Source organism: Mycobacterium sp. DHQP2018-32-09 (genome assembly GCF_058148405.1).
In genome coordinates this window covers 1-56,862 of record NZ_JBYVYK010000027.1, presented here as the reverse complement: position 1 = coordinate 56,862, position 56,862 = coordinate 1, and the positions used below count along the sequence as shown (strand labels likewise).

Annotated in this window: 55 protein-coding genes and 2 riboswitches; of the genes, 22 read left to right on the top strand and 33 right to left on the bottom strand. The window is 71.2% G+C overall.

Translation table 11 applies throughout. The annotated features are described in order from the left end of the window. Positions 1-23 precede the first annotated feature (23 nt). The 3 genes from AC30CM_RS14810 to glnX are packed head-to-tail and all read right to left on the bottom strand — an operon-like array spanning position 24 to position 4,569. Positions 24-2,285: a serine/threonine-protein kinase PknG gene (locus tag AC30CM_RS14810; RefSeq protein WP_490117647.1), complete on the bottom strand. Its 2,262-nt coding sequence runs from the start codon at positions 2,283-2,285 to the stop codon at positions 24-26. Beyond that, positions 2,285-3,247: a glutamate ABC transporter substrate-binding protein gene (locus tag AC30CM_RS14805; RefSeq protein ID WP_490117646.1), complete on the bottom strand. Its 963-nt coding sequence runs from the start codon at positions 3,245-3,247 to the stop codon at positions 2,285-2,287. The genes AC30CM_RS14810 and AC30CM_RS14805 overlap by 1 nt, the downstream gene beginning before the upstream one ends. A gap of 2 nt (positions 3,248-3,249) precedes the next feature. Further along, positions 3,250-4,569, bottom strand: coding sequence for a protein kinase G-activating protein GlnX (gene glnX, locus AC30CM_RS14800; protein WP_490117645.1), 1,320 nt, complete (start codon positions 4,567-4,569; stop codon positions 3,250-3,252). A gap of 105 nt (positions 4,570-4,674) precedes the next feature. Between glnX and AC30CM_RS14795 the strand changes: the two genes are divergently transcribed. Then, positions 4,675-5,184, top strand: a complete 510-nt coding sequence (locus AC30CM_RS14795; RefSeq protein WP_490117644.1) for an NUDIX hydrolase — start codon at positions 4,675-4,677, stop codon at positions 5,182-5,184. On the opposite strand, the gene thiE is transcribed toward AC30CM_RS14795, so the two are convergent. Beyond that, the gene (gene thiE, locus AC30CM_RS14790; protein WP_490117643.1) at positions 5,159-5,830 is read right to left on the bottom strand and encodes a thiamine phosphate synthase; all 672 of its coding nucleotides are present in this window, start codon (positions 5,828-5,830) and stop codon (positions 5,159-5,161) included. The genes AC30CM_RS14795 and thiE overlap by 26 nt on opposite strands. Positions 5,831-5,850: 20 nt before the next feature. Then, positions 5,851-5,960, top strand: a riboswitch (TPP riboswitch). On the opposite strand from thiE, the gene thiO reads away from it, so the two are divergent. From thiO to AC30CM_RS14755, 7 genes are all read left to right on the top strand, one after another. Next, positions 5,961-7,004: a glycine oxidase ThiO gene (thiO, locus tag AC30CM_RS14785; protein ID WP_490117642.1), complete on the top strand. Its 1,044-nt coding sequence runs from the start codon at positions 5,961-5,963 to the stop codon at positions 7,002-7,004. After that, positions 6,995-7,192, top strand: a complete 198-nt coding sequence (gene thiS, locus AC30CM_RS14780) for a sulfur carrier protein ThiS (RefSeq protein WP_490117641.1) — start codon at positions 6,995-6,997, stop codon at positions 7,190-7,192. The genes thiO and thiS overlap by 10 nt, the downstream gene beginning before the upstream one ends. Next, positions 7,185-7,943, top strand: a complete 759-nt coding sequence (locus AC30CM_RS14775; protein ID WP_490117640.1) for a thiazole synthase — start codon at positions 7,185-7,187, stop codon at positions 7,941-7,943. Before thiS ends, AC30CM_RS14775 begins: the two co-directional genes overlap by 8 nt. A 109-nt stretch (positions 7,944-8,052) precedes the next feature. Then, entirely contained in the window at positions 8,053-8,979 is a 927-nt protein-coding gene (locus AC30CM_RS14770; RefSeq protein ID WP_490117639.1) for an ABC transporter ATP-binding protein, read from the top strand. Positions 8,980-9,072: 93 nt separating this feature from the next. Beyond that, the gene (locus tag AC30CM_RS14765) at positions 9,073-9,831 is read left to right on the top strand and encodes an ABC transporter permease (RefSeq protein ID WP_490117638.1); all 759 of its coding nucleotides are present in this window, start codon (positions 9,073-9,075) and stop codon (positions 9,829-9,831) included. A 35-nt stretch (positions 9,832-9,866) separates the two neighbouring features. After that, positions 9,867-11,336: a M28 family metallopeptidase gene (locus tag AC30CM_RS14760; RefSeq protein ID WP_490117672.1), complete on the top strand. Its 1,470-nt coding sequence runs from the start codon at positions 9,867-9,869 to the stop codon at positions 11,334-11,336. After that, positions 11,336-12,781 carry a M28 family peptidase gene (locus tag AC30CM_RS14755; RefSeq protein WP_490117637.1) on the top strand — a complete coding sequence of 482 codons (1,446 nt, stop codon included), beginning with the start codon at positions 11,336-11,338 and terminating at the stop codon, positions 12,779-12,781. The genes AC30CM_RS14760 and AC30CM_RS14755 overlap by 1 nt, the downstream gene beginning before the upstream one ends. A gap of 2 nt (positions 12,782-12,783) precedes the next feature. Here AC30CM_RS14755 and ddaH read toward each other — a convergent pair whose 3' ends face one another. The 10 genes from ddaH to thiC form a co-directional block, all read right to left on the bottom strand. After that, the gene (ddaH, locus tag AC30CM_RS14750; protein ID WP_490117636.1) at positions 12,784-13,566 is read right to left on the bottom strand and encodes a dimethylargininase; all 783 of its coding nucleotides are present in this window, start codon (positions 13,564-13,566) and stop codon (positions 12,784-12,786) included. 130 nt (positions 13,567-13,696) lie between these two features. Beyond that, entirely contained in the window at positions 13,697-14,977 is a 1,281-nt protein-coding gene (locus AC30CM_RS14745) for a uracil-xanthine permease family protein (RefSeq protein ID WP_490117635.1), read from the bottom strand. Between the two features lie 48 nt (positions 14,978-15,025). Then, complete coding sequence (locus tag AC30CM_RS14740) at positions 15,026-16,243, bottom strand: APC family permease (RefSeq protein ID WP_490117634.1); 1,218 nt, start codon at positions 16,241-16,243, stop codon at positions 15,026-15,028. 9 nt (positions 16,244-16,252) lie between these two features. Continuing rightward, on the bottom strand, positions 16,253-17,098 hold the full coding sequence (thiD, locus tag AC30CM_RS14735; RefSeq protein WP_490117633.1) for a bifunctional hydroxymethylpyrimidine kinase/phosphomethylpyrimidine kinase: 846 nt from the start codon (positions 17,096-17,098) through the stop codon (positions 16,253-16,255). A 13-nt stretch (positions 17,099-17,111) separates the two neighbouring features. Further along, positions 17,112-17,378, bottom strand: coding sequence for a DoxX-related protein (locus tag AC30CM_RS14730; protein WP_490117632.1), 267 nt, complete (start codon positions 17,376-17,378; stop codon positions 17,112-17,114). Positions 17,379-17,391: 13 nt separating this feature from the next. Continuing rightward, on the bottom strand, positions 17,392-18,882 hold the full coding sequence (locus AC30CM_RS14725; protein WP_490117631.1) for a flavin-containing monooxygenase: 1,491 nt from the start codon (positions 18,880-18,882) through the stop codon (positions 17,392-17,394). A gap of 25 nt (positions 18,883-18,907) precedes the next feature. Beyond that, complete coding sequence (locus AC30CM_RS14720) at positions 18,908-19,798, bottom strand: DUF4190 domain-containing protein (RefSeq protein ID WP_490117630.1); 891 nt, start codon at positions 19,796-19,798, stop codon at positions 18,908-18,910. 19 nt (positions 19,799-19,817) lie between these two features. Beyond that, the gene (locus AC30CM_RS14715; RefSeq protein ID WP_490117629.1) at positions 19,818-20,444 is read right to left on the bottom strand and encodes an alpha/beta hydrolase family protein; all 627 of its coding nucleotides are present in this window, start codon (positions 20,442-20,444) and stop codon (positions 19,818-19,820) included. Then, positions 20,441-21,274, bottom strand: coding sequence for a bifunctional hydroxymethylpyrimidine kinase/phosphomethylpyrimidine kinase (gene thiD / locus AC30CM_RS14710; protein WP_490117628.1), 834 nt, complete (start codon positions 21,272-21,274; stop codon positions 20,441-20,443). Before thiD (AC30CM_RS14710) ends, AC30CM_RS14715 begins: the two co-directional genes overlap by 4 nt. Beyond that, complete coding sequence (thiC, locus tag AC30CM_RS14705; protein WP_490117627.1) at positions 21,271-22,863, bottom strand: phosphomethylpyrimidine synthase ThiC; 1,593 nt, start codon at positions 22,861-22,863, stop codon at positions 21,271-21,273. Before thiC ends, thiD (AC30CM_RS14710) begins: the two co-directional genes overlap by 4 nt. Next, positions 22,855-22,965: riboswitch (TPP riboswitch) on the bottom strand. Its footprint overlaps the gene before it by 9 nt. A 163-nt stretch (positions 22,966-23,128) precedes the next feature. Here thiC and AC30CM_RS14700 point away from each other — a divergent pair. Further along, positions 23,129-24,898, top strand: a complete 1,770-nt coding sequence (locus tag AC30CM_RS14700) for an MFS transporter (RefSeq protein WP_490117626.1) — start codon at positions 23,129-23,131, stop codon at positions 24,896-24,898. Positions 24,899-24,922: 24 nt separating this feature from the next. Here AC30CM_RS14700 and AC30CM_RS14695 read toward each other — a convergent pair whose 3' ends face one another. The 4 genes from AC30CM_RS14695 to AC30CM_RS14680 all read right to left on the bottom strand — a co-directional run bounded on the left by AC30CM_RS14695 (position 24,923) and on the right by AC30CM_RS14680 (position 27,723). After that, on the bottom strand, positions 24,923-25,288 hold the full coding sequence (locus AC30CM_RS14695; protein WP_490117625.1) for a DUF7715 family protein: 366 nt from the start codon (positions 25,286-25,288) through the stop codon (positions 24,923-24,925). A 150-nt stretch (positions 25,289-25,438) separates the two neighbouring features. Further along, on the bottom strand, positions 25,439-26,233 hold the full coding sequence (locus tag AC30CM_RS14690) for an exodeoxyribonuclease III (RefSeq protein WP_490117624.1): 795 nt from the start codon (positions 26,231-26,233) through the stop codon (positions 25,439-25,441). Positions 26,234-26,237: 4 nt separating this feature from the next. Next, positions 26,238-27,125 carry an N-acetylglutamate synthase, CG3035 family gene (locus AC30CM_RS14685; RefSeq protein ID WP_490117671.1) on the bottom strand — a complete coding sequence of 296 codons (888 nt, stop codon included), beginning with the start codon at positions 27,123-27,125 and terminating at the stop codon, positions 26,238-26,240. A gap of 4 nt (positions 27,126-27,129) precedes the next feature. Next, complete coding sequence (locus AC30CM_RS14680) at positions 27,130-27,723, bottom strand: peptide deformylase (RefSeq protein ID WP_490117623.1); 594 nt, start codon at positions 27,721-27,723, stop codon at positions 27,130-27,132. 143 nt (positions 27,724-27,866) lie between these two features. Between AC30CM_RS14680 and napA the strand changes: the two genes are divergently transcribed. The 5 genes from napA to AC30CM_RS14655 all read left to right on the top strand — a co-directional run bounded on the left by napA (position 27,867) and on the right by AC30CM_RS14655 (position 31,233). After that, positions 27,867-28,175: a nucleoid-associated protein NapA gene (gene napA, locus AC30CM_RS14675; protein WP_490117622.1), complete on the top strand. Its 309-nt coding sequence runs from the start codon at positions 27,867-27,869 to the stop codon at positions 28,173-28,175. Positions 28,176-28,261: 86 nt separating this feature from the next. Beyond that, complete coding sequence (locus AC30CM_RS14670) at positions 28,262-28,732, top strand: LytR C-terminal domain-containing protein (protein WP_490117621.1); 471 nt, start codon at positions 28,262-28,264, stop codon at positions 28,730-28,732. Between the two features lie 10 nt (positions 28,733-28,742). Next, the gene (gene sodC, locus AC30CM_RS14665) at positions 28,743-29,444 is read left to right on the top strand and encodes a superoxide dismutase[Cu-Zn] (RefSeq protein WP_490117620.1); all 702 of its coding nucleotides are present in this window, start codon (positions 28,743-28,745) and stop codon (positions 29,442-29,444) included. A 14-nt stretch (positions 29,445-29,458) separates the two neighbouring features. After that, positions 29,459-30,598, top strand: coding sequence for a glutamate--cysteine ligase (locus AC30CM_RS14660; protein WP_490117619.1), 1,140 nt, complete (start codon positions 29,459-29,461; stop codon positions 30,596-30,598). A gap of 14 nt (positions 30,599-30,612) precedes the next feature. Further along, positions 30,613-31,233, top strand: a complete 621-nt coding sequence (locus tag AC30CM_RS14655) for an LON peptidase substrate-binding domain-containing protein (protein ID WP_490117670.1) — start codon at positions 30,613-30,615, stop codon at positions 31,231-31,233. Between the two features lie 7 nt (positions 31,234-31,240). Here AC30CM_RS14655 and mnhG read toward each other — a convergent pair whose 3' ends face one another. The 7 genes from mnhG to AC30CM_RS14620 form a co-directional block, all read right to left on the bottom strand. Then, positions 31,241-31,576: a monovalent cation/H(+) antiporter subunit G gene (gene mnhG, locus AC30CM_RS14650; protein ID WP_490117618.1), complete on the bottom strand. Its 336-nt coding sequence runs from the start codon at positions 31,574-31,576 to the stop codon at positions 31,241-31,243. Then, positions 31,573-31,848, bottom strand: a complete 276-nt coding sequence (locus AC30CM_RS14645) for a monovalent cation/H+ antiporter complex subunit F (RefSeq protein ID WP_490117617.1) — start codon at positions 31,846-31,848, stop codon at positions 31,573-31,575. The genes mnhG and AC30CM_RS14645 overlap by 4 nt, the downstream gene beginning before the upstream one ends. A gap of 101 nt (positions 31,849-31,949) precedes the next feature. Continuing rightward, positions 31,950-32,486: a Na+/H+ antiporter subunit E gene (locus tag AC30CM_RS14640; RefSeq protein WP_490117616.1), complete on the bottom strand. Its 537-nt coding sequence runs from the start codon at positions 32,484-32,486 to the stop codon at positions 31,950-31,952. Next, complete coding sequence (locus AC30CM_RS14635; protein ID WP_490117615.1) at positions 32,483-34,087, bottom strand: Na+/H+ antiporter subunit D; 1,605 nt, start codon at positions 34,085-34,087, stop codon at positions 32,483-32,485. The genes AC30CM_RS14640 and AC30CM_RS14635 overlap by 4 nt, the downstream gene beginning before the upstream one ends. Next, complete coding sequence (locus AC30CM_RS14630) at positions 34,084-34,557, bottom strand: Na(+)/H(+) antiporter subunit C (RefSeq protein ID WP_490117614.1); 474 nt, start codon at positions 34,555-34,557, stop codon at positions 34,084-34,086. The genes AC30CM_RS14635 and AC30CM_RS14630 overlap by 4 nt, the downstream gene beginning before the upstream one ends. After that, positions 34,554-37,427, bottom strand: coding sequence for a Na+/H+ antiporter subunit A (locus tag AC30CM_RS14625; protein WP_490117613.1), 2,874 nt, complete (start codon positions 37,425-37,427; stop codon positions 34,554-34,556). The genes AC30CM_RS14630 and AC30CM_RS14625 overlap by 4 nt, the downstream gene beginning before the upstream one ends. Positions 37,428-37,575: 148 nt before the next feature. Next, complete coding sequence (locus tag AC30CM_RS14620) at positions 37,576-38,952, bottom strand: FAD-binding oxidoreductase (RefSeq protein ID WP_490117612.1); 1,377 nt, start codon at positions 38,950-38,952, stop codon at positions 37,576-37,578. Positions 38,953-38,988: 36 nt separating this feature from the next. Here AC30CM_RS14620 and AC30CM_RS14615 point away from each other — a divergent pair, with 36 nt between their 5' ends. Further along, positions 38,989-39,438, top strand: a complete 450-nt coding sequence (locus AC30CM_RS14615) for an SRPBCC family protein (RefSeq protein ID WP_490117611.1) — start codon at positions 38,989-38,991, stop codon at positions 39,436-39,438. Here the strand turns inward: AC30CM_RS14615 and AC30CM_RS14610 are convergent. The 5 genes from AC30CM_RS14610 to AC30CM_RS14590 form a co-directional block, all read right to left on the bottom strand. Beyond that, positions 39,412-41,628, bottom strand: a complete 2,217-nt coding sequence (locus AC30CM_RS14610) for an AAA family ATPase (RefSeq protein ID WP_490117610.1) — start codon at positions 41,626-41,628, stop codon at positions 39,412-39,414. The two genes, AC30CM_RS14615 and AC30CM_RS14610, sit on opposite strands and share 27 nt — an antisense overlap. After that, positions 41,625-42,530: a CDP-alcohol phosphatidyltransferase family protein gene (locus tag AC30CM_RS14605; protein ID WP_490117609.1), complete on the bottom strand. Its 906-nt coding sequence runs from the start codon at positions 42,528-42,530 to the stop codon at positions 41,625-41,627. The genes AC30CM_RS14610 and AC30CM_RS14605 overlap by 4 nt, the downstream gene beginning before the upstream one ends. Continuing rightward, on the bottom strand, positions 42,527-43,237 hold the full coding sequence (locus AC30CM_RS14600; protein WP_490117608.1) for a phosphatidylserine decarboxylase: 711 nt from the start codon (positions 43,235-43,237) through the stop codon (positions 42,527-42,529). The genes AC30CM_RS14605 and AC30CM_RS14600 overlap by 4 nt, the downstream gene beginning before the upstream one ends. Before the next feature lie 270 nt (positions 43,238-43,507). Beyond that, positions 43,508-44,692 (bottom strand): molybdopterin molybdotransferase MoeA, encoded by a 1,185-nt coding sequence (moeA, locus tag AC30CM_RS14595; protein WP_490117607.1) that lies wholly within the window; start codon positions 44,690-44,692, stop codon positions 43,508-43,510. Between the two features lie 2 nt (positions 44,693-44,694). Next, positions 44,695-45,618: an SDR family NAD(P)-dependent oxidoreductase gene (locus tag AC30CM_RS14590; RefSeq protein ID WP_490117606.1), complete on the bottom strand. Its 924-nt coding sequence runs from the start codon at positions 45,616-45,618 to the stop codon at positions 44,695-44,697. Between the two features lie 22 nt (positions 45,619-45,640). Between AC30CM_RS14590 and AC30CM_RS14585 the strand changes: the two genes are divergently transcribed. The 3 genes from AC30CM_RS14585 to AC30CM_RS14575 are packed head-to-tail and all read left to right on the top strand — an operon-like array spanning position 45,641 to position 48,417. Further along, complete coding sequence (locus AC30CM_RS14585; protein ID WP_490117605.1) at positions 45,641-46,132, top strand: PH domain-containing protein; 492 nt, start codon at positions 45,641-45,643, stop codon at positions 46,130-46,132. A 26-nt stretch (positions 46,133-46,158) separates the two neighbouring features. After that, positions 46,159-47,562 carry a PH domain-containing protein gene (locus AC30CM_RS14580; protein WP_490117669.1) on the top strand — a complete coding sequence of 468 codons (1,404 nt, stop codon included), beginning with the start codon at positions 46,159-46,161 and terminating at the stop codon, positions 47,560-47,562. A gap of 48 nt (positions 47,563-47,610) precedes the next feature. Further along, positions 47,611-48,417 carry an HAD-IIA family hydrolase gene (locus AC30CM_RS14575; protein ID WP_490117604.1) on the top strand — a complete coding sequence of 269 codons (807 nt, stop codon included), beginning with the start codon at positions 47,611-47,613 and terminating at the stop codon, positions 48,415-48,417. Positions 48,418-48,451: 34 nt separating this feature from the next. Here AC30CM_RS14575 and AC30CM_RS14570 read toward each other — a convergent pair whose 3' ends face one another. Together AC30CM_RS14570 and AC30CM_RS14565 are read right to left on the bottom strand one after the other, a co-directional pair. Next, on the bottom strand, positions 48,452-50,176 hold the full coding sequence (locus AC30CM_RS14570; protein WP_490117603.1) for a DEAD/DEAH box helicase: 1,725 nt from the start codon (positions 50,174-50,176) through the stop codon (positions 48,452-48,454). Positions 50,177-50,365: 189 nt separating this feature from the next. Then, positions 50,366-51,259, bottom strand: a complete 894-nt coding sequence (locus tag AC30CM_RS14565; protein ID WP_490117602.1) for an SDR family NAD(P)-dependent oxidoreductase — start codon at positions 51,257-51,259, stop codon at positions 50,366-50,368. 106 nt (positions 51,260-51,365) lie between these two features. Between AC30CM_RS14565 and AC30CM_RS14560 the strand changes: the two genes are divergently transcribed. The 3 genes from AC30CM_RS14560 to groL all read left to right on the top strand — a co-directional run bounded on the left by AC30CM_RS14560 (position 51,366) and on the right by groL (position 55,530). After that, positions 51,366-51,914: a TetR/AcrR family transcriptional regulator gene (locus AC30CM_RS14560; protein ID WP_490117601.1), complete on the top strand. Its 549-nt coding sequence runs from the start codon at positions 51,366-51,368 to the stop codon at positions 51,912-51,914. Between the two features lie 40 nt (positions 51,915-51,954). Next, positions 51,955-53,703, top strand: a complete 1,749-nt coding sequence (locus tag AC30CM_RS14555; RefSeq protein WP_490117600.1) for a PQQ-binding-like beta-propeller repeat protein — start codon at positions 51,955-51,957, stop codon at positions 53,701-53,703. Between the two features lie 201 nt (positions 53,704-53,904). Then, positions 53,905-55,530, top strand: a complete 1,626-nt coding sequence (gene groL / locus AC30CM_RS14550; RefSeq protein ID WP_490117599.1) for a chaperonin GroEL — start codon at positions 53,905-53,907, stop codon at positions 55,528-55,530. A gap of 201 nt (positions 55,531-55,731) precedes the next feature. Here groL and AC30CM_RS14545 read toward each other — a convergent pair whose 3' ends face one another. Further along, positions 55,732-56,022, bottom strand: a complete 291-nt coding sequence (locus tag AC30CM_RS14545) for a hypothetical protein (protein WP_490117598.1) — start codon at positions 56,020-56,022, stop codon at positions 55,732-55,734. A 126-nt stretch (positions 56,023-56,148) separates the two neighbouring features. Here AC30CM_RS14545 and AC30CM_RS14540 point away from each other — a divergent pair. Then, positions 56,149-56,862, top strand: a 714-nt coding sequence (locus AC30CM_RS14540) for a DUF222 domain-containing protein (protein ID WP_490117597.1), incomplete at its 3' end; no start/stop codon positions are given.

Below are 56,862 nucleotides of genomic sequence, written 5' to 3'. Positions count from 1 at the left end.
TGGTCTCGTCGTCGCCTGCGACGTCAGAACGTGCTCATGGGCCGCACGCTGTTGGCCAGGTCCACCAGTGCGTAGCGGTGCGCCTGCGACGGCGCGAGCCGGGCCAGGCCGCGCAGCGACGCCTCGACGCCGAGCTGCAGGCCGTGCTCGGTGAAGGGGAAGCCCAGGATGTGGTTGGTGCTGGCGGTGTTGTCCACCAGCCAGTCCATGGCGGTCCCCAGCACCAGCGCGCGGATCTGCAGCACCCGGGGTTCGGTCTCGGGCAGCACCTCGACGCGGCGGGCGGCGTCGCGGATCTGGGTCTCGGTGATCTCGTTGCCCGAGCGTCCCGACAGCAACGTCACCGCACTGGTGAGCCGTGCCGTCGTGAAATGCCGTGAGGTGGGCGGCACCTGGTCGAGCGTCTTGACCGCGGCCTCCCGTTCGCCCGCCGAGGACTGGGCGCGCGCCAGCCCGAAACCGGCGGAGATGACGCCGTTGTCGGTGCACCACACCGTCTTGTAGAAGGCCTGCTCGTCGGTGGCCCCCGACAGCTCGGCGGTGGCGGCCAGCGCCAGCTTGGGCGCCAGCTCGCCGGGCAGGGTGTCGAGCACCTCCAGGAAGTGCTTGGTCGCCGCGTCGTAGTCGGCCGACAGCAGTTGCGCCACACCGCGGAACCACGCGATCCGCCAGCGCCACCCCACGCGTTCGGTGAGGTCGTCCAGCTTGCGGTTGGCCTTGGCGACGTCACCCAGGTCCAGCAGCGCGCGCACCTCCATCAGCGGCAGTTCCACCGACTCGGTGAGGTCGATACCCTCGGAGTCCAACGCGCCGTGGCGGGCGGCGCGCAGCGAGTCCAGCGTCTGCACCGGCTGGCTCAGCACCGTCGCCGACAGCACCGGCGCGCCCACGTCGCCCGGGTCGACCATGGGAACCGGAAGCGCCCGCACGATCTCCTGCGCGGTGAGCTTCTCCGAGTGCACCTGGCCGTCGAGGTAGACGTCGGTGTGCGCCACCAGCAGCTCCACGCCGAAGGTGGAGCGCGACGGGCTGAACACCGTCGACAGGCCCGGCCGGGGCACCCCGGTGTCACGGGCCACGACCTCGCGCAGCACGCCCATCAGCTGGCTCGACATCTCCTCGGCGCTGCCGAACCGGCGCCGCGGATCGGGGTCGATGGCCCGGCGCAGCAACCTGCCGAACGAATCATATTGCGCCAGAACCGGATCGTCGTCGGGGAGGCCGTCGACGTAGCGGCCGTTGCGGGTCTTGAGCTTGAGCGTCAGCGCCGCGAGCGTGCGGCCCACGGTGTAGATGTCGGTGGCCACCGTCGGCCCCGTCTTGACGATCTCGGGCGCCTGGTAACCCGGTGTGCCGTAGAGGAATCCGTAGGAGTTGATCCGCGACACCGCGCCCAGGTCGATGAGCTTGAGCTGCTCCTCGGTGACCATGATGTTCTCGGGCTTGAGGTCGTTGTACACCAGACCGATGGAGTGCAGGTATCCCAGCGCGGGCAGGATCTCCAGCATGTAGCCGATGCCCTGGGCCACCGGTAGCTTCTGGCCCTTGGCCTGCTTCAGCGACGTGCCGCCGACGTACTCCATCACGATGTAGCCCACGGGATCGCCGTGCTTGTCGTCGTGCTCGACGAAGTTGAAGATCTTCACGATCGACGGGTGCGTGACCTCGGCGAGGAACTGCCGCTCGGCCACGGCGATGGCCTGCGCCTCGGCGTCGCCCGAGTGCACCAGGCCCTTGAGGACCACCGGCCGGTCGTTGACGTTGGTGTCGTAGGCCAGGTAGATCCAGCCGAGGCCACCGTGCGCGATGCAGCCCTTGATCTCGTACTGGTCGGCCAACATGTCGCCGGGAGCCAGCTGCGGCAGGAACGAATAGGGGCTGCCGCAGTGGGGGCACCAGCCCTCCGACAGTGCCTCACCGTCCGACGACGACCGCCCGACGGGCTTGCCGCAGTTCCAGCAGAACCGCTTGGCCTCGGCCACCACCGGATTCGTCATCAACGCGGTCAGCGGATCGCGTTCGTGCACGCGGGGCACCTCGACCAGGCCACCGCCGAGCTTGCGGATGGGCGACCACCGTCGCGTCATCGCCGTCGTCTGATCGCGCGGCTCGGTGTCGACGGTGCCCACCATGGTGCCCACGGAGTCGTCGAAGTTGGGGCGGAACACCGCCTGCGTGGCCATCGGGCGCACGGTGGCCTGCGAGTCGAACTCCGCGGGATCCGCGGGTTGCGTGCCGGGGTAGTCGTCCTCGGCGGCGGCGTGGGTCTCGGATTCGGCGGACATCAGGCCTCATACCTCGGCACGGGCGGCGACGGTGCGGGCCCGAGCACGCTCAACCACTTGCGGTACAACGTGTTCCACGTGCCGTCCCGGCGGATGCGCTCCAGCGTCCCGTTGACGAAGCGGACCAGGCCGTCGTTGTCCTTGCTGACCCCGATGCCGTACGCGCCCTCCTGCATGCTGGGGCCCACGATGTGCAGGTACGGATCCTGGGCGACCAGACCGGCCAGGATCGCGTCGTCGGTGCTCACGGCGTCGACCTGGCGCTGCTGCAGCGCCACCAGGCAGTCGGCCCACGTGACCACCTCCACCACCATCGGCGGCGGGTCGATCTCCCGGACGCGGTCCAGCGACGTGGTGCCCTTCACGGCGCACACCCGCTTGCCCGCCAGGTCCTGCGAGCGGGTGATCGGTGAGTCCCTGGGTGCCATGATGCGCTGGTCCACCGCGAGGTACTCCGAGGAGAAGTCCACCAGCTCCTTGCGCTGGCACGTGATGGTCATGGTCTTGACCACGATGTCGACCTGGTTGTTCTGCAACGCCGAGACGCGGTCGGCCGACGACAGGATGCGGTACTCCACCTGCGACGGCGTCCCGAAGATGTCCCGGGCGACCTCGCCGGCGATGTCGACGTCGAAACCGGTGATCTGTCCCGTGATCGGATCGCGGAAACTGAACAGGTTGCTGCCGATGTCGAGCCCGACGATGAGCCTGCCGCGGTTGCGGATGTTCTGCACGGCCTCGTCGGCCTGCGCGCGGGTGGGGAACGGGCGCAGGCTGGAGGTGCAGGAGTCCTCGTCGACCTCCGCGGGCTGCGCCGGCTGGGGCGGCAACTCGGCCATGCCCGCGGGCGTCGGCGGGGCCAGCGTGACCCCGGGCGTGTCGACGACGGGCGCCGCCTCGCTGCACCCGGCCAGCAGCACCGCCGCGGCGAGCGTCGGGAGCAATCTGCGCATCGTGGTCATGTCTACCGGTATTCGCTCAACCGTGGCCACAAGCCCAGCGCCACGGCCACGGCCGCCATCACCGACAGCGCCGCCGCGCCCACCGTGGCGCCGGACAGCACCCGGCGGGCATTGACGATGTCGTTGCGCAACTGCTGGCGGCTCTCGCCGATGCCCTTGGTCAGCGCGGCATCGAGCTTGTCGAAGGCCGGCGTCGAGTCGTCCTCGCCGGTGCCGAGGGCCACCTGCGTGGCGGCCTGGTAGTTGCCGACGGCGATGTAGGCGTTGATGCGATCGTCGGCCGCGCGCCACCGGCGCAGCAGCTGCTCGGCGTCGGCCAGGTCGGACTTGTCGATGGAGTCCTTGCGGCCGAGGTAGGTCGACAGCTGCTGCTGCATGGTGTCGATGCGCTGGTAGTAGGACTGCTTGCGTACGCCCTCGTCGCCGCGGCGGATCAGCGACAGCGTCTCGTCGGCCCGCGCCTGCTGCGCGGTGATGGCCATCGTGGTGACCGTCTTGAGCGATTCCGCCGCCGTGCTCTTCGCGCTGCGGCTGTCCAGGGTGGAGATGACCAGCGCGGTGCCCACCCACACGATCATCACCAGCACGGCCAGGCCACCCGCGACGAATCCGATGTTGACGCGGCGACGCGTGTGGCGCGCCAGCCAGCGGTTGGCGAACACGCCGAAGAGGATGGTGGCGAGCACCACCAGGATCACCGGCGCCGGGATCTTCGTCGACGCGGTGGTCTCGACGTCGACGCGGTTGGACGTCTCCTCGTACAGCCGCTGCGCGTCGGGCAGGATCTGCGTCTGCATCAGCGCCGACGCCTCCGACAGGTACGACGACCCCACCGGATAGCCGGCACGGTTGTTGGTCCGCGCGGTCTCGACCAAGCCGGTGTAGACCGCCAGCTGGGCGTTGATGCGGCCGAGCAGCTGCACCATGTCCTCGTCGGTGAGGCCGCTGGAGGCGCGCGTGACGGCCACGGACGCGTCGGTGATGGCCTGTTCGTAGCGCTGCCGCACCGGCCGGGGCTCGGCGCCTGCGATGAACGCCGTGGCCGCCGCCGCGTCGGCCACCGACAGCGTGGTGTACAGCTCGCCCGCGGCGAACGACAGCGGCTCGGTGTGGTCGAGCACCGTCGTCAACGCCTGCTGACGGTCGTCGATGGTGGTCGACGTCGCGAACGCGGACGCGATGACGAGCGTGGCCAGCACGACGCCGATGGTGAGGATCCGCCCGGGCGTGGTCCAGAGGAACCACCAGCGCGGATGGGCCGGGGTCGTCGGCGACCGTGACGCCAGCGGTTCGGTCGAAGGATGCGCCAACTCCACGGTCACCTGTGCGCGGACCTCAACTTCCCGGCTGGCGTGTATCGAGCGGACCCGATTCTATAAAAGAATCCTAAGAGTTGTCGGCGCGACGCGGACGCTTATCGTGAACCCGTGCGAGGCGATGGCGATGGCTGGGTGCGCGGCGACGGCGGAGCGCACTACTGGGGCAGGTTCGGAGCGGCCGGGCTGCTGCTGCGCGCACCCTGGCCCGACGGCGGCGCGGCGGTGTTGCTGCAGCACCGCGCGCCGTGGAGTCACCAGGGGGGCACGTGGGGTTTGCCCGGCGGTGCCCGCGACAGCCACGAGACCCCCGAGCAGGCCGCCGTGCGGGAGGCGCACGAGGAGGCCGGCCTCACCGTGGAGATGCTGACGGTGCGGACGTCCATCGTCACCTCGGAGATCGTCTCGGAGGTGACCCTGGGCGACGAGCGTTGCCCGATCTGGACCTACACCACCGTCATCGCCGACGCGCCGGAGCCGCTGGCGACCCGCCCCAACCGGGAGAGCGCCGAGCTGCGGTGGGTGCGCCTCACCGACGTCGTCGACCTGCCGCTGCACCCCGGGTTCGCCGCGAGCTGGGACGTGCTGCTCGGCGCTATCGCCGACCTGCCGCCAGCGTGACCTTGAGCGCGCGGGCCGCCGCCTCCGGATCGGCGGCCTCGGTGACGGCCCGCACCACGACGACGCGCGTCGCCCCGGCCGCGAGCACCTCGGGCAACCGGTCGCCGTCGATGCCGCCGATCGCGAACCACGGCTTTTCCGTGCCCGTGCGCGCGGTGAGTTCGGAGCTGAGTTCGGTGGCCGCGCGCACCAGATCCAGGCCCGGAGCCGCCCGGCCCGGTTTGGTGGGCGTGGGCCAGCACGGGCCCACGCAGAAGTAGTCCACCGGCTCGGCGATGGCCGCCGCCAGCTGCGTCGTGTCGTGCGTCGACCGACCCAGCAGCGGGCCGGGCCCCACGACGTCACGGGCCACCAGCAGCGGCAGGTCGTCCTGGCCGAGGTGCAGCACGTCGGCGCCCGCGGCCCGCGCCACGTCGGCGCGGTCGTTGACGGCGAGCAACGCGCCGTGCCTGCGCGCCGCGTCGGCGAGCACCTCGAGCGCGGCCAGTTCCTGGCGCGCCTCGATTCCCTTGTCCCGCAGCTGGATCACGTCGACTCCGCCCCGCAGTGCGGCATCGGCGAACTCGGCCAGGTCACCGCGCTCGGCGCGCGCGTCGGTGCACAGGTACAGCGTGGCGTCCCGGAGACGCCTGCGGGGTTCTCGCACGCCTGCGAGCGTAGGCTTACCCCCGACAGCACGGGAGTCCCGGGATCGGGGACTGAGAGTGGGCGCGGCCGCCCTTACCGTCGAACCTGATCCGGGTCATGCCGGCGAAGGGAGCAGGAGGTTGGGTGTCGTGAATCCGTCCCGGGGCTCGTCTGGGGCTTCGTCCAGGGGTTCGGTGGCGGTCGTCGGCGGCGGCGTCATCGGGCTGGCCGTGGCGCGGCGCGCCCTGCTCGACGGGTGGTCGGTGCGCGTGCACCGCGCCGCCGAGCGTGGCGCCTCCTGGGTGGCAGGCGGCATGATCGCCCCGTTCGGCGAGGGCTGGCCGGGCGAGGAGGCGCTGCTGGCCGCCGGGCTGGAGTCGCTGCGGCTGTGGCACGACGGGTTCCTCGACGGGCTGCCCGCCGACGTGGTGACCGCGCGCGGTTCGCTGGTGGTGGCCGTCGACCGCGCCGACGCCGCCGACCTCGCCCGGATCGGGGACTGGCTGGCCGCCCAGGGGCAGGCCGTCACCCCGCTGCGCACCGCCCGCGACGTCGAACCGCTTCTGGCGCAGGGCATTCGGCACGGCTTCCTGGCCGAGACCGAACTCGCCGTCGACAACCGGGCCCTGGTGGCCGCGCTGGCGGACGCGTGCGAGCGCCTCGGCGTGACCTGGGCTGCCGCCATCGACGACCTACGGGACACGCGCGACGCCGACGTCACGGTGCTCGCCAACGGCATCGACGCCCCCGCGCTGTGGCCGGGGCTGGCGGTGCGGCCGGTCAAGGGGGAGGTGCTGCGCCTGCGATGGCGCCCCGGCTGCCTGCCCGTCCCGACGCGCGTCGTCCGCGCCCGGGTGCACGGCAGGCAGGTCTACCTGGTGCCCCGCGCGGACGGCGTGGTCGTGGGCGCCACGCAGTACGAACGCGGCCGCGACACCGCGCCGACGGTCTCGGGGGTGCGCGACCTGCTGGCCGACGCGTGCGAGGTGATGCCGGCCCTCGGCGAGTACGAGCTGGCCGAGACCGCCGCCGGACTGCGGCCCATGACCCCGGACAACATGCCGATCGTCGGTCGGCTGGACCACCGCACGCTGGTGGCCACCGGCCACGGCCGGTCGGGTTTCCTGCTGGCGCCGTGGACGGCCCAGCGCATCGTCGAGGAGCTGAGAGTGGGGGTGCCCGCATGCGGGTGACGGTGAACGGCGACGACGTGGTGCTCGACGAGAGTGCCACCGTCGCAACGCTGGTGGCGAGCATGGGGCTGCCCGACCGCGGCATCGCGGTGGCGCTGGACTGGTCGGTGCTACCACGCTCGGAATGGGACCGCGTGCTGGCCGACGGCGCCCGCGTGGAGATCGTGACGGCGGTGCAGGGTGGCTGACGACCTGCTCATCGCCGGCCGCAGCTTCGGGTCGCGGCTCATCATGGGCACCGGCGGCGCCGCCAACCTCGCCGTGCTCGAGGCGGCCTTGGTGGCGTCGGGCACCGAGCTGACGACGGTGGCGATGCGCCGCGTCGACGTCGAGGCAGGCACCGGCGTGCTGGACCTGTTGCGCCGCCTCGACATCGCGGTGCTGCCCAACACCGCCGGGTGCCGCGGAGCCGCCGAGGCCGTGCTGACGGCGCGGCTCGCGCGGGAGGCGCTGGGCACCGACTGGGTGAAGCTCGAGGTCATCGCCGACGAGCGCACGCTGCTCCCCGATGCCATCGAGCTGGTGGCCGCCGCCGAGCAGCTGGTCGACGACGGCTTCGTGGTGCTGCCCTACACCACCGACGATCCCGTGCTGGCGCGCCGCCTCGAGGACGTGGGCTGCGCGGCGGTGATGCCGCTGGGATCGCCGATCGGCACCGGCCTGGGCATCGCCAACCCGCATCACCTGGATATGATCGTCGCGGCCGCCGGTGTGCCGGTGATCCTCGACGCCGGCATCGGCACCGCCAGTGACGCGGCGCTGGCGATGGAGCTGGGATGCGATGCCGTGCTGTTGGCCACGGCCGTCACCCGGGCCGACGATCCGCCGGTGATGGCCGCCGCCATGGCCGCCGGGGTGCGTGCCGGCAGGCTCGCCCGCCGGGCCGGCCGGATCCCCAAGCGATTCTGGGCGCAGGCGTCCAGCCCCGCCGTTCCCTGACGGCCGCCGCGCGACGCCGCCCGCGGGACACCCGGCTTCCGTGACATCCGGCTTCCGTGACACCCGGCTTCCGTGACACCAACGCCGCCCGCTGCGATCATGGGAGGCGATGATCGAACTGGTGGGCCTGACCAAGACCTTCGGCCGCAAGCGCGCCGTCGACGACCTGACCTGTTCGATCGAACCCGGTGTCGTCACCGGGTTCCTCGGGCCCAACGGTGCGGGCAAGACCACCACCATGCGGATGATCCTCGGGCTGGACCATCCCACGTCGGGTACCGCGACCATCGACGGCAAGACCTACCGCGAGCTGCGCCATCCGCTGCGCACCGTCGGCGCGCTGCTCGACGCCAAGCAGGCGCACCCGAGCCGGTCGGCGCGCGATCACCTGCGCTGGATCGCGGCCAGCAACGGCATCCCGGTGACGCGCGTCGACGAGGTGCTCGACCTCGTGGGCCTTGACGGCGGGCCGACGTCGGCGGCGGACAAGCATGCCGGCGCCCTGTCCCTGGGCATGAGCCAGCGTCTGGGCATCGCGGCCGCCCTGCTGGGTGACCCGCCGGTGCTGCTGTTCGACGAGCCGGTCAACGGGCTGGATCCCGAGGGCATCAAGTGGGTGCGCACGCTGATGCGGGCGTTGGCCGCCGAGGGGCGGACGGTGTTCGTGTCGAGCCACCTGCTGGCCGAGATGGCCAACACCGCAGACCGGCTGGTGGTCATCGGCCGCGGTCGTCTCATCGCGTCGACCACCGTCACCGAGTTCGTGGCCGGATCGGGCGCGTCGGCGGTGCGGGTGCGCAGCCCAGCGCTGGACTCGCTGTCCGGGCTGCTCGGCGACGCGGGCATCGACGTCCGGCTGGAACCCGACGGTTCGGCGCTGGCGGTGCACGGCGCGGCCATCGAGGTGGTGGGGGAGTTGGCGGCCCGCAACGGCATCACGCTGCACGAGCTGAGCACGCAGCGCGCGTCGCTCGAGGAGGCGTACTTGAAGTTGACGGACGAGGACGTGGAGTACCGCACAGTGCAGGCCCGATGAGCGCTTGCGCGAAGAGGAGACGGTACCGATGAGCGCTTGCGCGAAGAGGCAGAGTGCACCGATGAGCGCTCGCGCGAAGAGGAGACGGTACCGATGAGCGCGGCGACGCTGCTCAACAGCGAGCGCATCAAGCTGGTCACCATCCGCTCGCCGCTGTGGTCGGCCCTGGCCGCCGCGGTGCTGAGCCTCTGCGTCGCGGCGCTGCAGGGGGCCACCGCCTACGGGGCGTCGGGGTTGTCGCCGCAACAGGCGGCGATGGGTGTCGCGGTGTTCGCGGTGCCGCTGCAGATGGTGGTGGCGGCGATGAGCGTCACGGGGGAGTACCGCAGCGGGATGATCCGCACCACGTTCGCGGCGACACCCAACCGATCGCACGTGCTGATCGCCAAAGCCGTTGTGGCCGCCGCGTTCTCCGCCGTGTTCACCGCCACGCTGACGGTCGCGGCGGTGGCGGTGGCCCGGATCGCCGCCGACGCCGCGCTGGGCGCCAACCTGTCACTGGCCCGCGGGCAGGTGTGGCAGCTGGTGCTGGCCTTGGCGGTGTTCGGGGCGATCGCGGCGGTCCTGGGCGTGGCGGTGGGGGCGCTGCTGCGGCACGCCGCGGGCGCGGTGGCGGTGCTGCTGCTGTGGCCGCTGGTCGTGGAACCCATCCTGGGCAACCTGCCGAGCATCGGCGCGCGCGTCGGGCCGTTCCTGCCCTTCGGCAACGCGTTCACGTTCACCGACGTGCAATGGCTGTACGCCACCTACGACATGCCGTGGGGACCGTTGGGTTCGCTGGTGTACTTCGCGGTGATCGTCACCGCGCTCTTCGCGGCCGCCACCGTCGTGGTGACCAAGCGCGACGCCTGACTAACGTGGGCACGGTGGGTAGGCGAGCAGTGATCGTGGGTAGGCGTCGACGCAGGCGGGCGGCCGCCGTCTTGGCGGTGGCGGTGACGGCGCTGGCGGGGTGCGGCAGCGAGCGGGCGCCCGAGCCCGCACAACCGCAGCCCGTCCGCATCGACGTGACGGTCGACGCGATGATGGGACACCTGCGCAAGCTGCAGGACATCGCCGACGCCAACGGGGGCAATCGAGCGCTGGGTACCCCCGGGTACGCCGCGAGCGTCGACTACGTGGCCGGGCTGTTGCGGGACAAGGGTTTCGACGTGTCCACCGACGAGTTCGACGTCCGCCAGCCCTGGGCCGACGAGCCCACGCTGACGGTGGGCGGCGCCCCGGTGAAGGCGGTGCCGCTGAACTACACCATCGGCACGCCACCCGACGGAGTCGACGGTCCCCTGGTGGCCGCCCGCGTCGACGACACGCCGGGCTGCTCGCCCACCGACTACGACGGGCTGCCGGTGCGGGGTGCCGTGGTGCTCGTGGATCGGGGGGCGTGTGCCTTCGGCATCAAGCAGCAGATCGCCGCGGATCGGGGTGCGGTGGCGATGGTGGTCGTGAACAACGTCGACGACGACGGTCCCATCGGCGCGACGCTCGGGGAGTCCACGAAGGTGACCATCCCCGTCGTCGGCATCACCAAGGCCGAGGGTGCGCGGTTGCGCGCCAACCCGGGTGCCACCACGCTGAAGCTCAACGCCGGTGTGCGGGAGGACAAGACGCGCAACGTCATCGCCCAGACCAAGACGGGTGACACCGCCAACGTCGTGATGGCGGGCGCCCACCTGGACTCGGTGCCGGAGGGGCCGGGGATCAACGACAACGGGTCCGGGGTGGCGGCCGTCCTGGAGACCGCGCTTCGGCTGGGCAGTTCGCCGGACGTGCGCAATGCCGTGCGCTTCGGGTTCTGGGGTGCCGAGGAGGTCGGTCTGGTCGGGTCGGACGAGTACGTGCGCACGCTGGACGTCGACGCCCTCAAGGACATCGCGCTGTACTTGAACTTCGACATGCTCGCCTCGCCGAACCCCGGCTACTTCACCTACGACGGTGACCAGTCGACGCTGCCGCGGGGTGGTGTGCCGCGGGTTCCGGAGGGTTCGGCAGGCATCGAGCGCACGCTGGTCAAGTACCTCGACGACGCGGGAAAACCCGCGCGGGACACCGACTTCGACGGCAGATCGGACTACGACGCGTTCACCAAGGCAGGCATCCCCGTCGGGGGGCTGTTCTCCGGCGCCGAGGGGAAGATGACCGACGAGCAGGCCAAGCTGTGGGGTGGCACCGCGGGCGCGGAGTACGACCCCAACTACCACAAGGCCACCGACGACATCGACAACGTCGACCGCACCGCGCTGGACCTCCAGGGCCGGGGCGTGGCCCACGCGGTGGGTCTGTACGCCCAGAACCTGGGTGGACGCAACGGCGTACCGGTGCGCGACGACCGCGTCCGGCACGTGGTCGAGGCGCAGTGATGCGCCTGCGTCGCGCGGCGGGCGCCGCCGTGGCCCTGGCCTCGGTGGTGACCATGGCGACCGTGACGGCATGCGGTCAGTCGGGGCCGCCCGCGGCGCCTGCCGACCCGGGGCGGGCGCTGGCCGACCAGGTGACCGTCGACGGCATGAACACCCACCTCCAGAAGCTGTCCGACATCGCCGCGGCGCACGACGGGTCCCGCGCCGACGGCACGCCGGGGTACGACGCCAGCGTCGACTACGTGTCGACGGTGCTGCGCGACAACGGTTTCGAGGTGGAACTGGCCGACTTCGACCGCCTGGTGCTCGCCAATCCCGGCAAGCCCGCCGTGACGGTCGCGGGGCGCACCTTCCCCGTCGACCAGGCGTCGCTGCTGGCGCCGACCCCGGCCGGTGGCCTGTCCGCCGAGACCCTGCGTCCCCGCGCCCCCGCGGGCTGCACCACCGCCGACTACACCGGTGTCACGGTGCGGGGCGCCATCGTGGTGGTCGACGACACCGGCTGCTCGGTGGTGCAGAAGCAGAACACCGCCACCGACGAGGGTGCGGTGGGCGTGTTGGTGGTCAGCGACCAGGGCCGCGCCGGGTTGTTCACGCCCGGCTACTACGAGCAGCTCAAGGCGCCCGTCGCGGTGATCGGCCGCGACGTCGACGCCGCGGTGCGCCGCACCACCGCCCCCGTGAAGCTGGTGCTCGACGCCAAGGCGGGTACCGTCCGATCGCGAAACGTGCTGGCGCAAACCAAGACCGGAGACGCGCATCGGGTGGTCGTGGCGGGCGCGCACCTGGATTCCGCGCCGCGCAGTCCCGGCATGAACGCCGACGCGTCCGGGGTGGCCGCGGTGCTGGAGACGGCCGTCAAGCTCGGAGCGTCGCCGAACGTCACCAACGCCGTACGGTTCGCGTTCTTCGGTGCCGGCGAGGCCGGCGGTGAGGGCGCCACCAAGTACGTCGCGGGGCTCGGCGGCGACGGCGTCGCGGACCTGGCGATGTACGTCAACGCCAACCAGCTCGCGTCACCGAACGCCGGGTACTTCACCCTCGACGGCGACCAGTCGGGTCAGCCCAATCCGGACGTGCCCGCGGCGAGCGTGCCCGCGGGGTCGGCGGGCCTGGAGCGGACGCTGGCGGGTTACCTGAACCTCGCGGGCGTGCGGCCGGCCGACGTGCCGCTGGGCCGTGCGGGCGACTACGCGCCGTTCCTGGCGGCAGGCGTGCCGATCGGCGGGGTCACGACGGGGTCGAACGGCCGCATGAGCGAGACGCAGGCGCGGTTGTGGGGCGGGCAGGCCGGCAGGCCGTTCGACCCGAACTACCGCACCCCGCGCGACGACGACGCGAACGTCGACCGCGAGGCGCTCGGCGTCACCGGCCCGGCCATCGCCTTCGCGGTGGGCACCTACGCCGCCTCGCTCGACGGGCCCAACGGCATCCCGGCGCGGTAGCGCTAGCGGGGCAGCCCGCGCAACCGCACCGACAGGCAGGTGACGCAGCCCTCGAGCTTCTCGAACTCCGAGACGTCCACGCTCACCACGCGATGGCCGCGGGCGGTGAGGAGTTCGGCGGTGCGCGGCGCGGCGGCCGACAGCAGCAGCGCGTCGTCGCCGAGCAGCACCACGTGCGCACCCTCGGGTTCCGGCACGGCCAGGAAGCGGTCGCCCCACACCCCCGGGTCGTCGACGGTGGGCTCGTAGCCGATCACGGTGCCGTCGGGCAGCGCGGTGACGGCCGACTTCAGGTGCAGGGCCTTGCTCAGCGGGACGCCGACGACCTTGACGCCGTAGGGCTCCAGGTGCGCCCGGAGCTGGTCCACGCCCTCCTCGTTGGTGCGCCCGCCGACGCCCACCCACACGGTGTCGCCGAACTTCAGCACGTCGCCGCCTTCGAGCGTGCCCGGCGCTTCGACGTGCACGGTGCGGTAGCCGAGTTCGCACACGGTGTCGGCGGCCGCCATGATCTCGGTCCAGCGCTCCTCGGCGCCGGGCCTGCCGATGACGGCCAGGTCGCCGTAGACCACCATGGTGTCCTCGACGAACACCGAGTCCGGGCACTCCGGCGCGGCGGGCACCTCGTGGATGGTCCACCCGGCGTCGCGCATGGCCGCCACGTAGGCGTCCCACTGTCGCCCGGCCAGCTCGACGTCGACGTGGTCGCTGCGCTCGATGTGGGTGATCAGACCCTGCTCGAGCAGCGGGGACGGCCTACGGACCAGTGCGTGACGGGCGTGCATGCGCCAATGCTTTCACGAATCGTCGCCGCATCGGGCTGCCGGGTGAACCCGCCGAGCGCGCCGAGTGTGCGCATCGGATCGCGACACGCCGGTGCGGTGATCCAGGACGCACACTCGGCGCCGAGGACGGTCAGGCCAGCGGCCGTGGCTCCGGTTCCGGGGCGCGGCCCGAGCGGAAGCCCAGCAGCGCCATCCCGTGGTAGACGACCAGCGCCGCGATCGACCCCAGCGCGATGCCGGTGAACACCAGATCGCCGACGCGCCAGGTGAAGTCGGCGATGCCGATGATGAGCGGGATCGCGGCGGTCATCTGGTTGACGGGCAGGCCGAAGTCGACGTGGTTGGTCATCCAGATCCGGATGCCCAGCACCCCCACCAGGCCGTACAGCACGATGGTCGCGCCACCCAGCACGCCGGGCGGGATGGCGGAGATGATGGCGCCGATCTTGGGGCACAGGGCCAGCACGATCGCGGTGACCGCCGCCACCCAGTAGGCCGCCGTCGAGTACACGCGGGTGGCGGCCATGACGCCGATGTTCTCGGCGTACGTCGTGGTGGCCGAGCCGCCGCCGAAGCCCGCCAGCGTGGTGGCCACGCCGTCGGCGGCGATGGCGCGGCCCAGCAGCGGATCGGTGTCGGTGGCGGTCATCTGGCCCACCGACTTCACGTGCCCGATGTTCTCGGCGAGCAGCGCGATGACGGCGGGCAGGAACAGGGGCAGCACCGCCAGGGAGAACGTCGGGGTCTGGAACTGCGGCAGCCCCACCCAGTCCGCGGCGGCGATCGCGGCGCGCGCCTCGGCGGGCACGTCGCCCACCAGCCAGGCCACCACGTACCCGACGATCACCGCGATGACGATGGCGAGCCTGCCGATGATGCCGCGGAAGAACGCCAGCGTGGCCACCAGCAGCACCAGCGTGATGGTGCCGACCAGCGGACCCTTCTCGAAGTTGGCCTTCGCCGCGGGCGCCAGATTGAACCCGATGAGCGCGACCACGGCACCGGTCACCACGGGTGGCAGCGCGACGTTGAGCCAGTGCGAGCCCGCCACGTGCACCACGGCGCCGACGATCATCAGCACGACGCCGAGGGCCACCAGACCGCCGAGCGCGCCGCCGGCTCCCGCCGAGCCCACCGCCGCGACCACGGGCGAGATGACCGCGAAGCTCGAGCCCAGATAGCTCGGCAGCCGGTTGCCGGTGATCACCAGGAACAGGATCGTGCCGATGCCGGAGAACAGCAGCGTGGTCGCCGGCGGGAAGCCGGTGAGCACCGGCACCAGGAACGTGGCGCCGAACATCGCGACGACGTGCTGGGCGCCGATCCCGATGGTGCGCGGCCAGCTCAGCCGCTCGTCGGGAGCGACGATCGCGGCGTCGCGCGCTACGGGTCTCCAGGTGAAGGCACTCACACGGGCAAGTTAGTGCACGCGGCCGGGCCGTGCTGGTCGACGGGTCTGCTAGGCCCCACCGCGCCACACGGCGTAGCTCAGTGCGCCGAGCGCCACCACGACCGCGCCGGCGACCACCGCCGTCCACGGCAGCGTGACCGCCAGCACCACACACCCCAGCAGCCCGAGGACGGGAACGGTCCTGCGGCGCAGCCCGTGCGACAGCGTGTATGCCGACGCGTTGGCCACCGCGTAGTACACCAGCACGGCGAACGACGAGAAGCCGATGGCGGCGCGTACGTCGGCGACCGCCGCCACCACCGCCACCACGACGCCGACGGCGATCTCGGCGCGGTAGGGGCTGTCGAACCGGGGGTGCAGGGCCGCCAGCGCGTGGGGCAGGTGCCGGTCGCGCGCCATGGCCAGCGTCGTCCGGGACACCCCGAGCACCAGGCCGAGCAGCGCGCCCAGCGCCGCCAGCGTCGCCCCGGCCCGTACCACCGGCACCAGGCCGGGATGCCCGGCGGCCACCACCGCGTCGGCCAGCGGCGCGGACGCGGATGCCAGTGCGGCGCTGCCCAGTTCGGACAGCACGGCGACGGCAACCACGGCGTAGCACACCAGCACGATGCCGAGTGCCCACGCGATGGCGCGCCCGATGGTGCGCTGCGGGTCGCGGACCTCCTCGCCGAGCGTCGCGATGCGCGCGTACCCGGCGAAGGCGAAGAACAGCAGCCCCGCCGACTGCAGCATCCCGAACGGGCTCGCGTCCGGCGCCAGGGTCAGGTGCGCGCCGTCGAGGCCGTCGGCGCCGAGGATCGTGACCACCACGACCGCCAGGACGGCCAGCACCGCCGCGACGAGCACCCGCGTCAGCAGCGCCGACTTCTGCACGCCTGCCACGTTCACGGCGGTCAAGGCCGCCACGGCGACCACCGCGACGGCGTGCGCGTGGGCCGGCCACGCATAGGACCCCACGGTGAGCGCCATCGCCGCGCACGACGCCGTCTTGCCGACCACGAAGCTCCAGCCCGCGAGATGACCCCAGAACGGGCCCAACCGTTCCCGGCCGTACACGTACGTGCCGCCGGACTGCGGGTAGCGGGCCGCCAGCCGCGCCGACGACGTCGCGTTGCAGTAGGCGACGACGGCGGCGATCGCCAGGCCGACGAGGAGGCCGCTGCCCGCCGCGGCCGCAGCGGGCGCCAACACCACGAAGACGCCGGCGCCCAGCATGGAACCCAGACCGATGACCACCGCGTCGACGGTGCCCAGGGTCCGTTGCACGCGCGCAGCCTAGCCGACCAAACGGGCCATTCCGTTGACGGGACCGTGGCCGGAACCCAACGGGTAGGCGGCGCGGATGCACTCCGTGACCCACAGTTTGGCGAACGCGACCGCCTCGGGAACCGACCTGCCGTGTGCCAGCGCCGCGGCCGCCGCCGCCGCCAGGTTGTCGCCGGCGCCGTGATCGTGCACGGTGTCGACGCGGGTGGCGACGAAGCGGTGGAACTCGGCGCCGTCGTAGAGCAGATCCGAGCTGACGCTCGACGTGCGTAGGTGACCGCCCTTGACCAGGGCCCACCGCGGTCCGAGGTCGTAGAGCGCCCGGGCGGCTTCGCGCTGGCTGGCCTCGTCGACGACGTCGATGCCCACCAGTAGACGCACCTCGTCGAGATTCGGTGTCACCAGCGTCGCCAGCGGGATCAACCGCTCCCGCATGGCCGTGAGCGCGCTGGGGTGCAGCAGGGGTTGGCCGGCGTTGGACGCGCACACCGGATCCACCACCAGCGGCACCGTGGACTCCAGGCCCTCGGCGCGCCACGTGTCGACCACCGTGTCGATGATGTCGGTGGACGCCAGCATGCCGGTCTTGGCCGCCTCGATGCCGATGTCGGAGGCCACCGCGCTGATCTGCCCGGCCACCACGTCGGTGGGGATCTCGTGAAAGGCCGTGACGCCCAAGGTGTTCTGCACGGTCACCGCGGTGACCGCGACGCAACCGTGGACCCCGAGCATCGCGAAGGCGCGCATGTCGGCCTGCATTCCCGCCGCGCCGCCGGAGTCCGACCCGGCGATGGTCAGCACCCGGTGCGGCGCCTCACCGGGTGCCGGCAACGGCAGGTAATCGGACTCCCGCACGGACGGCGGCGGGTCAGCGGTTGCGGATGACGTTGACGGCCAGGTAGCCGACGTAGCCCAGGGCGCCGACGACGGCCAGCTTGCGCGTCTGCGGCACGACCAGCCCGACGCCGAGCGCGGTCTCGATGGCGCCGTTGGTCGTGATGTGACGTGCCGTGTCCTTCGGGAACGCCGGTGACGTGATGCCCTCGAACAGCGCGGGTTTGACGAAGTGCGCGACGCCGGTGGCGGCCAGCACGGCGCCTGCCAGTGCGGGCGTGCGAGAACTCTCTTGGGCCATGACGGTCTTCCTCTCAGGCGATGCGGTAGTCGGTGAGCGCGAACGTGGAGGCCTCGGAGATGGCGTCCTGCGTCGACATCGGCCGCAGCAGGCTCGGCTCACCCTGGGGATTGAAATAGTACGACCGCGACGAGGCGCAGTTGCCCAGCGTCCACAGCGAATCGCCGAGCAGATCGGTCATCCGGTCGAGGTAGGCAGCGTTGGCCTCCTCGGTGACCTCGAAGGTGGTGGCGCCCCGGCGCTTCAGCTCGCCGAACAGCCGGTCCATCAGCCGCATCTGGTACTCCATGGTGTTGAAGAAGTTCAGACCGAGGAAGGCGTACGGGCTGGCCAGGCTGAGGTAGTTGGGGAAGTACGGCATCGAGACGCCCTGGTAGGCCTGGAAACGCGTTTCGCGCCACCACTTGCCGAGGTTGCGGCCCTCGCGGCCGATGATCTCGATGGCGGGGAAGTTGGCCTCCCACAGGTCGAACCCGGTCGCGAGCACCAGCGTGTCGATGGTGGTCTTGGTGCCGTCGGCGTTGACGATGCCGTCGGACTCGACGTGGTCGATGCCCTCGGTGTGCAACCGCACGTGCGGCTTGGTCAGCGCCCGGAAGTACTTGTTGGAGAACGTGGGTCGCTTGCACCCGATGTCATAGTCCGGGGTCAGCCGCTTGCGCAGCTCCTTGTCCCGGATCTGGATGAACTGGTGGATCTTGCACAGGTCCATCGCCGAGATGTTGAGCCGGCGGAACAGCGGCACCTTGTAGTGCACCACGCCGACGGTGATCATCGCCTCGTAGATGGTGTCGGTGATGGCCCGCACGATGCGCTGCGACAGCGGGAAGCGGGCGAACAGTCGCTTGGCGCGCTCCCCGAACCGGATGTCGATCTTGGGGGCCACCCAGATGGGGGTGCGCTGGTAGACGGCCAGCTCGCGCGCCGACGCCGCGAGTTCCGGGATGAGCTGCACCGCGGTGGCGCCGGTGCCGATGACCGCGACGCGTTCGCCGGAGGGATCGTAGGAGTCGTCCCATTCGGTGGTGTGGACCACCTTGCCGTCGAAGTTGGCGATGCCGGGGATGTCGGGCAGCTTGGGCTGGCTCAGGAAGCCGGTGGCGGTGAACAGGTAGCGCGCCGCGATGGTGGCACCGTCGGCGAGCGCGACGCGCCACAGGTCGGACTCCTCGTCCCACTGGGCACCGGCCACGGTGGTCTGGAACCGGATGTGCTGCCGCACGCCGTACTTGTCGGCGACGTCGTCGGCGTACTGCTTGATCTCCGGGCCCGGGGTGAACAACCGCGACCAGTGGGGGTTGGGCTCGAAGAAGTAGGAGTACGTGGTCGTCGGGACGTCCACCGCCAGGCCGGGGTAGTGGTTGACGTACCACGTGCCGCCGAGGTCGTCCTCCCGCTCGAGGATGACGAAGTCGTGGATGCCCAGCCGCTTGAGCTGGATGGCCGCGCCGATGCCGGCAAAGCCGGCGCCGACGATGACCGCGTCGAAGCGCTCCGAAGTCATGGGTAGACGGTACCAGGAGTAACGGCTATCCCCTGATGCTGCCGGCCCGCTTGGGATCCAGCGTCGCGATGCAGGTCACCGCACGATCACCGCGGTTCCAGGTCTCGGGCGTCGGGTACAGCACGTAGACGCCGATGCTCTCGTCGAGCATGGCATCCGGCGCGTAGGAGGCCAGCTCGTCGGGGCACTTGTTCTGCCACTCGTCGATGACCGACGTGCCCGGGTAGTCGCCCTCGGGCAGGTTCAGCACGGCGTAGACCTCGCCGCCGTGGGGCTGCGAGCAGTCGACCGTGGGCAGCGTGACCACCCGCGCGCTGGTGGGGACGTCGGCGATGCAGCTGCCCACCTCGACGTCGGTGGCGATCACGCGGTCCTTCATCGTGAACGCGATGATCGCGATGACGGCACCGCCGATCACGATCCACAGCCCCGAGAGCACCAGGCCGGCGATGGCCAGGCCGCGGCCGCGCTCCCGGCCGTCCTTGGTCTTGCCCAGCGCCACGATGCCGCAGACGATGCTGAACAGCACCGCGCCGATGATGCCGAGGATCAGGGTGGCGATGGCCCACGGGCTGGTCTTGGCCGCCTGGGGGGCTGGATGCTGGCCGTAGGGGTCCTGATAGGGCAGCGGCGGTGGCGGCGGGTAGCCCTGGCCCTGCGGGTAATCCTGGCCCTGCGGGTAGCCCTGGCCCTGCGGGTAGCCCTGACCCTGCGGGTAACCCTGACCCTGCGGGTAGCCCTGACCCTGCGGTGGCGGCGGGTAGCCCTGTCCGGGAGGGGGCGGGTAGCCCTGACCCGGCTGCGGGTACTGCTCCGGCGGCACGCCGCCGTGTTGCTGGGGCGGCACGCCGCCGTGCTGCTGGGGCGGCACGCCGCCGTGCTGCTGGTTCGACGGATCTCCGGAAGGCCAGGTCACCCGAAGAAACTAGCAGGACTCACGGCAGGAAACCGAGTGCCGCCTCGACCGCGAGGGCAGGCACGTCGAGGGTCTTCGACCGGAGGTCGTGGCGAGCGCCGGTGACCTCGACGACCACGCTGGGTGCCGGGATCGTCGCGGCCGCCGCGCGCAGTTCGGCGATGGTGCCGAAGGGGTCGGCGGTGCCGTGGGTGAACACCGTCGGCACGGTGATCCGCGGCAGATGGGCAGTGCGGGCGCGCTCCGGCTTGCCCGGCGGGTGCAGCGGATAGGAGAACGGCGTCAGCACGTCGACGACCAGGCCGTCGGCCACCGCCATCGTCGTGATGCGGCCGCCGTAGGAGTGCCCGCCCGCCACCACGGGCCCCCGCGCGAGCAGGCCGCGGACCACGTCCACGGCCTCGGCCACACCCGCCTGGTCGGAAGCCGCCGAGTTCGACGGTGGGCCCTTGGGCCGACGCCTGCGGTAGGGCAGGTCGTAGCGCACGGCCAGGAAGCCGTGCCTGGCCCATTCCTCGCACGCGGCCACCAGCGTGGGGGCATCGCGATCGCTACCGGCCCCGTGCGTGAGCACCACCGCGCCGCGCGGCGTGCCCAGGGGCTGGTGGGCGATGCCCGCGATCGCGGTCAGGTCGAGCGCCGTCATGCCCCCAATCGAAACAGGGCGTTGACCGGGCCGTGGCCGTGACCCAGGGGATAGGCCGCGCGCAGGCACTCGGTGACCCAGCGCTTGCCGAAGTCGACCGCCTCCGGCACGGCGTACCCGTGACCGAGCGCGCACGCCACGGCTGCGGCCAAGGTGTCGCCGGCGCCGTGGTCGTGGCCGGTGGCGACGCGCGGCGCGAGGAACTCGTAGAAGTCCGTGCCGTCGTAGAGCAGGTCGGGGCTGTCCGGGGACGCGCGCAGATGGCCGCCCTTGACCAACACCCAGCGTGGGCCGAGGGCGTGCAGCGTGCGTGCCGCCTCGCGCTGGGTCGCCTCGTCGACGACCTCGATGCCGGTGATCAACCGGACCTCGTCGAGGTTGGGGGTCACCAGCGTGGCCAGCGGCAACAGGCGGGCGCGCAGCACGCCGAGCGCCGACGGGTGCAGCAGGGGATCGCCGTGCATCGAGGCGCACACCGGGTCGACCACCAGCGGCGCGTCGGTGCCCAGGCCGCGCCACGTGTCGGCCACGCACTCGATGATCTCGGCCGACGCGAGCATCCCGGTCTTGGCGGCCTGAGCCCCGATGTCACCCATCACGGCGTCGATCTGGCCCGCGACGACGTCGAGCGGGATCTCGTGAAAACCCTTGATGCCCACCGAATTCTGCACGGTCACCGCGGCCACGGCGACCAGGCCGTGCACGCCGAGCAGCGCGCACGTGCGAGCGTCGGCCTGGATGCCCGCGCCGCCGCCGGAGTCGGTGCCCGCGATGGTGAGCACCCGCACCGGGGCCTCCCCGGGGGCGGGCAGCGGCAGGAACGCGCTCACGGCGTCGCCTCCGTCAGCGGCAGGTAGACCCGGTTGCCGTGCGCGGCGAACTCGGCGGACTTCTCGGCCATGCCGTCGGCGACGGCGGCGCGGATGTCGGCGGTGATGCGCATCGAGCAGAACTTGGGGCCGCACATCGAGCAGAAGTGCGCGGTCTTGGCGGGCTCGGCGGGCAGCGTCTCGTCGTGATAGGCCCGGGCGGTGTCCGGGTCCAGCGCCAGGGCGAACTGGTCGTTCCAGCGAAACTCGAAGCGCGCCTTCGACAATGCATCGTCACGTTCGCGCGCCCCGGGGTGTCCCTTGGCCAGGTCGGCGGCGTGGGCGGCGATCTTGTAGGTGATCACGCCGTCCTTGACGTCCTGGCGGTTGGGCAGGCCGAGGTGCTCCTTCGGCGTGACGTAACACAGCATCGCGGTGCCCGCCTGGGCGATGATGGCCGCGCCGATTCCGCTGGTGATGTGGTCGTATCCCGGAGCGATGTCGGTGGTGAGCGGGCCCAGCGTGTAGAACGGCGCCTCGTCGCAGAGTTCCTCTTCGAGTCGGACGTTCTCCACGATCTGGTGCATGGGCACGTGTCCGGGACCTTCGATCATCACCTGCACGCCATGGCTCTTGGCGACGCCCGTCAGCTCACCCAGCGTGCGCAGTTCGGCGAACTGGGCCTCGTCGTTGGCGTCGGCGATGGACCCGGGGCGCAGGCCGTCGCCGAGGGAGAACGTCACGTCGTAGCGGGCCAGGATGTCGCACAGCTCGCCGAAGTTCTCGTACAGGAACGATTCTCGATGCCGCGCCAGCATCCAGGCGGCCATGATGGATCCGCCGCGGCTGACGATCCCGGTGACCCGGTGCGCGGTCAACGGGACGTAGCGCAGCAGCACCCCGGCGTGCACCGTCATGTAGTCGACACCCTGCTCGCACTGCTCGATCACGGTGTCGCGGTACACCTCCCAGTCGAGCCGGGTCGGATCGCCGCCCACCTTCTCCAGTGCCTGATACATCGGGACGGTGCCCACCGGCACCGGAGAGTTGCGCAGGATCCACTCGCGCGTCTCGTGGATGTCCTTGCCGGTGGACAGGTCCATGATGGTGTCGGCACCCCAGCGGGTGGCCCACACCATCTTGTCGACCTCCTCGGCGATCGAGGACGTCACCGCGGAATTGCCGATGTTGGCGTTGACCTTCACCGCGAACGCCTTGCCGATGATCATCGGCTCGCTCTCGGGATGGTGGTGGTTGGCCGGGATGACGGCGCGGCCGCGGGCCACCTCGGCGCGCACCAACTCGGCGGGCAGGCCCTCCCGCGCGGCGATGAACGCCATCTCGGCGGTGACCTCGCCGCGCCGGGCACGTTGCAGCTGGGTGCCGCGGTCACGCACCACGCCGGGCCGGGCCGGCAGCCCGGCATCGAGGTCGATGGTGGCCGTGGCGTCGGTGTACGGACCCGACGTGTCGTACAGGTCCAGGTGCTCGCCGGTGCTCAGGTGCACCCGACGCCACGGCACGCGGCCGCCGTCGGGCAGGTCGCGGTAGACCTTGCTGCTGCCCGTGATGGGGCCGGTGGTGATGGTGGGTTCGCTGAATACGACCATTTCGACACTCCCTACGCCGGCATTACCCGGTCAGGTTCATACGGTCGACGGCCCGCTAGCCGTCCTCTCAGCGCACTGGTGTGCGCTCCCGCGCGGACGACAGCCAAGCTACCGCACCCCCGCGGCGGCGGCGAGGGGGCGGGGAATGAAATTGCCGCCAGATCATTTGTATAGCTAACATATGTGTTTTGCGGCATGGCCGCGGCAACGGCGCCGCCGACCCCAGCCGCACACCCAAGAGACGTGACACGTGAGCGAAGCCGACATGACGACTGAGACCGAGATTACGAAGACACCCGTGCCGACCGACGCCGACGCGGCCCTGCGGGAGACCGCCCGCAAGCGCACGCGGATGGACCACGAACACCCCTTCTACAAGTGGGTGGTGCTGTCGAACACCACGCTGGGCACGCTGCTGGCCACCATCAACGCCTCGATCGTGCTCATCTCGCTACCCGCGATCTTCCGCGGCATCGGCCTGAACCCGCTGGCCCCGAGCAACGTCAGCTACCTGCTGTGGATGCTGATGGGCTACCTGGTGGTGACCGCCGTGCTGGTGGTGCCGTTCGGTCGTCTCGGTGACATGTTCGGCCGCGTCCGGATCTACAACCTCGGGTTCGTGGTGTTCACCGTCGCGGCGGTCGCGCTGTCCTTCGACCCGTTCCAACTGGGCGGCGGCGCCGTCTGGCTCATCGCCTGGCGCGTGGTGCAGGGCGTCGGCGGCGCCATGCTCATGGCCTCGTCGTCGGCGATCCTCACCGACGCCTTCCCGGCCAACCAGCGCGGCATGGCGCTCGGCGTGAACATGGTCTCGGCCGTGGCCGGCTCCTTCCTGGGTCTGCTCATCGGCGGCTTCCTGTCGGAGTGGCACTGGAAGGCCGTGTTCTGGGTGGGCGTGCCCATCGGCATCGTCGGCACCATCTGGAGCATCCGCTCGCTGCGCGAACTCGGCGCGCGCACCCCCGGCAAGCTGGACTGGGCGGGGACGCTGTCCTTCGGACTCGGGCTCACCGTGCTGCTCATCGGCATCACCTACGGCATTCAGCCGTACGGGGATTCGACCACCGGATGGACCAACCCGTGGGTGCTCGGTGCCATCGGCGCCGGGCTGATCATGCTGGTGACGTTCTGCTTCATCGAACTGCGCGTCCCGTCGCCGATGGTCGACCTGAGGCTGTTCAGGTCGGCGTCGTTCGGCATGGGCAACCTCGCCGGCCTGATGTCGTCGGTGGGGCGCGGCGGCCTGCAGTTCATGCTCATCATCTGGCTACAGGGCATTTGGCTTCCGCTGCACGGCTATTCGTTCGAGTCGACACCGCTGTGGGCCGGCATCTACCTGCTGCCGGTCACCATCGGCTTCCTGATCGCGGGTCCCATCGCCGGATCGCTGTCCGACAAGTACGGCTCCCGGCCCTTCACCGTCGGCGGCATGGTGCTCATGGCGGCGTCGTTCGTCGCGCTGCTGCTGATCCCCGTGAACTTCGACTACTGGGTGTTCGCGGTGCTGGTCTTCCTCAACGGCCTGGGCGGCGGCATCTTCACCGCACCCAACACCGCCTCCATCATGTCGAGCGTGCCCGCCTCGCAGCGCGGCGCCGCGTCGGGCGTGCGCGCCACGTTCTTCAACGCCGGATCGTCGCTGTCCATCGGCATCTTCTTCTCCCTGATGATCGTCGGCCTGGCGAACTCGCTGCCCGGCGCGATGAGCAGTGGCCTTCAGGCGCAGGGGGTTTCACCGTCCGTGGCGGCGGGCGTGGCGAACCTGCCCCCGGTGGGCAGCCTGTTCGCGGCGTTCCTGGGATACAACCCCATCGCCGAGCTGCTCGGACCCTCCGGCGCCTTGCAGGCCCCCGGCGTCGACGCCGACGTGCTGACCGGCAAGACGTTCTTCCCGCAGCTCATCACCGAGCCGTTCCACTCCGGTCTGACCGTCGTGTTCACCGCGGCCGCCGCGATGATGGTGATCGGTGCCATCGCGTCGCTGTTCAACGCGGGCAAGTACGCCAGCGGCCCCGAGGCGGACAACGCCTCCTGACATCAACGTCTCAGGTCACGACAGCTAGCGGAACATCGCACCGCGCAACAGATAGTCGTCGTGCCTGCGCACGATGATGGTGCCCACCGGCAGCTTGGCGGCGATCTCCAGGTTGTCGTCGGCGACGTCGCCCGCCCACTCGACCGGCCACCCGCCGTCGAGCAGGCTGGTGCGGAACGCCAGCACCACGTCGTCGCGCGTCAGCTCGGACTCCACCACCATCGCCGTCGTGGTGGCGCGGTGCGACGCCGCCCCCGCGAACCCGCGGCTGCAGCCGCACTCCTCGCGGTCGCACGCCTGCTGCATCCAGACCAGCTCACCGTCGACGCAGTAGTGATAGTCCTTGGGGTTGGTGCCCTGCGTGAGCGAGGTGGCAACGAGGATCTTCACGACGACGAGCCTACGAACCCGCACCGACAACCCGCAGCGGAAGCGCGGCCCCGGTGTGAGTGACCAGCGTCGTCCACGGCGTCCCGGCGGACGGTCATCGTCAGCCCAGCCCCGCTGCCGCACGGATTCGCCGCGATCGTCGGGACCGGCTCAGGACAGGTCGACGATCACCGGCGCGTGATCGCTCGGCGGGGGCGTGCCCTTCTTCCCGGGCTTGCGCTCGTCGCGGTCGATGGCGGCATGCGTCACGCGGGCCGCCAACGCCGGCGAACCCAACACGAAGTCGATGCGCATGCCCTCCCGACGAGGAAAGCGCAACTGCGTGTAATCCCAGTAGGTGAACGTGCCCGGCCCCGGCGTGAACGGCCGCACCACGTCCCCGTAGCGCGACTCGATGGCCGTGAACGCCGCCCGCTCCGGAGGCGTGACGTGGGTGCTGTGCTCGAACACCGCCATGTCCCACACGTCGTCGTCGGTGGGCGCGATGTTCCAGTCGCCCACCAGTGCGATCGCCGCGTCCGGATCCTCGCGCAACCACTCGGTCGACGTCCGGTCAAGGGCGGCAAGCCATTCCAGCTTGTAGCGGTAGTGATCCGAATCCACCGACCGGCCATTGGGCACGTACAGGCTCCACACCCGCACGCCGCCGCACGTCGCGCCCAAGGCACGGGCCTCCGACGCCTCGTCCCACGTCGGCTGGCCCTCGAAGCCCACCATCACGTCCTCGATGCCCACCCGCGACGCGATGGCCACCCCGTTCCACTGGCTGACCCCGGTGTGCACCACCTCGTAGCCCAGCGCCGCGAACGGCATCGTGGGGAACTGCTCGTCCTTGCACTTCGTCTCCTGCATGGCGAGCACGTCCACGTCGGACCGCTCCAACCAGGCAGACACGCGGTCGATGCGGGAGCGGATGGAGTTGACGTTCCAGGTGGCGATGCGCACGACGTCACACGCTACGGGCGTCGACGTACCGCGACCGGTGGTGGGTGCGGAACCCCAGGCCGGCATAGAGCCCCAGGGCAGGCGCGTTGTCGGTGAGCACCTGAACGTACGCGCGGTCGGCTCCGCGATCGGCGCCCCACGCCAGCAGGGCCTCGCACAGCGTGCGACCCGCACCCCGGCGGCGCGCGTCCGGTGCCACGTGCACGGCGGTGATGCCGAGCCAGCGGGTGCCGTCGGGTGCCGACGTCAGCGCCCCCCGGCCGGCCGCCGTGCCCTCGATGGTCGCGAACGTCACCTCGCCGTCGACGACGGCGACCAGCACGTCGTCGGGCACGTCCCGGGGGTTCACCGCACGCCAGTCGGCGTCCGGCGCCCCCGTCGTGCGCACCCCGGCCGGCATCGCGCGCCCGACCACGTCCGCCACCAGCACGTCGTTCTCGCCGTCGGTCGGCACCGCGTCGGCCACCCGGAACAGCCGGTCCGGCACGGCGAGGACCGGGTCGACGCCGCGCGCGCCGTACCACCGTTCGATGGCGGGCAGCGCCGTGTGCGTCGCCCAACTGGCCAGCGGCACGGCCGAATTCGCGCGCCGGGTGCTGCCATGCCCGAAGCGCAGCAGCCACCCGTCGAGCCACTCGTGCTCGACGCCCGGCCACGCCAGCGCCGCGGCCTGCTCGAGATTGCGGATCTGCGACGTGCGCACCGGCATCTCCGGCACCACCCGGACGGCGAGCACGTCGTCCGCGGCGATCGCCACCACCTCGCCGCGCCGAGTCCGGATCCGCACCACCGGACCGGCGTCCTCGACGTGGCCGACGACGTCGGTGTGCGGCGGCACCTCGCCCGCGGGCAGGCGGTAACGCAGGCTGACCCTGGTGCCGACGGGCGGCAGCACGTCAGTGACCGAAGGGGTCGGGATCCTCGCCGGGCATCCAGCTGTTGCCGGGAACGCCCCACCCGTGCGACTTCACGCTGCGCTTGGCCGCCCGGGCGTGCCTCCCGATCAGCCGGTCCAGATAGAGGAAGCCGTCGAGATGCCCGGTCTCGTGCTGCAGCATGCGCGCGAACAGGCCGGTGCCCTCGAGCGTGATCGGCGTGCCGTCGGCGTCCAGGCCGGTGACACGGGCCCAGCTGGCGCGGCCCGTCGGAAACGACTCCCCGGGCACCGACAGGCACCCCTCGTCGTCGTCATCGGGGTCCGGCATGGTCTCGGGCACCTCGGACGTCTCCAACACCGGATTGACGATGACGCCACGCCGACGCACCGTCTTGCCGCGGTCGTCGGCGCAGTCGTAGACGAACACCCGCTGCGCCACGCCGATCTGATTGGCGGCCAGTCCCACCCCGTGGGCGGCGTCCATCGTGTCGAACATGTCGTCGATGAGGGCGGCGAGTTCGGCAGGCAGCTTCCCGTCCGCCGAGACGGGGACCGGAGTGGTCGCGGAATGCAGAACGGGATCACCCACGATGCGGATGGGAACGACGGCCATGGTGGCAGCTTAAGTCAGCCGACTCGCGGGTAACGATCACGGCTCAACTCGGTACGCCGTGGTTGAATATCGCCGAAACCAACTCCGTTGTCTCAGCAATTCGAACCAGCCATTCGTACTGTCGGAAGGGTCCTGGAAGCCACATGGACGGCGCCATCGCGCGGACTGACCAACCCGGGGAGGACGCTGACCTTCCCGACGGCTTGACCCGACGGGAGTACGACATCCTGGCCTTCGAGCGCCAGTGGTGGAAGTACGCGGGCTCCAAGGAAGACGCCATCAAGGAGTTGTTCTCGATGTCGGCCACGCGGTACTACCAGGTGCTCAACGCGCTGGTGGACCGGCCCGAGGCGCTGGCGGCCGACCCGATGCTGGTCAAGCGACTGCGCCGGCTGCGGGCCAGCAGGCAGAAGGCGCGCGCCGCCCGCAAGCTCGGCTTCGACCTCACCTAGCGTCCGCACGGGGTTCCCGGCCGGTTTCCGTCGCGCCCGGTGCGGGGTGACGTGAGCACGCCGCGCCACGTAATACAGTGGTGCCGATGAATCAGCGAGAATCCACCGGATTGCCCCTGCGCGCCATGGTCATGGTGCTGCTGTTCCTGGGTGTCGTATTCCTGCTGGTCGCCTTCCAGTCGATGGGATCGGACTCGGACTCCGAGAGCGACTCGTCCAGCGTCGTCAGCACCGTCACCTCCGCGTCCAGCCCGGCCCCGTCGACGTCGGGCAAGCCCGCCGCCCGACCCGAGGTCCGCGTCTTCAACGTCTCCGAGGTCGCCGGCGCGGCCGAGGCCACGGCCAACCGCCTCCGCGACGCCGACTGGACCGTCGCCGAGACCGGCAACCTCACCCTCGAGGGACCGCCGCCCGTCACCACCGTCTACTTCGGCGAGGCTCCCGGGGAGCGCCAGGCCGCCGAGGACGTGGGCAAGGTCTTGCAGGCCCCCGTCGAACCCCGCAGACCCGATCTCGCCGAGCAGCCGCCCGGCGTGATCGTGGTGGTCACCGGCTAGGCTCTCGGGCATGCCGATCTCAGCCCCGCTCCGCATCGTCGCCGCCGCGGCTCTCATCGTCCCCATCGCCGCCTGCGCCCCCGACGAACCCGTCGCCACCCAGCCCGGGACCACGCCGCCGGTGTGGACCGGATCGCCGCCGCCGTCGGCAGGCGCAGAGGGTGGCGAGGGCGGCGCCGCCGCCGCGGCTGGCGAGACGCTGACCTCGGAGATCAAGTCGCCCGAGGGCACCACCGTGGCCACCGCGCAGATCACGTTCGAGGACGGCCACGCCACGCTGACCGTCAAGACCACCGCGCCCGGCCAGCTGCAGCCCGGCTTCCACGGGCTGCACATCCACTCGGTGGGCAAGTGCGAGCCCAACTCCGTGGCCCCCGCGGGCGGCGCCCCCGGCAACTTCCTCTCCGCCGGCGGACACTTCAACGTTCCCGGTCGCACCGGCCACCCCGCCAGCGGAGACCTGTCGTCGCTGCAGGTGCGCGAGGACGGCTCGGCCATGCTCGTCACCACCACCGACGCCTTCACCGCCGAGGATCTGCTCGCCGGCCAGAAGACGGCCATCATCATCCACGAGAAGGCCGACAACTTCGCCAACATCCCGCCGGAGCGCTACCAGCAGATCAACGGCACCCCGGGCCCGGACGCCGAGACCATGGCCACCGGTGACGCCGGCAAGCGCGTCGCCTGCGGCGTGATCACGGCCGCCTCCTAACCCACGCTCCGGCCATGACCCAGCCGTCGGTCGGCCGTCGACCGCAGCGCATCGACTTCGCCGGGTCGGCCCGACCGACGGTGGGCGTCGAATGGGAGTTCGCCCTCGTCGACCCCGTGACCCGCGACCTCGCCAACGAGGCGTCCGCGGTGCTCGCCGAGGTCGGCGAGACGCCGCACGTGCACAAGGAACTGCTGCGCAACACCGTCGAGGTGGTCACCGGCATCTGCGCCAACGCCGGTGAGGCCATCGAAGACCTGCGCGGCACGCTGTCCACCACGCAGCGCATCGTGCACGCCCGCGGCATGGAACTGTTCTGCGCGGGCACCCACCCGTTCGCCGAATGGGAGACCGCCGAACTCACCGACAACCCGCGCTACGCCGAACTGATCAAACGCACCCAGTGGTGGGGCAGGCAGATGCTGATCTGGGGCGTCCACGTGCACGTCGGGATCTCGTCGGCGCACAAGGTGATGCCCATCATCACGTCGCTGCTGAACCACTACCCGCACCTGCTGTCCCTGTCGGCGTCGTCGCCCTACTGGGACGGCGAGGACACCGGCTACGCCAGCAACCGCGCCATGATGTTCCAGCAGCTCCCCACGGCCGGTCTGCCGTTCCACTTCCAGAAGTGGTCGCACTTCGAACGTTTCGTCCACGATCAGAAGAAGACCGGCATCATCGACCACATGAACGAGATCCGATGGGACATCCGGCCGTCCCCGCATCTCGGCACCGTGGAGGTGCGGATCTTCGACGGCGTCTCCAACCTGGACGAACTGGGTGCCCTGGTGGCGCTGACGCACTGCCTGATCGTCGACCTGGACCGCCGGCTGGACGCCGGGGAGCAGCTACCCACCATGCCGCCGTGGCACGTGCAGGAAAACAAGTGGCGCGCAGCGCGTTACGGCCTCGACGCGGTGATCATCCTGGACGCCGACAGCAACGAGCGGCTGGTCACCGAAGACCTCGACGACCTGCTGAACCGACTCGAACCGTTGGCCAGGTCGCTGGGCTGTGCCGACCAACTCGCCAGGGTCGAGGGCATCTACCGTGGCGGCGCGTCCTATCAGCGACAGCGGCGCGTCGCCGAGGAGGCGGACGGCGACCTGCGGGCGGTGGTGGACGCATTGGTGGGGGAGCTCGTCCTGTGATTCGCGCGGTACCGATGTTCCCGCTCGAAGCCGTGCGGTTGCCCGGCGAAGGGCTGCCGCTGCGCATCTTCGAGCCGCGATATGCCGCGCTGGTGCGCGACTGCCTTTCCGGCACGAGGGAATTCGGCGTCGTGCTGATCTCCGCGGGCCGCGAGGTCGGCGGCGGCGATGCTCGCCTGGACGTCGGCGCCCTGGCCCACATCGTCGAGTTCGAGGAACAGGCTCCCGGAAAGTACCTGCTGGACTGCGAGATTCGCGAGCGCATCCGGGTACGGCGCTGGCTCGACGACGACCTGTACCCCCGCGCCGAGGCCGAACCGTGGCCCGACGAACCCGGCAGACGCGTCACCGGCGACGACATCGGCGACGTCGAAGACCGCGTCATGGGACTGTTCGAACGCATCGCCGCCGCGCAGCAGGCCGTCCTGCCGTCCAAGCGCGAACTGCTCGGCGAACCCGAACCCGGCGAGGACGCCGGACGGCGACTGTACGCGCTGGCGGCCCGCGTCCCCATGGGTCAGGCCGACCGCTACTCGATCCTGGCCGCTCCGTCGGCAGGCGACCGGCTGGACGTGCTGCGCGACGCCGTCGAGACCGTGGCCGCCATGATCGAGTTCCAGCTGTCCGACGGCTGAGCGGGCGTCAGTCCTCGTCGCGATCGGCCATGTCGTCGCGCGTCATCAGATCGTCGCGGAAGCTCTGCTCGCGATATGCCAACTGGCCCACCCGGTTCGCGACCACCGGTGCGGTGATGAGCGTGAACAAACCCGTCAAGATCACCATTCCCACGTCCGCGTGGCCGCGCAATCGCAGTGCGGCCCCGGCCAAGACCAGCAGCAGGCCCAACACCTGCGGTTTGGTGGCCGAATGCATCCGCGACATCGTGTCGGGAAACCGCACCACGCCGATGGCCGCCGTCAGTGCCAGCGCCGACCCGCCCAGCACCAGGATGCCCGCGACGACGTCGAAGGCGTTCACCGGGCGTCCTCCTCGTCCCGGTCACGGACGCGGAAGCGCGCGACGCTCACCGAGCCCACGAAACTGATCAACGCCAGGGCGGTCAGGCTGTAGGTCACCGTGGTGTCCAGGCTGAACGCGGCCCACGTGCCGATGGCGCACATCGACACCGCCACGAACGTGTCCAGCGCGACGAGGCGGTCCAGCGTGCCGGGCCCGGCCAGCAGCCGGTACATCGTGATCGCCGCCGCCGCCGTCAACATGACCGCCGCAATGGTCCAAACGGTGTTCATGCGCGATCCCGCTCCGCTTCTCGCTGGTCCTTCATGCGCGATCCCGCTCCGCTTCTCGCTGGTCCTTCATGCGCGATCCCGCTCCGCTTCTCGCTGGTCGTTCATGCGCGATCCCGCTCCTCACTCGCCGGCTTCCAATCCACGTTCCGCTCGAACGTCGCGATCATCAACCGCTCGATGACCGCGACCTGGTGGTAGAAGCGCTGCACGGCCTTCTCCGAACTCGCGTCGAGCACGTGCACGTAGATGAGCCGCCGGGTCTGGTCGATCTCGACGACGATGCCGCCGGGGATCAGGTTCAGCGCATTGACGGTCAAGGCCAGCACCAGATCCGACTTCACCGCCAGGTGGGCGCGCAGTACGGCCGTCGGTGGCGGCGGCCCCGGGCGGACGGCCAACCACGCCACCTGCGTCGAGGACACCACCAGGTAATAGGCCACCTGGACGATCAGACGGATCAGGGACAGCGGATGCAACCGACCCTCGATGGGGACCGGCGGCAGCGGCAGCAGCAGCGTGATCACCAACGCCACGACCAGACCGCTGAGCACGTTGGCCGCCGAGACGTCACCCCACAGCAGCAGCCAGACCAGCACCAGCCAGCACAGCACCCACACCCTCAGCGCGACGGCCCTCATGGACGCTCACCCGGCCCCAGGACGGCGGTGACGTACTGCGCCCGGTCGAGCACCTCGGCCGACGACCGCTCGCTGAACGCGAAGATCGGTCCCGCGGCGAACGTCAGCACCAGGCCCACCGCGATGAGCGCCGCCGTCGGCACCACCATGCCGACGGGCATCCGGCCCACGTCGCTGCGGTCGGCGAACGCGATGTCCTCGGCGTCGTCGAGCAGCGCCGACGGCGCACCGTCGGACAGTTCGCCGTCGGGGGCGTCCGCCCGGGCACGCCAGAACGCCTTGGTCCACACCCTGGCCATCACGTACAGCGTCAACAGGCTGGTCACCACGCTGCCGCCCACCAGGATCCAGGCCAGCACCGACGCGTCCTGCACGCCCGCCTCCAGCAGTGCCACCTTGCCGATGAACCCGGAGAACGGCGGGATGCCGCCCAGGTTGAGTGCGGGCACGAAGAACACGAACGCCAACAGCGGGCTGGCGGCGGCCAGGCCGCCGAGCCGCTGCAACGTCGACGCGCCCGCCTGCCGTTCGATGAGCCCCACCACCAGGAACAGCGTGGTCTGCACGACGATGTGGTGCGCCACGTAGTAGATGGCCCCCGACATGCCCAGTTCGTTGGACAGCGCGATGCCGAACACCATGTAGCCGATGTGGCTCACCAGCGTGAACGACAGCAGCCGCTTGATGTCGCTCTGCGCGATGGCGCCCAGGATGCCCACCACCATCGTCAACAGCGCGGCGACCAGCAGCACCCGGTCCAGCGCGCCGCCGGGGAACAGCAGCGTGTGCGCGCGGATGATGGCGTAGACGCCGACCTTGGTGAGCAGGCCGGCGAACACCGCGGTGACCGGAGCGGGCGCCGTCGGATAGGAGTCGGGCAACCACGCCGACAGCGGGAACACCGCGGCCTTGATGCCGAACGCCACCAGCAGCACCGCGAACAACGCGGTCCGGGTGCCCTCGGGCACGCCGCCCAGGCGCACCGACAGCTCGGCCAGGTTGAGCGTGCCGGCCGCCGCGTACACCAACCCGATGCCGATCAGGAAGATCAGCGACGACACCATGGAGACCATGACGTAGGCGATGCCCGCCCGCACGCGCTCGCGGCTGGCGCCGATGGTGAGCAGGACGAAGCTCGCGGACAGCAGCACCTCGAAGCCGACGAACAGGTTGAACAGGTCACCCGCGAGGAACGCCGTGCACACGCCCGCCGACAGCACCAGGTAGGTGGGCAGGAAGATCGACACGGGTTGGCGGTCGTCACCGTCGCGGATGCCCTGGCCGATGGCGTAGAAGACCACGGCCAGCAGCACGATGGTCGAGACGATGAGCATCAGCGCCGACAGCCGGTCGACGACGAGCGTGATGCCCAACGGACCCATTCCCGGTTCGGATGGGCCCCAGCCGCCGACGTGCACGGCGATGGTGCCGTCGCGGTCGGCGAGGTACACCAGCGCCGCGCACACCCCCACCATCGAGGTCAGGGCGAGCACGGTGATCGCGCGCTGCAACCGGGCGCTGCGCCCGGCCAGCAGCGTCACGGCGGCGGCGAGCGTGGGGATCAGGACGGGCAGGGGAACCAGGACCGCGGCGACGCTCATCGCGACCCCTCGTGCCCGGGCAGCGCGTCCAGCTCGTCGGGCGCGTCGGTGTCGCGCGCGGGCACGTGCTGGGGCAGGTCCTCGTCGATGGCCGCCGCCGCGCGGTCGGACAGCTGCGACACCCGCGCGTCCTCGGGATCGTTGGCGACGTCCTCCTCGCGCGACAGCTGGTAGGAGCGGTACGTCAGCGCCAGCACGAACGCCGCGACACCCATCGTGATGACGATCGCGGTGAGGATCATGCCCTGGGCCAGCGGATCGGCCGTGGAGGTCTGGGCACCGGACGTGCGGTCGCGGATGGGCGGATTGCCCGACGGGCCGCCCGCCGTGAGGATCAACAGGTTCACGGCGTTGCCGACCAGGAGCAGCCCCAACAGCATGCGGGTGAGGTTGCGCTCCAGCAGCAGGTAGACGCCGGCGCTGGTGAGCCCGCCGATCAGGACCAGGGGGACGAGGTAGGTGACGGTCATCTCCTCACCTGCGCAGGGGTTTGGGCCAGGTCGGAGTCCAGACGCGCGCCGAGGCTGCGCAGCACGTCGAGGACCAGTCCGACGACGATCAGGTACACGCCGAGATCGAAGAACAGTGCGGTGACGAACTTGACGGAGCCCAGCACCGGCAGGTCGACGTTGACCACCGCCGACGACAGCACCGGCGCACCGAGCAGCAGCGAGGCCACCGCCGTCCCCGCGGACAGGGCGAGCCCGGCGCCGAGGATCTTGCCGGCGTCCAGCGGCAAGGCCTCGCCGAGTTCGTAGCGGCCGCCCGCGAGGTAGCGCAGCACCAGGGCCAGACCCGCGGTCAATCCGCCCGCGAAACCGCCGCCCGGCGTGTTGTGCCCGGCGAAGAAGAAGTAGAACGACAACACCATGATCAGCGGGAAGATGATGCGGGTGGCCACCTCGAGGACCAGTGAGCGGTAGCGCGGGTCACGCAGTTCACTGCCGCGCAGCCACGTGACCTCGCCGACCGCCGGGCTTCTCGACGGCGACGGGATGCGACCGATGTCGGGCTGGCCGGCGTCGGCGACGCGGGGCGCGGCGCCGAAGCGCCGGTTGCGGAACACCATGGACGCCACGCCGGTGGCCGCCACCAGCAGCACCGAGATCTCGCCCATGGTGTCCCACGCGCGGATGTCGACCAGCAGCACGTTCACGGTGTTGGCGCCGTGGCCCCGGTAGTAGGCCGCGTCGGGCAGCAGCTCGGCGATGGGCGTCGCGGTGCGGGCCGCCATCGCGAACACCGCCAGCCCCGTCACGGTGGCCCCGACCGCCAGCGCGAGCGCGGCGCGCGGCAGCCGGTTGCGCTGCACCGTCGCGCGTTCCGCCTCGGCGGGCAGTGTCCGCAGCACCAGCACGAAGATGACCAGCGTCAGTGTCTCCACCAGGAACTGGGTGAGCGCCAGGTCGGGCGCACCGTGGAAGACGAACACCACGCCGCAGCCGTAACCGGTCACGCCGACGACGAGCACCGCCGCCAGGCGGTTGCGCATCACCGTCGCCGCCAGCGCGGCCGCCAGGATGATGAGGCCCACCACGACTTGCAGCGGCGAGTCCCACAGCTGCAGCTCGGGCCGGTTGCGCGCGCCGAGCAGCAGCATCGCCACCGGCAGCGCCACCAGCGTCAGCAGGATCACCGACTGCGTCGCCGGGATCGACCCGCGCTGTGTCAGGGCGGTCAGGCGGACGGCGAGCACGTCGATGGCGCGGATCGCGGCGTCGTACATGCGGTCGGCGTTGCCCAGCGGCAGGAAGCCGAGCCGCAGCGTGCGCAGCCGGTTGCGGCCGAAGAACGCGGCGATGCCGACGGCGAGCACCAGCACCGACAGCAGCAGCGGGAGGTTGACGCCGTGCCACAGGGCCAGGTGGTAGGTGGTGCCGCCGGGGACCGTGTCGGCGTAGTCGGCGAGCACGTCGTCCAGGCCGGTGGGCCAGATGCCGAAGAGCAGCCCCGCCGCGGCCAGCACGGCGGGCGGCAGCAGGAACCCGATGGGGGGCCGGTGCATCTCGGCGACGCGGTTGCTGGGTTCGGATCGGCCCTTGCGGGCGAAGGCGCCGTAGATGAACCGCAGGCTGTACATGGTGGTGAACACCGAGCCGAACACCACCAACCCGAGCACCCACGGCGCGCTGGGGCCGAGCGCTGCGCTGTGCGCCAGCGTCTCGAAGTCGGCCTCCTTGGCCACGAAACCCAGGAAGGGTGGCAGCGCGGCCATGCTCGCGGCGCCGCAGATCGCGATGGCGAACAGCGGCTTGCTGCGGTCGCCGAGCCAGGCGAGCCTGCGGATGTCGCGGGTGCCGGTGGCGTGGTCGATGATGCCGACGACCATGAACAGCGCGGCCTTGAACATGGCGTGGGCGCACAGCATGGCCAGGCCGGCGAGCATCAGGTCTCCACCGCCGGTACCGACCATGATCGTGATGAGGCCCAGCTGGCTGACGGTGCCGAACGCGAGGATGAGCTTGAGGTCGTACTCGCGGATGGCGCGCCAGCCGGCCATGATCAGCGTGATCACGCCGAGTGTGACGACGGTCGGGCGCCAGCCGGGGGAGTCGGCGAACCCGGGTGTCATGCGCGCGATCAGGTACACGCCGGCCTTCACCATCGCCGCGGCGTGCAGGTAGGCGCTGACCGGCGTGGGGGCGGCCATGGCGCCGGGCAGCCAGAAGTGCAGCGGCACGATCGCGGACTTCGACAGCGCACCGACGAGAACCAGGACGACGCCCACCGCGACGGCCGTGCCCGAGGGCGGGTTGGCGACGAGGTCGCTGAGCAGATAGCTGCCCGCGGACTCGCCCAGGACGACGATGCCGGTGAGCATGGCCAGCCCGCCCGCCGTGGTGACCAGCAGGGCCTGCATCGCGGCGCGCCTGCTCGGGGAGCGTTCGGCGTAGTGGCCCACCAGCAGGAACGACAGCACCGTCGTCAATTCCCAGAACACGTACAGCAGCAGCATGTTGTCGCTGACCACCAGGCCGAACATGGCCCCGGAGAACGCGACGAGTTCGGCGGCGAAGCTGGGCAGCCGCCGCTCGGTGTGCCCGTCGTGGTGGTGGAAGTACTCCGCGCAGTAGAACAGCACCAGGGCGCCGACCGCCAGCACCAGCACGCTCATCACGGCGGACAAGGCGTCGAAGCGCAGCGTGATGTCCATCGACAACGCCGGTACCCATGGCACGTTCACGGTGCGCTCGCCGGTGCCGGGCCAGTTGGGGACCACCCACAGCAGCGAGACGAGGGGGACGAGGGCTAGCGGGTAGAACGCCCGCCGCCCCCAGCGGCGCACGAGCACCGGCGCGACGGCGGCAGCGACCGCGTGCGCGCAGAGGATGGCGAGCATGGCACTCCGATCAGGTGGGTCGGGGTGTCAGCCGTCTTAACCGTGGCTTGACTTTTCCTGCACCCAGTTTACGGGTTCGCCGACATCGCGCGGCACCGCGTCGCGACTGCCGCCCCGGCGGCGTGTGCTATGGCCAGACCGTCGGAGGTCAGGCGAAGATCTTCCCCGGATTGAGGATCCCGTGCGGATCGAGCGCCGCCTTCACCGCCCGATGCATGTCCAGCACCGGCGCCTGCAACTCCTTGGCCAGACCCGCCATCTTCAGCAGTCCCACACCGTGCTCGCCGGTGACCGTGCCGCCGAGTTCCAGCGCGGCGTCGATGATCTCCGAGAACGCCGCCTGCGCGCGGCGCCGCGCGTCGTCGTCACCGCGCGGGGTGATCAGCAGCGGATGCAGGTTGCCGTCGCCGGCGTGGGCGATGTTCGCGATCGTGACGCCCGAGCGGACCCCGATGTCGGCGATCCGGGCGAGCATCTCCGCCACGTGCCGCTTGGGCACGCAGACGTCCTCGGTGAGCACCGGACCCAGGCGTTCCATCGCCGGGTAGGCCAGCCGGCGCGCGGCGAACAGCGCCTCGGCCTCGGCCTCGTCGGTGGACACCGCCGACCAGGTGGCCCCCGCCTCGTCGAAGCAGGCCAACATTCGCTGCGCCTCGTCGTATCCGGTCGGGTCCGGGGTGTCGACGCGACCCAGCAGCACGGCGTCGGCGTCGACCGACAGCCCCATGTTCTTCCACGCGTCGACGGCCAGCAGGCACTGGCGGTCCACCAGTTCCAATGCGGCAGGAGACAATCCGGCCGCCGCCACCGCCGCCACCGCACGGCCCGCGTCGACCACCGAGTCGAAGTATCCCGCGACGGTGCGCTGTGGCTCCTGCAGCGGACGCAGCTTGACCGTGATCTCGGTGATGATGCCCAGCGTGCCCTCCGAGCCCACCATCAGCCCGGCCAGGTCGTAGCCCGCCACGCCCTTGGCCGTCGTGCGGCCCAGCCGCACCAGGTCGCCGGTGCCGGTCACCACCTGCAGGCCCATCACGTAGTCGCGGGTGACGCCGTACTTCACGCAGCACAACCCGCCTGCGTTGGTGGCGACGTTGCCGCCGAGCGTCGACCACGGCGAACTCGCCGGATCGGGCGGGTACCACAGCCCCCGGGTGGCGCATGCGGCTCGCAGATCGTCGTTGACCACGCCGGGTTCCACGACCGCGTGCCGTTCGAGTTCGTCGATGACCTTGACGGCGGTCATGGCCTCCAGCGACACCACGATGCACCCCGCCACGGCGTTGGCGCCGCCGGACAGCCCGGTCCCCGCACCGCGCGCGACGACGGGCGCGCGGTGCGCGATGGCGGCGCGCACCACGGCCTGGACCTCCTCGGCGCTGCGCGGTCGTACCACGGCGGCGGGCGCGGCATGCGGTGCCCACTCGGCCTCGTCGTGCGCGTAGGTCGCCGCCACGTCGGGGTCGAGCAGCAGCCGGTCGGCGGGCAGGACGCGGCGCAGCGCATCGATGACGGCGGTGGACACCCCTGCACGGTAGTCCCGGGGGTGTTGAATGAACCCATGGCAGACGACCCGAGGATCGCCAGCGCGAGCCGCGAGATCGCGGCGACACCCGAGACGATCTTCGAGTTGATCGCCGACCCCGCGCAGCAACCGCGCTGGGACGGCAACGACAACCTGGCGCAGGCCCCGACGGGGCAGCGCGTGCGCGCCGTCGGCGACGTCTTCACGGTGACGCTGACGACGGGCGCCGACCGGTGCAACCGCGTCGTCGAGTTCGAGGAGGGCAGACGCATCGCGTGGCGGCCCTCGGAGCCGGACAAGCCCGAGCCCGGGCACCTCTGGCGCTGGGAGCTCGAGCCCGTCGGCGCCGACCGCACGCGCGTCACCCACACCTACGACTGGACCGACCTCACCGACGAGTCGCGCATGCCGCGGGCCAGGAACACCACCGCCGAGCGCCTGCGCGCCTCGATCGACCGGTTAGCGGCCCTCGGCGAAGGCGCGTAGCGACGCCACCTGCTCCGGCTGCAGCGACGGGCGCACCGTCGCGCGGGCCGCGGCGACGTCGGCGGCCGTCACGTCGGCGGCGGCGATCGAGCGGCGCATGGCCGTCAATGCCGATTCTCGCAGCAGCGCAACGCAATCCGCGGCGCTGTAGCCGTCCAGGTCGTCGGCCAACGCGTCGAGGTCGACGTCGTCGCTCAGCGGGATGGACCTGCCCGCGGTCCGCAGGATGTCGCGGCGCGCGGCGGCGTCCGGCGGCTCGACGAACACCAGCTTCTCCAGTCGGCCGGGCCGCAGCAGCGCGGGATCGATCAGGTCCGGGCGATTGGTGGCGCCCAGCACCACGACGTCGCGCAGCGGGTCGATGCCGTCGAGTTCGGTGAGCAGCGCGGCGACCACACGGTCGGTCACCCCGGAGTCGGTGCTCTGCCCGCGCCGCGGGGCCAACGCGTCCACCTCGTCGAGGAACACCAGCGATGGCGCGGAATCTCTCGCGCGACGGAACAATTCGCGCACGGACTTCTCGGAGGAACCCACCCACTTGTCCATCAGTTCGGCGCCCTTGACGGCGTGCACCGACAGGCGGCCGGTGCTGGCCAGCGCCCGCACCACGAACGTCTTGCCGCACCCCGGAGGACCGTACAGCAGCACCCCGCGAGGCGGTTCGACGCCGAGGCGCGCGAACGTGTCGGGATGTCGCAACGGCCACAGCACCGCCTCGGTCAGCGCCTGCTTGGTCTCGACCATGTCGCCGACGTCGTCGAGGGTCACCGAACCCACGGCGACCTCCTCGGTCGCCGACCGCGACAGCGGGCGGATCACCGACAGCGCCCCCGTCAGGTCGTCCTGGACGAGCCGGGGATCGCTGCCCTGGGCGCTCGCGCGAGCCGCCGCCCGCAGTGCGGCCTCCCGCACCAGCGCGGCCAGGTCGGCCACGACGAAACCCGGGGTGCGCTCACCGATCTGAACCAGGTCCAGCTCCCCGGCGGGCACGCCGCGCAGCAACACCTCGAGCAGTGCGGTGCGGGTCGCCGCGTCGGGCAGGCTCAGGCCCAATTCACGGTCGCACAGATCGGGGGCACGCAACCGCGCATCGACGCCGTCGGGCATCGCCGTGGTCGTCACGAACGCCACGCCCCTGGTGGCCACCGCGGCGCGCAACTCCGCCAGGATCGGCGTCGCGACGGGCTCGGCCGTCGCAGGGAGCAGCGCGTCGACGTCGGTGACCAACAGCACGCCACCGCCGTCGCGGACCTCGGCGACGGCGGCCGCGATCGCGGCCTGGCGGTCCTCGGCGCGCAGCGCGCCCACGTCGGGGCCGTCGAGTTCGACGAGGGGGCGGGTCGCGCACACCGTCCGCACCAGCGTCGCCTTGCCCACCCCGGCCGGACCGGACACCAGGACGCCGAGATTGGGTGCTGCGCCCAGGGTTTCGAGCAGTTTCGGTTCGTCGAGGGCCAGCTTCAGCCATTCGGTGAGCCGGCCGGCCTGCGCGTGCGCACCCTTGAGGTCGTCGAACGGCACGACGGGCTTGGCCTCGGCGGGGACGTGCATGGTCTCCGGAGAGGCGGTCGGGGTGGCCAGCGTGGGGTTGCGGGTGTCACCCCAGGTAACCGAGGTGTTCGGCTGCACGCTGACCGGGCCCGCCGGATCGGTGCCGGTGACCGTGAGCAGCTCCGAGGTCCACGTGATGCCCACCGACGACGCCAGGGCGGTCGTCGCGGCGGTCGTCGATGTCCCGGGCCCCAGATCGCGCGGCAGCAGCGAGACGGTGTCGCCGACGGTCATCACCTTGCCGAGCAGGGCCAGCCGCAGCGTCGCCGACGAGACCGACGTGCTGGCCAGCCGCGAACCCGTCAACGTCACCGACTTCGCGCCGTACACCGTGACGGGGGCCACCAGCACCGTGACGTTCTCGCGTAGTCCGGCGTTGGACATCGTCACGTCGTCGAGCAGCGCGGTACCCGGCGGCGTGCCCGCAGGGGCGACACCCGCCACCGCCGCCGTGGTGCGCGACCCGGTCAGCGACACCGCGTCCCATTCCCGGATGCCGAGGGCGGCGAGCACCTCCGGGTGCAGCCGCACGACGCCGCGACGGGAGTCCAGTGCCGAGGTGTTCAGACGAGCGGTGAGGCGCAGCTGCGGCAACGGCGTCTCGGGGTGGGCTTCCGAGACGCCGCCGAACTCGGTCATCGCGGGGTGTCCCGCGGGCCCGTGCCGTCGCGCGGAGTGGCGCCGGGCCTGCGCAGGCCGAGGCGCTGGGCGGAGCGGCGGTGCGGTTGACGTCGCGCCTGGCGCCGGATGGCGCGGCGCGCCTGGCGCTGTTCCTTCGGCTTGTCCTCCCACACCTCGGGATGCTTGGCCAGCCAGCCCTTGGTGCGCACGGCGAACGGGATGTGGATGACGTAGGCCACGATGATCGCCATGATCACCACGTAGCCGTACTGGATGGACGCCGCGACCAGGATGGCCAGCAGCGCCAGCAGCGGGACGACCATGTTCGGCGACACCGCGAAGGTGTGCACCTTGCGCATGGGGATGGCGCTGACCGCGAGCAGCGAGACGCCGATGATCCACACGATCACGGCCGCCTCCGCCCAGTGCGTGTCCCACCAGGGGCCGGGGAACTGGAGCTTGGCGGCGATGGGGCCGATGGCGCCGATGGCGGCTGCCGGCGCCGGCATGCCGGTGAAGTAGTTCTTCTCGTAGGCGGGGCCGTCGGCGTGGAGCATCGCGTTGAAGCGCGCCAGCCGCAGCACGATGCACACCGCGTACACCAGCACCACGATCCAGCCGACCCGCGACTGCTGCAGCAGCGTGGCGTAGACGATGAAGGCCGGTGCCACACCGAAGTTCACGGCGTCGGCCAGCGAGTCGATCTCCTCGCCCATCCGCGACGTCGCCTTGAGCATGCGCGCGGCGCGACCGTCGAGGGCGTCGAGGATGGCCGCGCCCGCCAGCAGGGCCATGGCCTCGGTGGGCCGGTGGTCGAGCGCGAACTTGACCGCACTCAGACCCAGACAGATGGCGGCGACGGTGAGCGCGCTCGGCAGGATGCGCACACTCAGCACGGGCGGCCGCATGCGTGCCGTCATCGCAATTCCGCCAGCGGCGTCTCGCCGCCGATGGCCCGCTGGCCCGGTTCGACGAGCACGGCGGCATCGGTGGGGACGTAGGTGTCCAGCCGCGAGCCGAACCGGATCAGGCCGTAGGTCTCGCCGAGCGCCAGCGTCGCACCGGCGAAGGTGTCGCACACGATGCGGCGCGCCACCAGGCCGGCGATCTGCACGACGGCGATGTCGACGCCGTCGGGCGTGCGCAACCACATGCTGTTGCGCTCGTTGGCGACGCTGGCGTCCTCCTTGTCGGCCGACATGAACTCGCCCGGCTTGTACTTCACCGTGACGACGTCGCCGGCGACGGGGGCGCGCTGTACGTGGGCGTCGAAGATCGACAGGAAGACGCTGATGCGCGTCATCGGTCGGTCGGGCATGCCGAGTTCGGCAGGGGGGCCCACTTCGTCGATGAGCGTGACGCGACCGTCGGCGGGGGAGACCACCAGGTTGGGTCGCGTCGGTGGCACGCGCGGCGGGTGGCGGAAGAACACCGCGCTGGCCGCGGCGGCCGTGAGCCCCGCCGTCCTGGCGATGCGGTTGTGCCTGCCGAGTGCGGCGATGCCCACCCCGGCGCCCACGAAGGGCAGGCCGGCGCGGTGCATGGGCGGAATGGTCGTTCGGACGAGTTGGACCAGCCGGGACGCCTCGGATTCTGGCGAATTGGGTGGTCGCGCGGGTCTGGCCATGGGGTTCCGATTATATGGACACCGTCGGACCTCGTGGTGGCGGTGCCCGTCAGCGGGGCCATGGGCGCGGTGGTGGCGGGAGGACCGGTGGTCATGCCCACCTCGTAGCGACGACGAGCGACACCGGCCCGCTGCGGCTGGGCGCCCCTCGCCGCGCGTGCGGTCATGGCGGAGAATCGGGCCGTACGCCGCCGTGGTCGCACGTTGGGAAAGAGGGGTGACACCGCCGGTCGCGTATGCGGTGGGCTACCACTGGCTGGGCACGTCCCGCTAGCGCAGGTCCCACACGCGCACGTCGGCGCCCGCGGGCAGCTCGGTGACGTCCTCGGCGATCTCCAGCAGGCAGTTGGCCGACGCCAGCCACCGCAGGTGGTGCGACGCCGGCGGCCCGTACGTCGTCACCTCGGAGCCCTCCAGCACGCCGCGGCGGAACTGCCGCTTGCCCCGCGGCGACGTCAGCGCCTCGGCGAGTGTGGCCGTGCACTGCGTGCGGTCCGGTGCCATGCCCATCGCCGCGCGCAGCGGCGCCCGCACGAACACCTCGAAGGACACCAGCGCGCTCACCGGGTTGCCCGGCAGCGTCACGATGGGCGTCCCCGCGACGCGACCGGCGCCCTGCGGCATGCCCGGCTGCATGGCCACCTTCACGAACTCGACGTCGTCTGCCAGTGAGTCCTTGACCACCTCGTAGGCGCCTGCGCTCACGCCGCCGGTGGTGATCACGAGGTCGGCCCGCTCGGCATGTGCGGTCAGCGTGGCCCGGAACGCCTCCACGTCGTCGGCGGTCATGGCGACCGTCGTCACCTCCGCCCCCGCATCGCGCACGGCGGCGGCCAGCATCACGGCGTTGGACTCGTAGATCTGGCCCGGTTGCAACGGGGTTCCCGGGGCGACGAGTTCCGACCCGGTCGACAGCACCAGGACCCGCTGCCGCGGCACCACGTCGACGCGCGCCATCCCCAGCGCGGCGACGAGCCCGAGCGCGGCGGGGGTGAGCACTTGCCCGGCTCGCAGGACCGTCGTACCCGCGCCGACGTCCTCCCCGGCCCGGCGCACGTGCTGCCCGGGCTGCGACGGCACCCGGATGGCGACGGTCTCGGTGCCGGCGTCGGTCGCCTCCACGGGCACGATGGCGTCGGCACCCGCGGGCATCGGCGCACCGGTCATGATGCGGTGGGCGGTACCCGCCGCCAGGACGAGGGCGTCGGTGCGCCCGGCCGGGATGTCCTCGGCCACCGGCAGCGTCACCGGATCCGACTCCGATGCCGCGGCCACGTCGGCCGCCCGTACCGCGTAGCCGTCCATCGCCGAGTTGTCGAACCCGGGCAGCGCGAGCGGCGCGACGACGTCGGCGGCCAGCGTCATCCCCAACGCGTCACCGACGGGTACCGAGGCCGCCGGGCGTGCGGTGACGAGGGCGGCGACGACGGCCTGGTGTTCCTCGACGGACCGCATCGTCAGACGGGGAAGGTGACGCCGGTGAGTTCCTCGGAGACCGTCCACAACCGGTCCTGGGTCGCGCGGTCGTGCGACTGATCGGTGGACGTCACCAGCACGGGATGGCCCACCAGCTCGCGGAAGCCGCTGGGCCCGTAGTACTGGCCGCCCACGACGTCGGCGTCGGTGGCCGCGCGCAGCGTCGCCAGCGCCCCCACGGCGGGACTGTTGGTGACCAGGCCGGTGGCCTTGCGCATCAACGGGTTGTCGCCGAAGGGCAGGTGGCGCATCAGCTCGGTGTTCGAGACGCCGGGGTGCGCGGCCACGGCGATGGTGGGGGCGCCCTTGGCGGCCAGCTTGCGCTGCAGCGTGTACGCGAACATCAGGTTGGCGAGCTTGGACTGGCCGTAGGCGGCGACGCGGTTGTAGCCGCGCTCCCACTGCAGGTCGTCGAAGTGGATGGCGGCCTGGATGCGGTGGGCGATGCTGGCCACCACGACGACGCGGGAGTTCGGCACCTCCAGCAGGTGGTCCAGCAGCAGCCCGGTGAGTGCGAAGTGGCCCAGGTGGTTGGTGCCGAACTGCAACTCGAAGCCGTCGGCGGTGAGGCCCTTGGGCGGGTACATCAGCCCCGCGTTGTTGATCAGCAGGTCGATGCGGGGGTGCGCGGCGCGCAGTTCCTCGGCGGCCGCGCGCACCGACGCCAGCGAACCCAGGTCGAGTTCCTGGACGCTGACCTCGGCTCCCGGGGCGGTCTTGGCGATCTGTGCGGCGGCGCGGCGGCCCTTGTCGACGTTGCGGACGGCCAGCACCACCCGGGCGCCGCGCTCGGCGAGGACGCGGGCGGTGTCGAGGCCGAGACCGGTGTTGGATCCGGTGACGATGGCGACGCGGCCCGCCTGGTCACCGACGTTGGCCTCGGTCCACTTCGGGTTCGAACTCATGGGCACGACCATACTCAGAGGGATGCCGGTGTTGCGCCTCGGAGAGCCCGCGAACAGCCCCAGCCGCAAGGCCCCCCTGGCGTGGGCGGTGAGCGCGGCGATTCCCCTGGCGGTGCTGGCCGCAGCGCAGGTGGCGTGGGCGGTGCTGCTCGACGCCCGGCCCGCGCTGCACTGGCTGGCGGCGGGGCTGACGCTCGGCGGCGCGGTGCTGTTCGGCGGCGTGGTCCCGGCGTGGCGGTACCGCGTGCACCGCTGGGACGTCGACGACGCCGCGGTCTACACCCGCTCGGGATGGCTGGTGCAGGAGCGGCGCATCGCGCCGATCTCGCGCGTGCAGACCGTCGACGTGCAACGCGGTCCGGTGGATCGGTGGTTCGGCTTGGCGACGGTGACGGTGACGACGGCGTCGTCGGCGGGTGCGGTGCGCATCGCGGGGCTGGATCAGGAGGTGGCCGAGTCGGTGGTGACACGGTTGACCGACGCCGCCGCCCTCGGCGATCGTGACGCGACGTGACGCCGTGGCGCAGGCTGAGTCCGCTGATGCTGCTGGTGCACCCGATCCACGAGGTGCTGCGCCAGCTGCCCCTGCTCATCGGATCGGTGGTGTTGGGCACGGCCACCGGCAACCCGGTGTGGTCCGTCGCGGCGCTGGCGCTGTTGATCGGATACGGCGTCGCCCGCTGGTTCAACACCGCCTACCGGATCGACGACGAGCAGATCCAGCGCCGCGAGGGGGTGCTGCGACGGACGGTGTTGTCCTTGCCGCGCAACCGAATTCGGTCGGTGTCGACGGATGCGCGGCTGCTGCACCAGATCCTGGGATTGACGGTGGTCACGGTGAGCACCGGCAAGGAGGCCCGCGGCGACACCCTGTTCGCGCTGGACGCCGTGCGGGTGGCGGACGTCGCGGCGTTGCGGGCCGTGCTCCTGGCCGGCCTGCCGGGGGACGTGTCGGGGGAACCGCGGCGGCCCGACGTGCGGGTGTTGGCGCAGTGGCAGCCGTCGTGGTTGCGCTACGGCCCGCTGAGCTTCACCGGTCTGGCGATGATCGCGGCGGGATCCGGGGTGGTTTACCAGACGGGTGCCGTTGCGCTGCTGCGGGATTCGTCGATCCTGCGGGACGGTGCCGACGTGGCGGCGCGGGTGGGCGTCGTGGCGGTGGTCGCGGTGGTGGCCGTGGCGGTGGTGTTGGCGTCGATCGTGCTGTCGCTGGCGCGATCCCTGCTGGTCTTCGGGAACCTGGTGGTGACACGCGGCGACGGCGTGGTGCACCTGCAGCACGGCCTGTTGCGGCTGCGCGAGCACGTGTACGACGTGCGGCGGTTGCGCGGCGGCACGCTGAGGGAACCGCTGCTGGTGCGGGCGTTCGGGGGTGCGCGGCTGGATGCGGTGATGACCGGCGTGGGCGGCGCGGGGGAAGCGTCGCTGTTGCTGCCGCCGTGCCCGCGGGCCACCGCGCAGGGCGTCTTGGTCGACCTCACGGCGGCCGATCCCGTGTTCGGCGAGCTGCGGCGGCACGGCGCCATGGCGTCGCGCAGGCGCTGGACGCGGGCGCTGGCGCTGCCCGCGGCGGTCGCGGTGGTACTGGCGGTGGTACCCGTGCCCACCTGGACGTGGGCGGTGCTCGCGGCGGCGTTCGTCGGTGCCGGACTGCTGGCCCACGACCGCGCGCGGGCGCTGGGGCACCGGGTGGACGCGCACTGGGTGGTGAGCCGCTCCGGCAGCCTGGAGCGACGACGCGACTGCATCGCGGCGGCCGGCGTCATCGGGTGGACGGTGCGCCAGACGCCGTTCCAGCGCCGGGCCGGGGTGGCGACGCTGGTCGCGGCCACCGCCGCGGGCCGCAAGGGTTACCGGCTGCCCGACGTGCCCGCCGAGCTGGCGTGGCAGATCGCGGCGACGGCGTCCCCGTGGGTCGCGGCCAGCAGCTGGGCCTCCCGGTAGGCGTGGGCCTCGAGTTGCGGGCGTGCCCGGGGCGTTTACCTTGGCTGCATGGCGGTCGGCGGAGTGCTCTTCGACATCGATGGCGTGCTGGTCACGTCGTGGCGGCCGATCGAGGGCGCGCGTGAGACGCTGCGCACCCTGGCCGACCACCAGATCGCCCGCAGCTACCTCACCAACACCACCACCAAGACCAGGGCGCAGATCGCGCGTCTGCTGACCGACGCGGGCATGGACGTCGCCGCCGACGAGGTGATCACCGCGGCGGTGCTGACGGCGGAGTACGTGCGCGACCGGTATCCGGGCGCCCGCTGCTACCTGGTGAACAACGGCCGCATCGACGAGGACATGCCCGGCGTCGACGTGGTGTACGCCGCCGACGTCGGCGACACCGAGGCGCCCGACGTGGTGCTGCTGGGCGGGGCCGGCCCGGAGTACGACCACCTGACGCTGTCGCGGGTGTACGACTGGATGGCGCGCGGCGTGCCGGTGGTCGCGATGCACCGCAGCACGGCGTGGACGACGGCGGAGGGGTTGCGCATCGACACCGGCATGTACCTGATCGGCATGGAGCAGACGTCGGGTCACAAGGCGGTGGCGGTGGGAAAGCCGGCGCCCGAAGGGTTCCTGGCGTCGGCCGGCCGTCTCGGCGTGGACCCCGAGGAGATGTACATGGTGGGCGACGACCTGAACAACGACGTGCTGGCGGCGCAGGTGGTCGGCATGGCCGGGGTGCTGGTGCGCACCGGGAAGTTCCGCCAGGAGACGTTGGATCGTTGGGCGGCAGACGAATTCGCCATGCAGCCCAACTACGTCATCGACTCGGTGGCCGACCTGCCGGAGCTGCTCGGGCTGTGAGGCTCGCGGCCGGGTGAGGTCGCCGGCGGGTACGTCAGGCCCGCAGGGTGCGAACGGCCTCGATGCGCGCGGCGATCTGCTCGGAGTTCGCCGCCGCCACGACGGGTCCGCCGCAGATGCGCCGCAGCTCGTTGTGGATCCAGCCGTGCGGCTTGCCGGTGCGGTGGTGGGCGAGGGTCACCAGCGCGTTGAGTTCGCGGCGCAGCTCGCGTAGCTGACCGTGCGTCGTGGTGGTCGCCGCGGGGCGCTCCGCGGCGACGGTCGACGGCGCCGCGGCCTTGGTGCGGCGGACCATCTGCTCGTCTTGCCTGCGCGACAACAGGTCTCGCATCTGCGCGGCGTCCAGCAGCCCGGGGATGCCGAGGTAGTCGGCCTCCTCCTCGCTGCCGGCGGGCGTGGCCGTGCCGAACGTCGACCCGTCGAAGATCACCTGGTCCAGCTCGGCGTCGGCGCCCAGCATCTCGTAGCCGTTGTCGAGGTCGCTGCCCTCGTCCTTGGTCTTGTTGGCCTCGTCGACCAGGTGGTCGTCCCACTCGTCGCCCTGCGGTTCGCGGTGCGGCTTGCCCAGGACGTGGTTGCGTTGCGCCTCCATCTCGCTGGCCAGCACCAACAGGTTGGGCACCGAGGGCAGGAAGATGCTGGCGGTCTCGCCGGGCTTGCGGGAGCGCACGAAGCGGCCGATCGCCTGGGCGAAGAACAGCGGGGTCGACGCGCTGGTGGCGTAGACGCCGACGGCGAGCCGGGGCACGTCGACGCCCTCGGAGACCATGCGCACCGCGACGAGCCAGCGCGTGGACGCGGCCGAGTACTGCGAGATGCGCTCGGAGGCGCCCTTGTCGTCGGACAGCACGACGGTGGGCGCCTCGCCGGTGATGTCGGTGAGCAGCTTGGCGTAGGCGCGCGCCGCGGTCTGGTCGGTGGCGATGATCATGCCGCCGGCGTCGGGGACGTGTTGGCGCTTCTGCTCCAACCGCTTGTCGGCGGCGGCGATCACCGCGGGCATCCACTCGCCGGCCGGATTCAGTGCGGTCTTCCAGGCGCGGGTGGTCTGCTCGGCGGTCAGGGGTTCGCCGAGCCGCGCGGAATGCTCGTCGCCCGCGCTGTCACGCCAGCGGGACTCGCCCGAGTAGGCCAGGAACACCACGGGTCGCACGACGCCGTCGGCGAGTGCGTCGGCGTAGCCGTAGACGTGGTCGGCGCGGGAGTGGCGGTGGCCGTCGGGGCCCAGCTCGTAGTCGACGAAGGGGATGGGGCTGTCGTCGCTGCGGAACGGGGTGCCGGTGAGCGACAACCTGCGGGTGGCGTCGTCGAACGCCTCACGGATGGCGTCGCCCCAGCTCTTCGCGTCGCCACCGTGGTGGATCTCGTCGAAGATCACCAGCGTGCGTCGGTTCTCGGTGCGCACGCGGTGGCGCCCCGGGTGGCTGGCCACCTGGGCGTACGTGACGACGACCCCGTGGTATTCGTCGGAGTTCTGGGCCGAGGAGTTGCTGAACTTGGGGTCCAGCGAGATGCCGAGGCGACCGGCGGACTGGGCCCACTGGATCTTGAGGTGCTCGGTGGGGACGACGACGGTGACGCGTTCGACGACGCCGGAGGACAGCAGCTCACCGGCGATGCGAAGCGCAAACGTGGTCTTGCCTGCGCCGGGCGTGGCCACGGCCAGGAAATCGCGAGGGGCCGCCGAGAGGTACTTCACCATCGCCCGACGTTGCCAGCCCCGCAAAGCTTGGGTGCTGGGCGCTGTGTAAGCCGGCACCCAAGAGCTCCTATCTGGTCGAAGGCCACTCTAGGGCAAGGGGTTCCGAGAGTGCATCTCCGGTGGGCGTGTCCGAGTGGTGCGCGCGTCGGCGCGGCATCGGCGCGGCAACGTGAGGATGCCCGCGAAGTGCCACAGCAAGCATGATGAGGCCCAGTTGGAGGGTCAGGGCGAGCAAATGCCAGTAGGTCATGATGGATACCTCACTCCGGTCAGTCGTTCGGATGTCGTCCACAGCCGTGCGGCGACGGCCTCGTCGTGGGAGCGGCGGTTGGACGAGACCACGCGGGGGTAGCCGCCGAACTCGGCGAAGCCGCCGGGGCCGTAGTACTCGCCGCCGGAGACGCTCGGGTCGGTGGCGGCCCGCAACGTGGGGAGTGCGCCCATCTCGGTGCCCTGTTCCAGTTGCTGGAAGGCGAGCCGGACCAGGCGGGGGAGGTGGCGGCTGAGTTCCGAGCTGGATGCGCCGGGGTGGGCGGCGACGGCGATGGTGTCGGTGCCCGCGAGACGCCGTTGCAGTTCGTAGGTGAAGAGCAGGTTGGCGAGCTTGGACTGGCCGTAGGCACGGAGGCGTCCGTAGCGGCGTTCGCTCTGCAGGTCGTCGAAGCGGATGCGGCCGAAGCGGTGCCCACTGCTGCTGACCGTGACGATCCGCGACAGCGGGGTGGCCAGCAGGCGGTCCAGCAGCAGGCCGGTGAAGGCGAAGTGGGCCAGGTGGTTGGTGCCGAACTGCAGCTCGAAGCCGTCGCTGGTGGTGGATCGGGGCGTCATCATCACGCCGGCGTTGTTGATCAGCAGGTCCAGGTGGTCGTGGCCGTCGCGCAATGCGGCGGCCGCGACGCGGATGGAATCAAGGGAGCCCAGATCGAGTTCTTGGAGGGAGATCTGCGCGCCCGGGGTGCGCCGGGCGATCAGGTCGGCAGCGGCCTTGCCCTTGTCGAGGTTGCGCACGGCGAGCACGACGTGGGCGCCCTTGGCGGCCAGTGCGGCAGCGGTCTCGTAGCCGAGCCCGGTGTTGGCGCCCGTGATCACGACCGTGCGGTCGGTCTGATCGGGGATGTCGGCAGTGGTCCAGTGGTCCATCGGTCCTCCTCGAAGAGTTAATCGGAACGGGCGCTCCGGTTATTCCCGACTATACGGAACGCGCACTCCGCTTCGAGCATCGCCGTGGCGGTGGGAGGATGGGGTCATGGGGCAACCGCTTCGAGCCGACGCCGCGCGCAACCGAGCGCGCGTGCTCGAGGTCGCCTACGAGACGTTCGCGGCGGAGGGCCTGGCGGTTCCGGTCGACGAGATCGCCCGCCGCGCCGGCGTCGGTCCGGGCACCCTCTACCGCCACTTCCCGACCAAGGAAGCGCTGTTCGGGGCGGTGATCGAGGACCGGGTGCGCACGATGGTCGCCGACGGGCGGGCCCTGCTCGAACGTGATCCCGACCATGCGCTGCTGAGCTTCCTCGGCGACCTCGTCAGCAAGGGTGCCAAGGACCAGGGCCTCGCGGAGGCCGTCATCGGATACGGCGTCGACCTCGACGCCGCAGCCCCCGGCGCGGAGGCCGCGTTCACCGCGCTGTTGTCGGACATGCTGGCCGCCGCCCAGCGTGCCGGCACCGTCCGCTCCGACATCGGGTTCGTCGAACTCAAGGCGTTGATGTCGGTGTGCAAGACCTCGCCGGCCTGCGGCGAGCGGGTCGCCGAACGCGTGGCGGCCGTCGTGATCGACGGTCTGCGGGCGGGTTGACCGGCCCGGGCACCGGGCCCGCGTGCGCTAAGTTCCTCCCGTGGGCGAGGGGGGCCGACGGCTGCGGCCCGTCGACGGGGTCGCGTGGGGTCTCCTGGCGGGCGCCGTCGGCGCCGTCACTCTCGGCTGGACCCAACGCAATCCGACCTACCCCCTGAGCGCCGACCGCGCCGACGTCACCGACGTATTGGTGCGCACGTCGGCGGTGGTGGCCGTGGCGGTGGTCCTCGTCGCGCTGCTGCTCTACGGCCACCGCCGGACGCGGCTGCGGGGCCGATGCCTCGCGGTGTTCGCCACGTGCGTCGCGGTGGCGACGTTGTCGGGTCTGGTCATGCTGCGGATCGGCGGCTCGGCCGCGCTGTTCGCGCGCGCCGCGGAGGCCGACGTCGCGCTCGATGGCGCCCGCTCCACGGTCTCGGCGCGTGCCGCCTGGTGGCTGGCCTGCCTGGCGGTGCCCGCCGCGTTCGTAGCCGCGCTGACCAGCACCCCGCACGTCAGGCCCGGCACGTCGCGCGCCGCGTTGGCCACGCTGACGGCCGCGACGCTCGTCGGCGTCCTCGCACTGAGCGCCACGCTGGTGGCCGCGCACCGCCCGGTGATCGTCAACCCGACGTCGCCCGCCGCGCCGCTGCCGCCGCCGCCCCCGCTGACCGGTGCCGTCGCCTACCTGCAGGACGCGCCCGCCGGACGTGACGGCCTGCTGCCCGCGGGGCCGGGGTTCGTGCGCGACGTCCACGGCGACGGCGTCGAGACGTTCGACCGCGTCGACGCCTTCGACGGGGTCACCGGCGAGCGCCGGTGGTCGTTCTCCGCGCCGCACCTCGTCGTCTGGGGGCTGGCGTCGACGGGACCCGGACCCGACGGCGTCGTCGTGGTGTGGACGTCGCTGCGGGGTTCGTTCGCCACCGTGGGCATCGACGCGATGACCGGCAGGCCGCTGTGGAGTCGCACCGACACCGCCGCGCTGCCCAACGAGCGGCAGGTCAGTGGGAGGTCCGCGCGGGTCGTGGTGACCGCGCACGTCGCCGACGACGGGTCGGTGACGCTCACCGGCCTGCAGCCCCGATCGGGCCGCGACGCCTGGACCCACGTGCTCGCCCCGTTGGCGGGGCCCACCCCGTGCGCGGTCGCTGCCCGGGCCCTGCTGACCGACGACGCCGTGCTGCTCAGGTCGTGTCGGGGCCCGACGGACGGGCCTTCCGGCACGGTGGCCACGATGCTCGATCCCGCAACGGGCGACACGTTGGGTGCGCTGCGCCGCCCGCCCGGCGTGACCGGGGCCGCGTGGCTGGGTTCGGCACGCGGCCGCACCGCGCTGGTGCACTTCGACGGCTCGGCGGACGTGCTGTTCGACGCCGTCACTGGGCGCGAGACCGATCGACTGCCCGACGGCTTCGACTCGACGCTCATCGACGCCGATTCGGTGCTGCTGACCCGGCTGGGCCGCCCCGGCGACCCGGCGGAGGTCGCGATCTTCGAGATCGGAGAGCGGCGGCTACTCGCGACGCCATGGCGCTACGTCGGGCTCGGCCATCAGGACGGCAGGGTGGAGTGGCGCACCGTCGTGCGGGTGGGCTCGCAGTGGGCGACGTTCCTGCCCGACGCCGGCACCGTCGCCGCGCTGCGGTCAGACCCGCGGGCCCGGATGCCGCTGCGCGTGTTGGGTGCCGACGGGACGTCGCGCGACCTGGCCGATCCGTGTCCGCGGGCGTCGACGGCGCACTATCTGGGCCGGGTGCCGGGCGCGGTCCTGGCGTACTGCGGACTCGATCTCGTCGCGGTGCGCTGAGCCGCGTGCCGGACACCCGATGCGACCTTGCACTCGCCTAGGTCGAGTGCTAAGAATGACGTTGGCACTCTCATTCAGTGAGTGCTAGGTCGGGACGGTGAGGCCGGGGCCGCATCAGCGAGCACAGCCCCTGTCGTCCGTCGCGGGCACTGAATCCGACCGACGAACGTGCGATCCCCTAACCGGAGGAATCACTTCGCAATGGCCAAGACAATTGCGTACGACGAAGAGGCTCGCCGCGGCCTCGAGCGGGGCCTGAACAGCCTCGCCGACGCGGTAAAGGTGACGCTGGGCCCCAAGGGTCGCAACGTCGTCCTGGAGAAGAAGTGGGGCGCCCCCACGATCACCAACGATGGTGTGTCCATCGCCAAGGAGATCGAGCTGGAGGATCCCTACGAGAAGATCGGCGCCGAGCTGGTCAAGGAAGTTGCCAAGAAGACGGATGACGTCGCTGGCGACGGCACCACCACGGCCACCGTCCTGGCTCAGGCCCTGGTTCGCGAAGGTCTGCGCAACGTCGCGGCCGGCGCCAACCCCCTCGGCCTGAAGCGCGGCATCGAGAAGGCCGTCGAGAAGGTCACCGAGACGCTGCTCAAGTCGGCCAAGGAGGTCGAGACCAAGGAGCAGATCGCTGCCACCGCCGGTATCTCGGCCGGTGACCAGTCCATCGGCGACCTGATCGCCGAGGCCATGGACAAGGTCGGCAACGAGGGCGTCATCACCGTCGAGGAGAGCAACACCTTCGGCCTGCAGCTCGAGCTGACCGAGGGCATGCGCTTCGACAAGGGCTACATCTCGGGTTACTTCGTGACCGACGCCGAGCGTCAGGAAGCGGTCCTCGAGGATCCCTACATCCTGCTGGTGTCCTCGAAGGTCTCGACCGTCAAGGACCTGCTCCCGCTGCTGGAGAAGGTCATCCAGTCGGGCAAGCCGCTGCTGATCATCGCCGAGGACGTCGAGGGCGAGGCCCTGTCGACCCTGGTGGTCAACAAGATCCGTGGCACGTTCAAGTCCGTCGCCGTCAAGGCCCCGGGCTTCGGCGACCGCCGCAAGGCGATGCTGCAGGACATGGCGATCCTCACCGGTGGCCAGGTCATCAGCGAAGAGGTCGGCCTGTCGCTCGAGACCGCCGACGTCGCGCTGCTGGGCAAGGCCCGCAAGGTCGTCGTGACCAAGGACGAGACCACCATCGTCGAGGGCGCCGGTGACTCCGACGCCATCGCCGGCCGCGTGGCTCAGATCCGTGCCGAGATCGAGAACAGCGACTCCGACTACGACCGCGAGAAGCTGCAGGAGCGCCTGGCCAAGCTGGCCGGCGGTGTTGCGGTCATCAAGGCCGGCGCTGCCACCGAGGTGGAACTCAAGGAGCGCAAGCACCGCATCGAGGACGCCGTCCGCAACGCGAAGGCTGCCGTCGAGGAGGGCATCGTCGCCGGTGGCGGCGTGGCCCTGCTGCAGTCGGCCCCGTCGCTCGAGGAGCTGTCGCTCACCGGTGACGAGGCGACCGGCGCCAACATCGTGCGCGTCGCGCTGTCGGCCCCGCTGAAGCAGATCGCCTTCAACGGTGGTCTGGAGCCGGGCGTCGTCGCCGAGAAGGTGACGAACCTGCCTGCGGGTCACGGCCTGAACGCCGCGACCGGCGAGTACGAGGACCTGCTGGCCGCCGGCGTTGCCGACCCGGTCAAGGTCACCCGTTCGGCACTGCAGAACGCAGCGTCGATCGCGGCGCTGTTCCTCACCACCGAGGCCGTCGTCGCCGACAAGCCGGAGAAGGCCGCCGCACCTGCGGGCGACCCGACCGGTGGCATGGGCGGTATGGACTTCTAAGTCCTACTCACATCACGGGAAGGCCCGGTCTCCTTGGAGGCCGGGCCTTTTCGTGTGTGTGGTTGTGTGTGGGTCCCTTCGGCAGCCCTGGTGCAGATGTCGGCGACGTGTCGAACCTCTTCTGTCACAGGGGTTTCACCAAGGACAGAAACACGACGGTGTCCTCGGTGACGATCAGCTCCCCGAAACGGTTCACGACCGCTACCAGTTCACCGAAGTCAGCCGCTTGCCGGCCAGCATCTCCAATGCCTGCCAACAGACCGTCACAGCCGCAATGACCTCAGGCTCGCACTTCACAGGACGCGGGCCACGGTCAGGCACGATCGTGGTCGTCAACGCCTTCTTCAATGCCCTACGGGCGTGGCTTCTGTGCATGCCGGTGTTCGCGCACAAGTCGTCGAGGATCCGACCTTTGGCGCCCTTGCTCGCCATCTGATGGCGCACTGCAGCGGCCTCAGTGATTGCTCGGCACTCGGTCAACGTCAAACCCATCCGCTGGGCGTACGCGCGCACTTCCGGTAAGGCAACGACCCACCCCTTCGCGCGCATTGTTGGTGAGTCAACGCGCGGCCCGGAGATGTCAGACCCTCGAACTAGTGTTCGAGTATGGCTTCGAGTATGAGGTTGAGTTTGACCGACGCGGCGGCCGCCCTGGCCACGGCCGCCGCCGCGCTGGTCGAGGCCGACGTCGAGGCCACCGCCCCCGCGGACAGAATGAACGCCTACGAGGTCATCGAAACCGCCTTGCGCCGCGTCCCCACCGCCCAACACGCCATCCTGGCCTCCCTCGACCGCGACGTCGACCCCCACGACCTCGGCGCGGCCACCCTGGCCAAGGCCATCGCCCACCGCTGCCGCCTCAGCCACGCCGAGGCCACCCGCCGCCTCGCGATAGCCCGCGACCTCGCCCCCCGCCGCGGCCTCGACGGCCAACCCCTCCCACCGCTGCTGGCCCACACCGCCACCGCCCAGACCGCCGGCACCCTCTCCGGCGAACACCTGCACGTCATCCGCAGCTTCCTGCACCACCTGCCCGACGCCGTGCCCGCCGACCTCACCATCGCCGCCGAACGCACGCTGGCCGAACTCGCCGGCCAGGTCTCACCCACCGCCCTGGCCAAGGCCGCCGACCGCCTCGCCGCCTACCTGCACCCCGACGGCACCTACACCGACGCCGACCGCCAACGCCACCGCAGCCTCACCCTGGGCCCCCAACGCCCCGACGGCCACAGCCGCCTCACCGGCTGGATCACCGCCGAATGCCGCGCCCTGCTCGAACCGCTGCTCGCCAAGTTCGCCGCCACCGACCCCACCCGCGTCACCCCACCCGAC

Coding starts and splice junctions, on each gene's coding strand:
- AC30CM_RS14680 (WP_490117623.1), bottom strand. CDS start 27,723: ATGGCCGTCGTTCCCATCCGCATCGTGGGTGATCCCGTTCTGCATTCC.
- AC30CM_RS14715 (WP_490117629.1), bottom strand. CDS start 20,444: ATGACGGCGCTCGACCTGACCGCGATCGCGGGCATCGCCCACCAGCCC.
- moeA (WP_490117607.1), bottom strand. CDS start 44,692: ATGCGGTCCGTCGAGGAACACCAGGCCGTCGTCGCCGCCCTCGTCACC.
- AC30CM_RS14590 (WP_490117606.1), bottom strand. CDS start 45,618: ATGAGTTCGAACCCGAAGTGGACCGAGGCCAACGTCGGTGACCAGGCG.
- thiC (WP_490117627.1), bottom strand. CDS start 22,863: ATGGTCGTATTCAGCGAACCCACCATCACCACCGGCCCCATCACGGGC.
- AC30CM_RS14810 (WP_490117647.1), bottom strand. CDS start 2,285: ATGTCCGCCGAATCCGAGACCCACGCCGCCGCCGAGGACGACTACCCC.
- AC30CM_RS14575 (WP_490117604.1), top strand. CDS start 47,611: ATGGCGGTCGGCGGAGTGCTCTTCGACATCGATGGCGTGCTGGTCACG.
- AC30CM_RS14585 (WP_490117605.1), top strand. CDS start 45,641: ATGCCGGTGTTGCGCCTCGGAGAGCCCGCGAACAGCCCCAGCCGCAAG.
- AC30CM_RS14660 (WP_490117619.1), top strand. CDS start 29,459: ATGACCCAGCCGTCGGTCGGCCGTCGACCGCAGCGCATCGACTTCGCC.
- AC30CM_RS14565 (WP_490117602.1), bottom strand. CDS start 51,259: ATGGACCACTGGACCACTGCCGACATCCCCGATCAGACCGACCGCACG.
- AC30CM_RS14765 (WP_490117638.1), top strand. CDS start 9,073: ATGAGCGCGGCGACGCTGCTCAACAGCGAGCGCATCAAGCTGGTCACC.
- AC30CM_RS14600 (WP_490117608.1), bottom strand. CDS start 43,237: ATGGCCAGACCCGCGCGACCACCCAATTCGCCAGAATCCGAGGCGTCC.
- AC30CM_RS14755 (WP_490117637.1), top strand. CDS start 11,336: ATGCGCCTGCGTCGCGCGGCGGGCGCCGCCGTGGCCCTGGCCTCGGTG.
- AC30CM_RS14700 (WP_490117626.1), top strand. CDS start 23,129: ATGACGACTGAGACCGAGATTACGAAGACACCCGTGCCGACCGACGCC.
- AC30CM_RS14805 (WP_490117646.1), bottom strand. CDS start 3,247: ATGACCACGATGCGCAGATTGCTCCCGACGCTCGCCGCGGCGGTGCTG.
- napA (WP_490117622.1), top strand. CDS start 27,867: ATGGACGGCGCCATCGCGCGGACTGACCAACCCGGGGAGGACGCTGAC.
- AC30CM_RS14625 (WP_490117613.1), bottom strand. CDS start 37,427: ATGCTCGCCATCCTCTGCGCGCACGCGGTCGCTGCCGCCGTCGCGCCG.
- AC30CM_RS14635 (WP_490117615.1), bottom strand. CDS start 34,087: ATGAGCGTCGCCGCGGTCCTGGTTCCCCTGCCCGTCCTGATCCCCACG.
- AC30CM_RS14630 (WP_490117614.1), bottom strand. CDS start 34,557: ATGACCGTCACCTACCTCGTCCCCCTGGTCCTGATCGGCGGGCTCACC.
- AC30CM_RS14670 (WP_490117621.1), top strand. CDS start 28,262: ATGAATCAGCGAGAATCCACCGGATTGCCCCTGCGCGCCATGGTCATG.
- ddaH (WP_490117636.1), bottom strand. CDS start 13,566: ATGCACGCCCGTCACGCACTGGTCCGTAGGCCGTCCCCGCTGCTCGAG.
- AC30CM_RS14605 (WP_490117609.1), bottom strand. CDS start 42,530: ATGACGGCACGCATGCGGCCGCCCGTGCTGAGTGTGCGCATCCTGCCG.
- AC30CM_RS14725 (WP_490117631.1), bottom strand. CDS start 18,882: ATGACTTCGGAGCGCTTCGACGCGGTCATCGTCGGCGCCGGCTTTGCC.
- AC30CM_RS14730 (WP_490117632.1), bottom strand. CDS start 17,378: ATGGCCCAAGAGAGTTCTCGCACGCCCGCACTGGCAGGCGCCGTGCTG.
- AC30CM_RS14640 (WP_490117616.1), bottom strand. CDS start 32,486: ATGAGGGCCGTCGCGCTGAGGGTGTGGGTGCTGTGCTGGCTGGTGCTG.
- AC30CM_RS14610 (WP_490117610.1), bottom strand. CDS start 41,628: ATGACCGAGTTCGGCGGCGTCTCGGAAGCCCACCCCGAGACGCCGTTG.
- AC30CM_RS14770 (WP_490117639.1), top strand. CDS start 8,053: ATGATCGAACTGGTGGGCCTGACCAAGACCTTCGGCCGCAAGCGCGCC.
- AC30CM_RS14560 (WP_490117601.1), top strand. CDS start 51,366: ATGGGGCAACCGCTTCGAGCCGACGCCGCGCGCAACCGAGCGCGCGTG.
- thiS (WP_490117641.1), top strand. CDS start 6,995: ATGCGGGTGACGGTGAACGGCGACGACGTGGTGCTCGACGAGAGTGCC.
- AC30CM_RS14655 (WP_490117670.1), top strand. CDS start 30,613: ATGTTCCCGCTCGAAGCCGTGCGGTTGCCCGGCGAAGGGCTGCCGCTG.
- AC30CM_RS14645 (WP_490117617.1), bottom strand. CDS start 31,848: ATGAACACCGTTTGGACCATTGCGGCGGTCATGTTGACGGCGGCGGCG.
- AC30CM_RS14580 (WP_490117669.1), top strand. CDS start 46,159: ATGCTGCTGGTGCACCCGATCCACGAGGTGCTGCGCCAGCTGCCCCTG.
- sodC (WP_490117620.1), top strand. CDS start 28,743: ATGCCGATCTCAGCCCCGCTCCGCATCGTCGCCGCCGCGGCTCTCATC.
- AC30CM_RS14615 (WP_490117611.1), top strand. CDS start 38,989: ATGGCAGACGACCCGAGGATCGCCAGCGCGAGCCGCGAGATCGCGGCG.
- AC30CM_RS14545 (WP_490117598.1), bottom strand. CDS start 56,022: ATGGGTTTGACGTTGACCGAGTGCCGAGCAATCACTGAGGCCGCTGCA.
- groL (WP_490117599.1), top strand. CDS start 53,905: ATGGCCAAGACAATTGCGTACGACGAAGAGGCTCGCCGCGGCCTCGAG.